The 57,428-nt window shown below is 62.5% G+C and carries 50 protein-coding genes (2 of these 50 only partly in view); 21 read left to right on the forward strand and 29 right to left on the reverse strand.

The genetic code is table 11. From position 1 onward, the window contains the following. The 3 genes in view from CVS27_RS06905 to CVS27_RS06915 are tightly spaced (at most 1 nt apart) and all read right to left on the reverse strand, a layout consistent with a single transcriptional unit that may run on beyond the window. On the reverse strand, positions 1-469 hold the 5' portion of the coding sequence (locus tag CVS27_RS06905) for an MFS transporter (protein ID WP_103464993.1). Its footprint begins 944 nt before the window's first position; the window shows 469 of its 1,413 coding nt (coding positions 1-469); its start codon is at positions 467-469; the stop codon falls past the left edge of the window. Then, positions 466-1,686, reverse strand: a complete 1,221-nt coding sequence (locus CVS27_RS06910) for an ABC transporter permease (protein ID WP_103464994.1) — start codon at positions 1,684-1,686, stop codon at positions 466-468. The genes CVS27_RS06905 and CVS27_RS06910 overlap by 4 nt, the downstream gene beginning before the upstream one ends. Position 1,687: 1 nt before the next feature. After that, positions 1,688-2,629 (reverse strand): ABC transporter ATP-binding protein, encoded by a 942-nt coding sequence (locus CVS27_RS06915; RefSeq protein ID WP_103464995.1) that lies wholly within the window; start codon positions 2,627-2,629, stop codon positions 1,688-1,690. A 119-nt stretch (positions 2,630-2,748) separates the two neighbouring features. Here CVS27_RS06915 and CVS27_RS06920 point away from each other — a divergent pair, with 119 nt between their 5' ends. Together CVS27_RS06920 and CVS27_RS06925 are read left to right on the forward strand one after the other, a co-directional pair. After that, the gene (locus CVS27_RS06920; RefSeq protein ID WP_103464996.1) at positions 2,749-3,168 is read left to right on the forward strand and encodes a hypothetical protein; all 420 of its coding nucleotides are present in this window, start codon (positions 2,749-2,751) and stop codon (positions 3,166-3,168) included. 60 nt (positions 3,169-3,228) lie between these two features. After that, entirely contained in the window at positions 3,229-3,825 is a 597-nt protein-coding gene (locus CVS27_RS06925) for a hypothetical protein (protein ID WP_103464997.1), read from the forward strand. Positions 3,826-3,972: 147 nt separating this feature from the next. On the opposite strand, the gene CVS27_RS06930 is transcribed toward CVS27_RS06925, so the two are convergent. The 3 genes from CVS27_RS06930 to CVS27_RS06940 are packed head-to-tail and all read right to left on the reverse strand — an operon-like array spanning position 3,973 to position 7,148. Continuing rightward, positions 3,973-5,076: a polyprenyl synthetase family protein gene (locus tag CVS27_RS06930; RefSeq protein WP_103464998.1), complete on the reverse strand. Its 1,104-nt coding sequence runs from the start codon at positions 5,074-5,076 to the stop codon at positions 3,973-3,975. Further along, positions 5,073-6,395, reverse strand: a complete 1,323-nt coding sequence (locus tag CVS27_RS06935; protein WP_103464999.1) for a geranylgeranyl reductase family protein — start codon at positions 6,393-6,395, stop codon at positions 5,073-5,075. Before CVS27_RS06935 ends, CVS27_RS06930 begins: the two co-directional genes overlap by 4 nt. Before the next feature lie 30 nt (positions 6,396-6,425). Continuing rightward, entirely contained in the window at positions 6,426-7,148 is a 723-nt protein-coding gene (locus tag CVS27_RS06940; protein WP_103465000.1) for a demethylmenaquinone methyltransferase, read from the reverse strand. Between the two features lie 124 nt (positions 7,149-7,272). On the opposite strand from CVS27_RS06940, the gene CVS27_RS06945 reads away from it, so the two are divergent. From CVS27_RS06945 to CVS27_RS06960, 4 genes are all read left to right on the forward strand, one after another. Further along, positions 7,273-8,619: an isochorismate synthase gene (locus CVS27_RS06945; RefSeq protein ID WP_103465001.1), complete on the forward strand. Its 1,347-nt coding sequence runs from the start codon at positions 7,273-7,275 to the stop codon at positions 8,617-8,619. A gap of 164 nt (positions 8,620-8,783) precedes the next feature. After that, positions 8,784-9,722, forward strand: a complete 939-nt coding sequence (locus tag CVS27_RS06950) for an ABC transporter substrate-binding protein (protein WP_103465002.1) — start codon at positions 8,784-8,786, stop codon at positions 9,720-9,722. 23 nt (positions 9,723-9,745) lie between these two features. After that, positions 9,746-10,693 (forward strand): amino acid ABC transporter permease, encoded by a 948-nt coding sequence (locus tag CVS27_RS06955; protein WP_103465003.1) that lies wholly within the window; start codon positions 9,746-9,748, stop codon positions 10,691-10,693. After that, complete coding sequence (locus CVS27_RS06960) at positions 10,690-11,493, forward strand: amino acid ABC transporter ATP-binding protein (protein WP_103465004.1); 804 nt, start codon at positions 10,690-10,692, stop codon at positions 11,491-11,493. Before CVS27_RS06955 ends, CVS27_RS06960 begins: the two co-directional genes overlap by 4 nt. Positions 11,494-11,585: 92 nt before the next feature. Here the strand turns inward: CVS27_RS06960 and CVS27_RS06965 are convergent, their stop codons facing one another. The 3 genes from CVS27_RS06965 to CVS27_RS06975 form a co-directional block, all read right to left on the reverse strand. Beyond that, complete coding sequence (locus CVS27_RS06965; protein ID WP_103465005.1) at positions 11,586-12,491, reverse strand: dioxygenase family protein; 906 nt, start codon at positions 12,489-12,491, stop codon at positions 11,586-11,588. 163 nt (positions 12,492-12,654) lie between these two features. After that, entirely contained in the window at positions 12,655-14,367 is a 1,713-nt protein-coding gene (menD, locus tag CVS27_RS06970; RefSeq protein ID WP_103465006.1) for a 2-succinyl-5-enolpyruvyl-6-hydroxy-3-cyclohexene-1-carboxylic-acid synthase, read from the reverse strand. A gap of 65 nt (positions 14,368-14,432) precedes the next feature. Then, positions 14,433-15,407, reverse strand: a complete 975-nt coding sequence (locus CVS27_RS06975) for an o-succinylbenzoate synthase (protein WP_103465007.1) — start codon at positions 15,405-15,407, stop codon at positions 14,433-14,435. A gap of 146 nt (positions 15,408-15,553) precedes the next feature. Between CVS27_RS06975 and CVS27_RS06980 the strand changes: the two genes are divergently transcribed. Further along, positions 15,554-16,363, forward strand: a complete 810-nt coding sequence (locus tag CVS27_RS06980) for a phosphatase PAP2 family protein (protein WP_243400079.1) — start codon at positions 15,554-15,556, stop codon at positions 16,361-16,363. A gap of 9 nt (positions 16,364-16,372) precedes the next feature. On the opposite strand, the gene CVS27_RS06985 is transcribed toward CVS27_RS06980, so the two are convergent. From CVS27_RS06985 to CVS27_RS07005, 5 genes are read right to left on the reverse strand one after another with little or no spacing between them, the layout of a single operon-like run. After that, entirely contained in the window at positions 16,373-17,575 is a 1,203-nt protein-coding gene (locus CVS27_RS06985) for an MFS transporter (RefSeq protein ID WP_243400080.1), read from the reverse strand. Positions 17,576-17,618: 43 nt separating this feature from the next. Beyond that, entirely contained in the window at positions 17,619-18,326 is a 708-nt protein-coding gene (locus tag CVS27_RS06990) for an MBL fold metallo-hydrolase (protein ID WP_103465010.1), read from the reverse strand. Positions 18,327-18,344: 18 nt separating this feature from the next. Next, positions 18,345-19,649 (reverse strand): dihydrolipoamide acetyltransferase family protein, encoded by a 1,305-nt coding sequence (locus CVS27_RS06995; protein WP_103465011.1) that lies wholly within the window; start codon positions 19,647-19,649, stop codon positions 18,345-18,347. Continuing rightward, a complete protein-coding gene (locus CVS27_RS07000) occupies positions 19,646-20,731 on the reverse strand; it encodes an alpha-ketoacid dehydrogenase subunit beta (RefSeq protein ID WP_103465012.1) in 1,086 nt (361 codons plus the stop codon). Before CVS27_RS07000 ends, CVS27_RS06995 begins: the two co-directional genes overlap by 4 nt. Beyond that, positions 20,728-21,873, reverse strand: a complete 1,146-nt coding sequence (locus CVS27_RS07005; RefSeq protein ID WP_103465013.1) for a thiamine pyrophosphate-dependent enzyme — start codon at positions 21,871-21,873, stop codon at positions 20,728-20,730. The genes CVS27_RS07000 and CVS27_RS07005 overlap by 4 nt, the downstream gene beginning before the upstream one ends. A 237-nt stretch (positions 21,874-22,110) precedes the next feature. Between CVS27_RS07005 and CVS27_RS07010 the strand changes: the two genes are divergently transcribed. After that, positions 22,111-22,563, forward strand: a complete 453-nt coding sequence (locus CVS27_RS07010) for an Lrp/AsnC family transcriptional regulator (RefSeq protein WP_103465014.1) — start codon at positions 22,111-22,113, stop codon at positions 22,561-22,563. 130 nt (positions 22,564-22,693) lie between these two features. Continuing rightward, positions 22,694-23,467 (forward strand): isocitrate lyase/PEP mutase family protein, encoded by a 774-nt coding sequence (locus CVS27_RS07015; RefSeq protein WP_103465015.1) that lies wholly within the window; start codon positions 22,694-22,696, stop codon positions 23,465-23,467. Here the strand turns inward: CVS27_RS07015 and CVS27_RS07020 are convergent. The 6 genes from CVS27_RS07020 to paaA are packed head-to-tail and all read right to left on the reverse strand — an operon-like array spanning position 23,464 to position 28,181. Then, positions 23,464-24,246: an enoyl-CoA hydratase/isomerase family protein gene (locus CVS27_RS07020; protein WP_103465016.1), complete on the reverse strand. Its 783-nt coding sequence runs from the start codon at positions 24,244-24,246 to the stop codon at positions 23,464-23,466. The two genes, CVS27_RS07015 and CVS27_RS07020, sit on opposite strands and share 4 nt — an antisense overlap. Positions 24,247-24,297: 51 nt before the next feature. After that, positions 24,298-25,488 (reverse strand): 1,2-phenylacetyl-CoA epoxidase subunit PaaE, encoded by a 1,191-nt coding sequence (gene paaE / locus CVS27_RS07025; RefSeq protein ID WP_103465017.1) that lies wholly within the window; start codon positions 25,486-25,488, stop codon positions 24,298-24,300. Then, positions 25,488-26,024 carry a 1,2-phenylacetyl-CoA epoxidase subunit PaaD gene (gene paaD / locus CVS27_RS07030; RefSeq protein ID WP_103465094.1) on the reverse strand — a complete coding sequence of 179 codons (537 nt, stop codon included), beginning with the start codon at positions 26,022-26,024 and terminating at the stop codon, positions 25,488-25,490. Before paaD ends, paaE begins: the two co-directional genes overlap by 1 nt. Before the next feature lie 5 nt (positions 26,025-26,029). Beyond that, positions 26,030-26,884 carry a 1,2-phenylacetyl-CoA epoxidase subunit PaaC gene (paaC, locus tag CVS27_RS07035; protein ID WP_103465018.1) on the reverse strand — a complete coding sequence of 285 codons (855 nt, stop codon included), beginning with the start codon at positions 26,882-26,884 and terminating at the stop codon, positions 26,030-26,032. Then, positions 26,884-27,216 (reverse strand): 1,2-phenylacetyl-CoA epoxidase subunit PaaB, encoded by a 333-nt coding sequence (gene paaB, locus CVS27_RS07040; RefSeq protein ID WP_103465019.1) that lies wholly within the window; start codon positions 27,214-27,216, stop codon positions 26,884-26,886. Before paaB ends, paaC begins: the two co-directional genes overlap by 1 nt. After that, positions 27,213-28,181 (reverse strand): 1,2-phenylacetyl-CoA epoxidase subunit PaaA, encoded by a 969-nt coding sequence (gene paaA / locus CVS27_RS07045; protein ID WP_103465020.1) that lies wholly within the window; start codon positions 28,179-28,181, stop codon positions 27,213-27,215. Before paaA ends, paaB begins: the two co-directional genes overlap by 4 nt. Before the next feature lie 116 nt (positions 28,182-28,297). Between paaA and CVS27_RS07050 the strand changes: the two genes are divergently transcribed. The 3 genes from CVS27_RS07050 to CVS27_RS07055 all read left to right on the forward strand — a co-directional run bounded on the left by CVS27_RS07050 (position 28,298) and on the right by CVS27_RS07055 (position 31,078). Further along, a complete protein-coding gene (locus tag CVS27_RS07050) occupies positions 28,298-28,888 on the forward strand; it encodes a TetR/AcrR family transcriptional regulator (protein WP_103465021.1) in 591 nt (196 codons plus the stop codon). 130 nt (positions 28,889-29,018) lie between these two features. Then, a complete protein-coding gene (locus CVS27_RS20505) occupies positions 29,019-29,522 on the forward strand; it encodes a hypothetical protein (RefSeq protein WP_133162896.1) in 504 nt (167 codons plus the stop codon). Next, positions 29,501-31,078 (forward strand): HNH endonuclease signature motif containing protein, encoded by a 1,578-nt coding sequence (locus tag CVS27_RS07055; protein ID WP_133162897.1) that lies wholly within the window; start codon positions 29,501-29,503, stop codon positions 31,076-31,078. Before CVS27_RS20505 ends, CVS27_RS07055 begins: the two co-directional genes overlap by 22 nt. Before the next feature lie 56 nt (positions 31,079-31,134). Here the strand turns inward: CVS27_RS07055 and paaZ are convergent, their stop codons facing one another. The 3 genes from paaZ to CVS27_RS07070 all read right to left on the reverse strand — a co-directional run bounded on the left by paaZ (position 31,135) and on the right by CVS27_RS07070 (position 35,055). Next, positions 31,135-33,291 carry a phenylacetic acid degradation bifunctional protein PaaZ gene (gene paaZ / locus CVS27_RS07060; protein ID WP_103465023.1) on the reverse strand — a complete coding sequence of 719 codons (2,157 nt, stop codon included), beginning with the start codon at positions 33,289-33,291 and terminating at the stop codon, positions 31,135-31,137. 70 nt (positions 33,292-33,361) lie between these two features. Continuing rightward, entirely contained in the window at positions 33,362-34,264 is a 903-nt protein-coding gene (locus CVS27_RS07065) for a 3-hydroxyacyl-CoA dehydrogenase family protein (protein ID WP_103465024.1), read from the reverse strand. After that, positions 34,261-35,055 carry an enoyl-CoA hydratase/isomerase family protein gene (locus CVS27_RS07070; protein ID WP_103465025.1) on the reverse strand — a complete coding sequence of 265 codons (795 nt, stop codon included), beginning with the start codon at positions 35,053-35,055 and terminating at the stop codon, positions 34,261-34,263. The genes CVS27_RS07065 and CVS27_RS07070 overlap by 4 nt, the downstream gene beginning before the upstream one ends. Before the next feature lie 313 nt (positions 35,056-35,368). On the opposite strand from CVS27_RS07070, the gene CVS27_RS07075 reads away from it, so the two are divergent. Together CVS27_RS07075 and CVS27_RS07080 are read left to right on the forward strand one after the other, a co-directional pair. Next, positions 35,369-37,561: a S9 family peptidase gene (locus CVS27_RS07075; RefSeq protein WP_103465026.1), complete on the forward strand. Its 2,193-nt coding sequence runs from the start codon at positions 35,369-35,371 to the stop codon at positions 37,559-37,561. A gap of 110 nt (positions 37,562-37,671) precedes the next feature. Further along, positions 37,672-38,388, forward strand: a complete 717-nt coding sequence (locus CVS27_RS07080; protein WP_133162898.1) for a hypothetical protein — start codon at positions 37,672-37,674, stop codon at positions 38,386-38,388. An 8-nt stretch (positions 38,389-38,396) separates the two neighbouring features. On the opposite strand, the gene CVS27_RS07085 is transcribed toward CVS27_RS07080, so the two are convergent. Further along, on the reverse strand, positions 38,397-38,693 hold the full coding sequence (locus CVS27_RS07085) for a hypothetical protein (RefSeq protein WP_103465028.1): 297 nt from the start codon (positions 38,691-38,693) through the stop codon (positions 38,397-38,399). A 145-nt stretch (positions 38,694-38,838) separates the two neighbouring features. Between CVS27_RS07085 and CVS27_RS07090 the strand changes: the two genes are divergently transcribed. Further along, positions 38,839-39,597 carry a M50 family metallopeptidase gene (locus CVS27_RS07090; protein WP_243400081.1) on the forward strand — a complete coding sequence of 253 codons (759 nt, stop codon included), beginning with the start codon at positions 38,839-38,841 and terminating at the stop codon, positions 39,595-39,597. Between the two features lie 25 nt (positions 39,598-39,622). On the opposite strand, the gene CVS27_RS07095 is transcribed toward CVS27_RS07090, so the two are convergent. Then, a complete protein-coding gene (locus CVS27_RS07095) occupies positions 39,623-42,514 on the reverse strand; it encodes a beta-glucosidase (protein ID WP_103465030.1) in 2,892 nt (963 codons plus the stop codon). 249 nt (positions 42,515-42,763) lie between these two features. On the opposite strand from CVS27_RS07095, the gene CVS27_RS07100 reads away from it, so the two are divergent. Genes CVS27_RS07100 through CVS27_RS07110 form a run of 3 tightly spaced genes read left to right on the forward strand, consistent with a single transcriptional unit; the run spans position 42,764 to position 46,421 of the window. Beyond that, complete coding sequence (locus CVS27_RS07100) at positions 42,764-44,437, forward strand: extracellular solute-binding protein (RefSeq protein WP_103465031.1); 1,674 nt, start codon at positions 42,764-42,766, stop codon at positions 44,435-44,437. A gap of 14 nt (positions 44,438-44,451) precedes the next feature. Beyond that, on the forward strand, positions 44,452-45,480 hold the full coding sequence (locus tag CVS27_RS07105) for an ABC transporter permease (RefSeq protein WP_103465095.1): 1,029 nt from the start codon (positions 44,452-44,454) through the stop codon (positions 45,478-45,480). Next, positions 45,477-46,421: a carbohydrate ABC transporter permease gene (locus CVS27_RS07110; protein ID WP_103465032.1), complete on the forward strand. Its 945-nt coding sequence runs from the start codon at positions 45,477-45,479 to the stop codon at positions 46,419-46,421. The genes CVS27_RS07105 and CVS27_RS07110 overlap by 4 nt, the downstream gene beginning before the upstream one ends. Here the strand turns inward: CVS27_RS07110 and CVS27_RS07115 are convergent. Continuing rightward, positions 46,418-47,446, reverse strand: coding sequence for a LacI family DNA-binding transcriptional regulator (locus CVS27_RS07115; RefSeq protein WP_103465033.1), 1,029 nt, complete (start codon positions 47,444-47,446; stop codon positions 46,418-46,420). The two genes, CVS27_RS07110 and CVS27_RS07115, sit on opposite strands and share 4 nt — an antisense overlap. Positions 47,447-47,608: 162 nt before the next feature. Here CVS27_RS07115 and CVS27_RS07120 point away from each other — a divergent pair, with 162 nt between their 5' ends. From CVS27_RS07120 to CVS27_RS07130, 3 genes are read left to right on the forward strand one after another with little or no spacing between them, the layout of a single operon-like run. Then, a complete protein-coding gene (locus CVS27_RS07120; RefSeq protein WP_165788269.1) occupies positions 47,609-49,633 on the forward strand; it encodes a beta-galactosidase in 2,025 nt (674 codons plus the stop codon). Further along, positions 49,630-51,843, forward strand: a complete 2,214-nt coding sequence (gene yicI / locus CVS27_RS07125; protein ID WP_103465035.1) for an alpha-xylosidase — start codon at positions 49,630-49,632, stop codon at positions 51,841-51,843. The genes CVS27_RS07120 and yicI overlap by 4 nt, the downstream gene beginning before the upstream one ends. After that, positions 51,840-53,330: a glycoside hydrolase family 43 protein gene (locus tag CVS27_RS07130; RefSeq protein ID WP_207767462.1), complete on the forward strand. Its 1,491-nt coding sequence runs from the start codon at positions 51,840-51,842 to the stop codon at positions 53,328-53,330. The genes yicI and CVS27_RS07130 overlap by 4 nt, the downstream gene beginning before the upstream one ends. Here the strand turns inward: CVS27_RS07130 and CVS27_RS07135 are convergent. The 3 genes from CVS27_RS07135 to secA2 all read right to left on the reverse strand — a co-directional run. Continuing rightward, the gene (locus tag CVS27_RS07135; protein WP_103465036.1) at positions 53,312-55,765 is read right to left on the reverse strand and encodes a glycosyl hydrolase family 95 catalytic domain-containing protein; all 2,454 of its coding nucleotides are present in this window, start codon (positions 55,763-55,765) and stop codon (positions 53,312-53,314) included. The two genes, CVS27_RS07130 and CVS27_RS07135, sit on opposite strands and share 19 nt — an antisense overlap. Positions 55,766-55,877: 112 nt before the next feature. After that, positions 55,878-56,441 (reverse strand): dihydrofolate reductase family protein, encoded by a 564-nt coding sequence (locus tag CVS27_RS07140; RefSeq protein ID WP_103465037.1) that lies wholly within the window; start codon positions 56,439-56,441, stop codon positions 55,878-55,880. A gap of 69 nt (positions 56,442-56,510) precedes the next feature. Next, positions 56,511-57,428: the 3' end of an accessory Sec system translocase SecA2 gene (secA2, locus tag CVS27_RS07145; protein ID WP_165788270.1), read on the reverse strand. The gene runs 1,521 nt beyond the window's last position; the window shows 918 of its 2,439 coding nt (coding positions 1,522-2,439); the start codon falls outside the window, past its right edge; the stop codon is at positions 56,511-56,513.

The following is a 57,428-nucleotide window of genomic DNA, read 5'->3' on the forward strand; positions in this document are numbered from 1 at the left end:
AGTCAACCATCAGCCCGCCAGCCAGCGGACCGGCCAGAAACGCCGTCCCAGTCCATGCTGTCCAGGTGCCGATGGCCTTGCCTTGGGCTGCCCCAGTGAAGGTGGAGGTAATCAAGGCCAGCGAACTTGGCACCAGCATCGCAGCGCCTGCCCCCTGGACTGCGCGGGCCACGATCAGCAGCGTTGCGCTTGGCGCCACGGCGCAAGCCAGCGATGCTACACCAAAAATGATTAGTCCTGCACGCAGAATCCGCACCCGTCCGAAGGTGTCGGAGAGCGAGCCGGCGATCAAAATTAAGGACCCCAAGGCCAGCAGATACGCATCCACGACCCATTGCTGCGTGGTGATGCCACCGCCCAGGTCCAGGGTCACGGCCGGCAGTGCAACGTTCACAATGGCCCCGTCGAGGAACGCCACAAAGGAGGCCAGGATGGCCACCCACAAGACCCGCTGCTGGACGCCGGTCACGACTTCTTGGAGAAAGCGGTTCGGAGCGAGAGCTTGCGGGAATACTCAATGGATCCATAGCGGAACAAGTGCACGGCAACACGCAATGCCACCACGCCGAAGATGAACAGTTCGGCGATCACAATTGTTGCGGAGACGCCGTCGAGCGAGCCAAATGCGTTGCGCAACATGGCCGTGATGGGGGCTGTGAGTGGGAAGAACGTGAAGATTTGGACTATGACTGAGCCTGGATCACTGACCACCATGGTCACAATGTAAAAAGGGATGAACAGCGTGATCATGACGGGGGCGAACACTGTGCTGGCGTCCTTGGCCGTTGGCATGACCGCGCCAATGCTCACCAGCACGCCGGTGAAGAGGATGAAACCGCCAATGAACAGCAGCGCACCCACCAACATCGGCAGGAATTGGAACTGCAAATTGGAAAGGTCAAAATCGGGTATGGCCAGCTGGTCGTTGAAAAATACGAAAGCAACGGCCATGGGGGATGCAAACACCAGGGCCTGCACGGCGCCCACCATGAACAGCGAGATCACTTTGCCCACCACCAAGGTTGTGGGGTTCAAGGTTGTCAGGATCATTTCGGTGACCCGGTTTTCCTTTTCCTCCAAGGTGGAGGCAAGCATCTGATTGGCCAGCAAAATAATCACCACATAGAACAGGACCAGGAAAAGCAGTGGCGGCACCACAGTGTCCAGCCCGCCCGACGGCTGACCACCCTTGAATGTCTGGGACTCCGTGTCGAAATTGCCTTGGAGCGCCCCAGTCAATTCGGGCGAGCCCACTTTGTCCTGTGCCGAAAGGATCACCAGCTGCTTGGCGACGGCGTCATACGTGCCGTTTTTGAAAATGCCCTGGTCCGTGCCGAAAACCAGTACCGGGTCCGTCACCAGGCTGGCCGGGAAGCTGAAGTAAGCGTTGAGCGTGCCTGCCTTGACACGTTCGACGGCGGTGTCCGGGTCCGCCTCAATCCTCCCGCCCATGGCCTTGGCTATGGCCGGATCAATCAATGCAGAGGCGTCTGTGTAGCTGAAATCTACGGTCTGGGACTTTTGCGCCTCCGTTCTGGACTGTGTGGAGGAGCTGCTGGCAAAGACCAGGGCAAAGACCAGGCCCAGCAGCAGGGGGATGGCAAGGGTGGCAATCCAGAAGCGGCGCTTCTTCACAGTCCGGGTGAATTCAAACTGCACCACTGTGCCCAGGTTGTGGCGGGCCACCTCAAGTCACCGGCCCTGTTGAGTTTGGCTTGTGAGCCGCTGATGGGTCGCCGTAAATCTGGATGAAAATGTCATCCAGGCTGCGTTTGGCGGCCACAAATCCGCTGACGGCCAAGCCTGAGCCAATCAGCTCCCGCAGCACCTGTGACTCATCGGCACTCTCGGCCAGAGAGAGTTCAGCGTAGTTGGTTTCCTGCAGGGTGATCTTGTAGTTTGGCGATTCGTTAATGGTGCCGGAATATTTGAGCTTGATGGTGCGGCCACCAAATTGGTTTTGCACCTCATCGATGGTGCCGTAGGCCTCGGCGCGGCCGTCCTTGAGCAGGATGATCCTCTCACACAGGCGCTCCACCTCCTCCATTTGGTGGGTCACCATCATGACAGTGGCGCCGGCGTCCTTGCGTTCCTCAATGATGTCCAGCAGCAGCCGTCTGTTCACGGGGTCAAAACCCTTGGTTGGCTCATCCAAAATCAACAGTTCCGGTTCATTCATGATGGTCACGCCCAGCTGAATTTTTTGTTGCTCTCCGCCGGAAAGCTTGTCCAACCGCAGATCAGCCTTGTCAGCCAGGTCCACCCTGTCCAAATATTGCCGGGAGAACTTCTGGGCCTCTTGCTTGCTCAGACCCTTGAGCCGGCCAAAGTACGTCATCACGTCCATCACGGATTCTTTTTTGTACAGGCCGCGTTCCTCCGGCAGATAGCCAAGGCGGGAGCCAAAGTCGTCGCTGAAAACCTTGCCGTTGATCTCCAAGGTTCCCGCTGTGGGCCTGTAGATGCCCAGCAGTGCCCGGATCGTCGTCGTCTTTCCACTGCCGTTGCTGCCCAGAAAACCAAACGTTTCCCCACGCTCAACGTCAAAGGAAAGCCCGTCGATGACTTTCTTCGCGGCAAAGTGCATGTGGAAGTCGTGGATATGAATCAGAGGCTGTGCAACGTTCATTTAGTCAGCGTAGTCACATTTGGGGTCCGTGGCGTTGGCGGCATCATTCTGGGCACCCCCAGCAGCTTGTCCCGGCTAGAATTGTAGGCAACGCAACCGCCAATTTTTCGGAGATTTGAATGTCTGACATGTTCGTAGAGAAGTTCCGCGGCCTGGTGCCCCTGTACCTTCAGGAGCCGTGGCAGGAGGCCGACGGCATCACTGTGGCGGACCTTGATGACGTCTTTGCGGAATTGAAGATTTCGGTGCCACTGGCCCTGCGGGAGTTCCTGCATGCTTTGGGCAATTGCGAAGAAATCATGGAAGCGTACTACTTCTTCTGGGATCCTGAAGAGCTGGAAGTCCAGGACGGCTACCTGCTGTTCCTCGAGGACGAGGACGAGGCCTACACCTGGGGCATGCTGGCCGATCAGGCTGACGTTCCCGACCCCATCGTGTGGCGTCGGAACAATGCCACGGGCCAGTGGATCAATGAAGAGGGCACTTTTAGCGAGTTTGTTTTTGACATGCTCGACTGGGTTTTCACCGACTCCGAATAGTCCCCCATCTGGTCGGCGCCAGCTATGGGAATATTCCTCCGCTGGATGTAGCGTAGCGATATGGACGCACAGGAGCATTCGCCAGCTTTGATTCCAGACCCAGCCGCCATCGTGGCACTCGTGGAGACGTTGGTTGCGGGCATGTGGCCTCGCTCAGATTTTGAACGCAAAGCCTTCTTCCAGCGGCTGGGTTTCGCCTCGGGGGCCAAATGGGATGATGCATCCACCGTCTCGGCCACGGCGCACTTTGCCCTGCAAACCCCTCTTGCCGGGGATCTTTTCAGCTCGTGGACGCAGTACCACGGGAAATTCATGGGCGTCAGTATGCAGCCCTACACCTCCATGACCACCAATGATCTTTCCACCCGTGCCGGCTATGAGGCCATCTGGGCCCAGCTCACGGCGCACTACGGCGAGCCGGCCAATCCGTGGCACGACCCCGTTGTGCCGGCCTGTGTTTGGAACGTCAATGGCCGCCGCGTGGTGATCCGCTTCTTCAATCTGCAGCACAGCGGCATGATGCTCAGCGTTGACGACGCCGGACTGGCGGTAGCCGCTGCCACGGAGGCAAAGCGGTTGAACGAGCCCACTCATTGGAACAACAGTGAAGAGGCTGTTAGCCCGTTTGTTCTTCCCCGTTTGGGTGGCCGCGTCTAGCTAAGCAACTGACCCGCAGTAGTGGTCGAAAAACACCGCGAAATCGCGTTTTTTCGAGGGCCCACGCCCGCGAGGGGCCCCGACCGAGGGACGAGGTTTGGGGAGCGGGTGGGGATTACTGCGGGTCAGTTGGTTTTTTGGTGGGGATCAGACGTCCCTCGACACCACTGCTTCGGCAAACGAGGTGAGCGCTGCCTTGACCATGCCCTCGGGCAGGGGCGCCAATGCGGCAATCGCGTCGGCGGACCATTCGCGGGCAACCACCCAGGACTCCGCGGTGACGGGGTGCTCGCGCAGTGCGGCAACAGCCTCAGCCAGAGCTTCATCGCCGCTCAGGTCGCCATCAACGAGCGTCAGCACAGCAGCGGCGGAGGCATCGCCGTCGGCGGCGGCCTTACGCAGCAACAGCACGGGCAGGGTCGGTACGCCTTCGCGCAGATCAGTTCCCGGTGATTTCCCGGAAACCTGCTTGAGCCCGGTGACATCGATGACGTCGTCAGCCAGCTGGAAAGCCACCCCAACTTTTTCGCCGTATTCGAGCATGACGTCCTGCAACTCTTCCGGCGCCCCACCAAAGATGGCACCAAGCTGGCCGGAGGCTGCCACGAGGGAAGCCGTCTTGTCGGCTACGACGGAAAGGTAGTGCTCTACCGGGTCTTCATCCTCGCGCGGACCCACCGTCTCGTGCAGCTGACCCAGGCACAAGCGTTCAAAGGTCCGGGCCTGAATTTCCAGCGCCCGACCACCGAGTTCGGACACCAGGATCGAGGCCCGGGCAAAGATCAAGTCGCCGGTCAAGATGGCGACGGTGTTGCCCCACACCTCATGGGCCGTGGGCGCACCCCGGCGGAACGGCGCGGAGTCCATGACGTCGTCGTGGTAGAGCGTGGCCAGATGGGTCAGCTCAACGACAACGGCGGCCTGCACCACTTCTCTACGGCTGGCATCGCCCAGGTGGGCAGCGAGCAGTACCAGCAACGGCCGGATGCGCTTGCCACCGGCTTCTACCAGGTGCCTGCTTGTAGCATCGGCCAAGGGATCCGAATTGGCAATGGCTTCACGAAGTACCTTTTCCACCCTGGCCAGGCTCATGGCAATGGACGGGCCAAGCTCCGGGTCATCAGCGACAGCGGAGAAGCCTGACGGCAATTGCAAACCTGTGGCAATGGCCATGGTGCTGGGGTTGGCGTCCTGCGACTCGGGCAGCCCGTGTCCGGCGTGGGTCCAGCTATGTTTCGCGGAAGTAGTCACTGCTTAACACTAACTATTGGTAGGGATTGTTGCTTGGGCGTGCGGGGAAAGTCTTGATTACTGGTGGCTGGTACCAGCTTCTCCAGTAGATGAATCACTCTATCCTCAAAACCTCGTTCCCCGGCGTCGGTGAGGTTCGCCATCATGCGGACCACAAAACGCATCAGCACAGGGATCGGCATGCCGGTTCGCAGCGCCAGCTTCATGATGGCCGGCTTGCCGATCAATTGGGCGAAGACCCGCCCCAAGGTGAAGTGGCTGCCCCACTGTTCGCGGACGTAGTCGCTGTACCCGGACAAGGCATGGTTGGCGGCCAGCACGGAGTTGGTTCCGGCCGCGCGTTGAATGAACTCGGCGGCGAAGCGGGCCGATTCCATGGCGTAGGAAATGCCTTCGCCATTGAAGGGACTGACCATGCCACCGGAATCACCCAGCAGCAAAAGCCCGGGTGAGTAGTGCGGAGTCCGGTTGAACCCCATGGGCAGGGCTGCGCCACGGATGGGGCCCACTTGGTTTTCGGAAGTGAAACCCCACTCGGGCGGCATGGCGCCTGTCCAGTCGCGCAGCACCTGGCGGTAGTCCAGCTTCCCGAACGCCTTGGAGGAGTTGAGAATGCCCAGGCCCACGTTGGAAGTGCCGTCGCCAACGCCGAAAACCCAGCCGTAGCCCGGCAGCGGGTTGCCTTGCTTGTCGGGGAGTTCCAGCCACCCCTCCATCCAGTCGTCATCGTGGCGAGGGGAGGTGAAGTAGGTCCGGTACGCAACACCCATGGGCCTGTCGTCGCGTTTTTCGTGGCCCAGGGACACAGCCGTGCGGGTGGAGTTGCCGTCTGCGGCCAGCACCAGGTCGGCGAAGAAGTCCTTGCTCTCGCCCGTCTTCTTACCCGAGTCATCCATGAGCGACGCGCGGGCACCCACCACGGTTCCGGCGTCGTCCGTCAACGCTGTGGAGACCGAGTGACCCTCAAGGATCAGCGCACCTGCGGCACGGGCATGCGTGGCCAAGGATTCATCGAAGCCCAAGCGGGTCCGGATCAGCCCGTAATCCGGGAAGTTGCTCAGTTCCGGCCAAGGAACCTCCACCTGCCGCCCGCCAGCAATGAGGCGCAGGCCTTTGTTCCGGCGCCACCCCTCGGCAGGGTCATGCGGCAGGCCCATGAGCTGCATTTCGCGCACTGCACGCGGGGTCAGGCCGTCACCGCACACCTTTTCGCGCGGGAAACGGGTCTTTTCCAGCACCGTCACATCAATCCCGGCGGTGGCCAGGTGGTAGGCCGCTGTGGATCCGGCAGGACCAGCCCCTACTATCAGTACCTTCACGGTGGGTGGAGTTCCTTTAGTTGGCGGACGTTAGTTGGCGGGGAAAGATTCGGCCGACTGCAGCGGCTTGACGGCGCGGTGGACTGCCACAATGCCGCCGCTCAAATTCCGGTAGGCAACGTTTTCCCAGCCGGACTCGGTGAGCCAGGCGGACAAGTTGTCCTGGTTGGGCCAGACCCGAATGGATTCAGCCAGGTAAACATAGGCGTCCGGGTTGGACGCAACTTTTTTGGCGATGGGAGGCAGCGCCCGCATCAAATACTCGGTGTACACGGTGCGGAACGGTGAAAAGGTGGGGTGCGAGAACTCGGCCACCACCAGTTTGCCGCCGGGCTTGGTAACGCGCAGCATCTCCCGCAGTGCCTTCTTCGGATCCATGACATTGCGCAGGCCAAAGGAAATGGTGGAGGCGTCAAAGGAGTTGTCGGCGAAGGGCAGGTTGGTGGCATCCCCGGCGATGAAGTCAATGTCGGGGCGGCGGCGTTTGCCCACCTTCAACATGCCCACCGAGAAGTCACAAGCCACTACATCAACACCGGCGTCGGCAAATGGCTCGCTGGAGGTGCCGGTACCGGCAGCCAGGTCAAGGACCCGTTGGCCGGGCACAGCACCAACTGCGTCCACCACAATGCGGCGCCACCGGCGCGTCTGCCCCAGGGACAGAATGTCATTGACGATGTCGTATTTTGGGGCCACGTCGTCAAACATGGCGGCCATTTCTTCCGGACGCTTCTCCAAAGATGCACGGTTCACCCCTTTAGTCTCTCAAACTTTGAAGCGGATCGTGCATTGCGTTGCGGTGCAGTACGCCACTTGTGGGCCATCACACCGCGATTGAGCCGAAGTTGGGCCTGCAGGCGAGTAATCTGGACTCATCATGACTGCTTCCTTGGGCACCCATTCGCTGCGCACCCTGACTACGGCCCTGGATCCGGCCACGCTGGGTGAGCTCGGCGTGACCAACCCCGCCAGCTTGCTGGGCACCCTGGGCGGCACCGATCCGCTGTGTTGGCTGCGGCGCGGCGAGGGATTCCTGGGCTTTGGTGAAGTCACCGCTTTTACAGGTGCCGGGCGGGGGCGTTTTGCCGACGCCGAACAATGGTGGAAAACCCTGTTGGCCGATGCCCGGATCATCAACCCCCTGCGCCTGCCCGGCACCGGCGCCATGGCGTTTGGCTCCTTTGCCTTCTCCAAAACCAGCAGCTATGAATCGGTGCTGATTGTCCCGGAACTGGTGGTGGGTTTTTCCGGTGGCACCACCTGGCTGACCCAGATGAGTGTGGACGGCACTGCCCCCACCGCCGAATCCGCCCTCCATCTGCTGCGCTCGGCAATAGCAGGGGCATCACCTGCTGACAGCTCGACGCCGGAGCCCGCCCCCGCCGGCACGGTGCGTTCCGGGGCGCTCACCGAGGACCAGTGGAAGGATTCAGTCACCGCAGGGGTGGCGGCCATTGCCCGGGGCGGCCTGGAAAAGGTGGTTTTGGCCCGGGATGTGGTGGCAACGTTCGCCGAACCGGTGCAGAGAGTTTCAATTCTGCAACGATTAATACGCCTATACGACGAATGCTGGACCTACGGGGTGCACGGCCTGGTGGGCGCAACACCGGAAATTTTGATCAAAATTGACGGCTCGGTGGCCCAGGCAAGGGTTCTTGCCGGAACGTTGGATCGGGAAGACGAACCCGCCGGGTCCACGGGCTTTGCCACTACCGTTTTGGGCGGCTCCATCAAGCAGCGCCAGGAACATGACTTTGCTGTCAGGTCCCTGGTCCGGCAACTGGCGCCATTCGCCAGCGATCTGGCATTCCCGGCCGAACCCTTCATCCTGGAGCTGCCCAATGTGTGGCACCTTGCCTCAGATGTCACGGCCGAATTGGCCAGTTCCAACGGGCATTTACCCAGTTCCTTGGCCTTGGTTGAGGCTTTGCACCCTACGGCAGCAGTGTGCGGCACCCCCCGGGAGGAAGCCGGAACGCTCATCCTGGAGCTTGAAAAAATGGACCGTGGACCCTACGCCGGACCGGTGGGCTGGCTCGATGGTGACGGCAACGGCGAATGGGGCATCGCCCTGCGCGGGGCAGTGCTGGAAGACCCGCACAGCGTGCGCCTTTATGCGGGCGCCGGCATTGTGGAGGCCTCGGATCCGGAGGCTGAACTGGCCGAGACGTGGGCTAAATTCCGTCCCATGCTGCAAGCCTTGAACGTTCCACAGAACCGTTAAAGTGGGTCGCTGAGTCTGGAATGTCAGACACGATCGTGTCTCGGCCACTTGCTAGCCTAGGTAAAAAGTTGTTCAATAGTGAAATGTCGTTTACCGTGATGCAAATCACTCGGGGCTACACTATATTTCATCGACACACTGTTCCATGAAACAAAGGGCTAAAAATGCATATTTCAACCAAACTGTCAGTTCGTCTCGCCGCGGTAGCTGCCGTCGCAGCATTGGCACTGACCGGCTGCACCACAGCATCCCAGGATGGTGGCGGCGAAAGCAGCGGAGGAGCTTCACAGCCTGCCGCGTTCGATCCCACGACAGTAGCCAAGGACGACGCCTTGATTGCGTTGCTGCCAGCAGCCCTGAAGGAAAAAGCCACCCTCACAGTAGGCTCCGATACCTCCTACGAACCAGCCGAGTTCCTGGACAAGGACGGACAGACGCCCATCGGTTATGACGTTGACTTTGCCAAGGCAATCGCAGCAACGTTGGGCAAGACGGCAGAGGTTCAGACAGCTGACTTCTCAGGCATTCTCCCCAAGCTGGGCACCGTCTACGACATGGGATTGTCGTCTTTCACCGTCACGCAAGAACGGTCAAAGGCCGTGAACTTCATTAGTTACTTCAATGCTGGTGTGCTGTGGGCAGTGCAAAAGGGCAACCCCAAGGGCATCACCATGGACAACCTGTGCGGGAAGAAGGTGGGCGTCCAGACGGGAACCGTCCAAGAAGACCCTGACGTGAAGGACCGTTCCGCGGCCTGTGTTGCAGCAGGGCAGCCTGCCATCGAAATCATCTCGCTGAAGAACCAGACTGAGGTCACCACCCGACTGGTTGGTGGCACCATCGACGCCATGAGCGCCGATTCCCCCATCACCCGCAATGCGATGGCCAAGACAAATGGCCAGCTGGAAACTTTGGGTGATGTGTATGACTCCGCCGAACAAGGCATCGCGATCGCCAAGGCTGATACCGAATTTGCCGGTGTGATCGAGAAGGTCATGAACAAGCTCATCGATGATGGCTCCTACATGAAGATCTTGGAAAAGTGGAACAACACTGAAGGTGCCGTCACCCAAGCGGTCCTGAACCCCGCCCCGAAAAATTGAGCAGGGGATCCCGGCGTCAGACCATGGTGGGCAAGGACGCCAGCCTTGAACTGATTGACGCAGTTCCCGTTCGTCACCCGTGGCGATGGGTTGGTGCCGCCGCCATACTGCTGGCCCTCATCTTGGTCATCCAGTCAATGACCACCAACCCCAAGTTCTATTGGGGAACCTTCCGGACCTATGTCTTCGACGTACTGGTCATCCAGGGCGTGGGCTGGACGCTGATCCTGACCGCCAGCTCCATGGTCATTGCCATTGTGCTGGCCATCCTGCTGGCGTTCATGCGCCAATCCGACAACCCTCTGTTCAGGTACGTTTCCTGGGTGTGGGTCTGGTTCTTCCGTGGCACCCCTGTGTACACCCAGCTGCTGTTCTGGGGATCCATCGGGGCCTTGTATCCCAAGATCATTGTTGGCGTCCCCTTTGGCCCGGAACTGTTTTCTTGGGACACGGCCACGGTCATCAACGCAACCGTCGCGGCAATCGTGGGCCTGGGCCTGAACGAATCCGCGTACCTGGCGGAGATCTTCCGGGCCGGCCTGAAGTCCGTGGACAATGGCCAAATGGAGGCGGCCGAGGCATTGGGCATGCGCAGGTCAAAGGTCATGTGGCGGATAATCCTGCCCCAAGCCATGCGCGTGATCATTCCTCCCACCGGAAATGAAACCATCGGCATGCTCAAAACCACCTCGCTGGTGTTGGCTGTGCCGTTCACCCTGGACCTGACATTCGTGACGAATGCATTGGCCAGCCGTACATTCCTGCCCATCCCGTTGTTGATGGTCGCCGCATTCTGGTACTTGGTGATCACCTCAGTGTTTATGGTGGGCCAGTTTTACATCGAACGGCACTTTGGCAAGGGCGTTGACAACGTCATGAAAGCTCCGGTCAAGGCCACTGAAGTTGCTGCTTCGGCCCATGCAAACCCGGTGAAAACCACCGACGGAACCACGGAAGGTGGCAAGCAATGACCGACACAACTTCAACGGCCTCGCCGGTACCCGCCGGGGTCAAGCCGCTGGTGGACATCCAGGGAGTCCACAAGTTCTTCGGCGAGCACCATGTGCTCAAGGGCATCGACATGAGCGTGAAACCCGGCGAGGTCTCAGTAATCATCGGCCCGTCAGGTTCCGGCAAGTCAACGCTCTTGCGCTGCATCAACCTCCTGGAAACCATCAGTGCCGGCCGGATTTATGTCCACGATGCCCTCATCGGGTTCAAGGAGATCAACGGCAAGTTGCACGACTTGAACACCAAGCAGATCGCCGGCCAGCGCCGGGAGATTGGCATGGTGTTTCAGCGCTTCAACCTGTTCCCGCACAAGACTGCCCTGCAAAATGTGATTGAGGCTCCCACCCAGGTGAAGCGCCAGTCCAAGGCAGCGGCCAAACTGAAGGCACTTGAACTGTTGGAGATGGTGGGTCTTTCCGATCGCGCCAACTTCTACCCGGCTCAGCTGTCAGGTGGCCAGCAGCAGCGTGTTGCCATTGCCCGTGCGCTGGCCATGGAGCCGGAGTTGATGCTCTTTGACGAGCCCACGTCAGCTCTGGACCCCGAGCTGGTGGGCGATGTCCTTGAAGTCATGAAAAAACTGGCCAAGTCAGGAATGACCATGATTGTGGTGACCCATGAGATTGGTTTTGCCCGCGAAGTGGGCGACACCTTGACGTTCATGGACGGCGGCGTGGTGGTGGAGAGCGGAAACCCGCGCGACATCATCGCCAACCCCCAGCATGACCGGACCAAGGAGTTCCTCAGCAGGGTCCTCTAACCCCGTTCCTTCGAACTGACCCGCAGTAGTGGTCGAAAAACGACGAGAAATCGCGTTTTTTCGACCACTACTGCGGGTCAGTTGGTTTTTTGCTAGATGATGACGTTCAAGGCCGCGGCGTACCCCGCCGCGGCGGAACCGGTGGTTGACGCCAATTGGTGGATGCCGCCGTCGTCCCCAAAAACCATGTCGCTGGCAAGCGTCGTGTTGGGGAAGTTCTGCTGGCTGGATTCGTATCCGGCGGACTCGTACACCTCATTGCAGGAGGCCTCCGTCATGGCGATTTGGGATGTGCGCAGGATTTGTCCCGCCGAGGTGGCATTGGACATGCTCTCAAACACCTCAAAGTGCATGTGCGGCCAGCGGCCGTTGTAGGCACCCGGGAAGATGGTGGTGAACGTGAGCTGGCCGTTGGCGTCGGCCTCCTGGACGCCGCGCAGGAAGTTCTCGTTCTCCAGGCCCTGGTCATACAGGGAATACTTGCCGTCGCGGGTGGCGTGCCACAGGTACACGGCGGCACCGGAGAGCGGTTTGCAGCCCTGCGCATTGTCCAGAAGCGTCAAGGTGACCGTCAGCGGAACACCCTCGGCCCTGGTGGTCGAGGAGCCAAAACTGGCCACAATGTCACGGCGAACCACTCCGGACGCCGTGAGGACGTCGGGCCCGTTGGAGCCGTCGGCCGGGTACGGGCCACCTGTTTGCTCCGGAGTGTCCGGGGTGTTGGCGGTGCATTCGGCGAGTGCACGGGTGACCTGTGCAGTGGCAACGGGTGTGCTGCTGGACGTGGCAGCAGGAGTGGTTGCGGCGGCGGGTGCAGACGTAGCGGCCATAGTGGCGCCAGCTGTGGAGGCGGTGCCGCCGGGAGCCGGTGTGCAGGCCGCCAGGCCCGCGATGGCGCCGGCTCCGAGCATGAGGCCCAAGGTGCGGCGGCGGGTGAACATGGTGCCCAGATCAAATTCCAGGCCCCTGTCATGGTCGGGGTGCGGCGAGTTATTCATGGCATCCACTCCATCAAGGCTTGCTATGCATCAGCTGTGTTCCCACTGTACTGAGCATAAAAGCTTGCAACCAGACCCCGGCACAAACGCCGCTTTCCAAACTGACCCGCAGAAAACGGCGAAAATTCACGATTTTGAGGTGTTTTTCGGCGTTTTCTGCGGGCTAGTTGGTTTTGAGGGCGGCGGCGATGCGGACGTGCTGTTCGCGCAGGCCTGCCCGTGTGGCCGACACCTCGATGATGCGCCGCCCGGCCACCGGCCCGGCCAGTGCCGCATCCAGCTCCGCAGCCGTACGGACCAGGGTGTGGCTGAAACCGTAGGCGGCGGCCAAGGCTGCCAGGTTCACGGTGTGTGGTGTGCCAAAGAAGCGTTCGACGGCGGCCGCGTAGTCCGGTGCCGCCGCGAGCTCACCGTGCTCCAAGACTGAGAAAATGCCGCCACCGCCATCATTCAAGACCACGATGTGCAGCGGGGGCGCCTGCTCGCTGGAACCAATGTTCAGGGCACCGGAGTCGTGCAAAAAGGTCAGGTCACCCACCAGGACGCGGGTTGGTTTGTGCGTTGCCAGCGCCACACCCGTGGCTGTTGCGACGGTGCCGTCGATGCCCGCCAAACCGCGGTTTGCGAAGATCCTGGCGTTGCTTTCTTCAGTGGGCTTTCCGGCTAGGTCAACGTCGCGCACAGGGTTGGACGAGCCCAGCACCAGGTTGCTGCCGGGATCTTGCTGGGCCCTTTCCCACAGTTTGCGGGCCACCAGCTGACCGGCCAGCGCACCGGGCTGCGGCGCTTCCGCCAGTACGGCGTCGAGGGCGCCTTCAGCGTGAGCGGAGGCATCCTGCCAGGCCTGAAGCCAGCCGCTTGGCCCGCACCCGGCAAAGCCAGTCAGCTGGTCCCACTGGGTCAGGATCAGCTCCGGCCGCCGGCCGGATTCAAACCACGTCACGGGAGTTGGCAGATACAGCGCCCGTTCCAGCCCAGTGGTGGCCATCAACGTGCTGATTTCCCGGGACAGGGTGGGGCGGCCAAACAGCACCACGCGTTGGATGGGGCTGGAACTTTCGGGTCCAAATTGCTCCAGCAGGAGGCGGTAGGGGCCAATGGCGTTGGGCCCAAAGCGGGCGTTGGAAGAGGGCTCCGCCAGCAGCGGCAGCCCCAGCATGCGGGCAAAGTACTCGGCCTCGGGACCGGCGTCGTGCCCGGCCACCACCACCGTCCGGTGACTGGTGGAGGGCAACACCATGACGGGCTCGGCGCCTTCATCGGCTTTCGCGGGTGCACCGAGTTCACTGGGTGAACCGGCTGTACCGGGCGCATCAACAACTGGCAGCAGCCGCTCCCATTCGGAACCGTCCAGCGCTGGCGTCAGCGGATCCCGGAACGACAAATTAACCTGTACGGGCCCGCCCGGGATGCCTTCGAGCCGTCCGCGCGCGGCACTAAGGGCCGTGGAGATCGCAGAGGTGGGGTCAATGCCGGCCGCAACGTCCGTGGCGAAGCGTACGTGCTCGCCAAAGAGATCCAGCTGGTTCGTTGTCTGGTTGGCCCCCGTGCCGCGCAGTTCATCGGGCCTGTCGGCGGACAGCACCACAAGCGGGATTCCGGCGTGGTTTGCCTCCATCACCGCTGGCAGGAGATTGCCGACGGCCGTTCCGGAGGTGGTCACCACAGCCACGGCGGCGTCAGCTCCCAGGGCCAGCCCCAGCGCCGTAAATCCGGCCACACGCTCGTCAATGCGCACGTACGTGCTCAGCCTGCCATCGGCTTCTGCCTCGGCCAGGGCATACACCAGGGGTGCGCTGCGCGATCCCGGCGCCAGCACCACATGTGCCACCCCTGCGCGTTCAAGCGCGTCAACTACATAGCGGGCGGAGTCCATTGAGCTAAGAAAAGTCACAGCCCCATCTAATCATCATGAGCTCATCCTGGGTTCACAGGGAGTTGTCAGAGCAGTGCGTAGCAGCGGCGCAGGCGCTGCAGCCACCACTCGCGGCGGTCCGCCGGTGCCGCACATTGCGCCAGCAGACCGGGGTCTGCCACCACCTCACGCACCTCCATGCCACCGGCAACTGCCACCAGGCTGGGATCGGCAATGTCGGCCGCCATGAGGGACACGGTGCCCAATCCACAGGCGTAGGGCAGCTCTGGAAGCGCGGCGGCCAGCGCCAACCCGGCGCTGATTCCCACGGACGAATCCAGGGCCGAACTCACCACGGCCGGCAGCCCGGCTTCAGCCACAATCTCCAGGGCACGCCGCACGCCACCCAGCGGCGCCGCCTTCACCACGAGGAGATCTGCTGCCCCGGCACGGGCCACGGCAAGGGGATCCGTGGCCTTGCGGACACTCTCGTCAGCGGCAATCAGCACAGTTCCGCGCAAGGCCACGCGTACAGCTGCCAGCTCCGCAATGGAGGCAACGGGCTGCTCGGCATATTCCAACCCAAAGACGGAGAGCATTCGCAGCGCCGACACGGCCTGCTCAACATCCCAGCCGCCATTGGCATCCACCCGGATTTTGGCCTCGGGCAGCAAATGCCGCACGGCCCCCACACGGGCGGCGTCCTCGGACAGGGACTGCCCTGCCTCGGCCACCTTGATTTTCACCGTGTGAACGGCATCAAAGGCCGCCAATACTGCGGGAACCTGGGCCGGCGCCACAGCCGGAACCGTGGCGTTGACGGGCACCCAATCACGCACCCTCGCTGGCTGCCCCAGCCAGCCAGCCTCCAAAGCCGACGCCAACCACTTGGCGGATTCGTCGTCGTCGTACTCCAGGAAGGGGCCAAATTCGCCCCATCCGGCAGGTCCTTTGAAAACCATCACCTCGCGGGCCTGAACACCCCTGAATTTCACGCGCATGGGGAGCGAAACGACGTGGGCGCCGGCCAGGACTTCATCCAGGGGTGGGAGCGAAAACATGTTCCCACTGTAGCGCCAAAGTCAGGGTGTTCCCATGAAACTGTGGGAACCTAGAGGCGATGAATACCCACGCCGCATCTCGACGCGCAAGCCCTCGCGGAGCAGGTGCTCCCAGAATTTCTGCGTGGCCTTTTATAGTTGCGGCATTGATAAGTTTGGCCGGGTTAATCCTGACGTACAGATTCTTCGTCAATACCACCACGGGCCAGTTCATTGACGAGTCCGCTTTGGTGGAGGCTGCCGTGGTCCGGGATCGGATCGGCGCCCAAACGGCCCAGCTGCTGGACCTGCTGCCTGCCACCTCCGTGGTCATTGCTGCCGTGGTGGTCCTGTTCGTCACCGTTGCCAGGCGCCGCTGGAAGGCTGCCGGCATTGCCATTGCCGCCATGGCTGCCGCGAATCTCTCCACCCAGCTCATCAAAGCCGGACTGCCTGACCGTCCGCACATGGGCGTTTCCACGTTGGCGTTGAATTCGCTGCCGTCCGGACACAGCACTTTGGCCGCCAGTGCCGCAGCCGCCGTTTTTCTGGTGGTGTCGCCGCGATGGCGACCCGCCGTCGCCTTTGTGGGCGGCGGCTACGCCATCATGGCCGGGGTTTCCACCCTCATCAACCAATGGCACCGCCCAGCCGACGTGCTGGCTGCGTTCTTTGTGGTGGCGTTGTGGACTGCCCTGGCGGCCCTTGCTGTCATGCGGAGCGGCCCCCAGTGGAATGTGTGGCTGGGCTCGAGTAGGCACTGGGCGTCCTCGCGCTGGTGGACGGCCTGCACGGTGATCCTTGCGGCCCTTGGCGTCGTACTCACAATGTTGAACCTGCGCGCTGCCGACGCCGCCGGAACCGTCAGCACCATCACTTATTTCTTCGCGGGGGTGGGCCAAATTGTGGCCGTGGGCTTTGGGCTGACGTTTGCGGCCACGCTGCTGCTTACCCTGCCAGTTCGACGCCGTTCCTAGCCTTAGGCCTCACTGTCCCGGTGTGGCGGGCCGGCTGCGCGGCACCCAGTACCCCAGCACAGCTGCCGCAGCCAGTCCCAGGATGCCGGTGGCTGCGATGCCAAAGGACAAGGACACCACGGCTGTGAGCCCGGCCAAAATGGCGGGGCCGCTGGAGCCGCCACAGTCTGACAGGAATCTCCAGATGCCCAGGAATTGAGCCCGGCCGTGACGGGGCGAGTAGTCGGCCCCCAGCGTCATGATCATTCCGGAGCCAATACCGTTGCCGAAACCAATCAGGAGTGCCACCAGCAGCAGGGACCCGGCCCCCGTGGTGAGCGGCATGAGCAGCAAGGCGATCCCCATCAGTGTCATGGACGGTACGGCAACCCAGTTGCGGCCCTTTTTGTCCATGACCTTCCCTGCGGGATAAAAGACCAGCATGTCGATGGCACCGGACAACCCGTAAATCAACGACGTCGCGGCCGGGTCAAGGCCAAGGTTGTCGGCCCACAGCGGCACCACCACCTGGCGGGCCGATCGCACCGCGCTGACCAGGATCACACCAATGCCGATGGTGAGAAAGAGCCTGCGGTTGGCGATGATCAAGGAGCGGACGGTGGGCATGGGCCCCTTGGGGGCGGGTCCGTTGCCGCTGACCAAGTCCGGCAGCCACCAGGCCAGGACCCCGGCAGCGCCGATGGCCACCGCGGCAACCCAGTAGGCGCCCTGCAGGCCCACGAGGTGGATGACCAGCGCACCAATGAACGGTCCGGCAAACAGTCCAATACGCCCAACCCCGCCCAGGGTGGACATGGCGCGTGCCCGCATGAGCGGCGGCACGGCCTCGGTGAGGTAGCTCTGCCGGGCCAGGTTGAAGACGGCCGCCGCGGCACCGATGAGGAACACCCCGGCACCAAAGACCAGCAGATTGGGTGAAAAACCGCACAGCATCAGGGCGATCAGGCTGAGCCCGGCGGCACCCATCATGCTCAGGCGCTCCCCGAACTTTGCTGTCATGAGCGAGGCCGGGATGTTGCTGACCAGTGATCCGATCCCGATCAGGGCCACCACCAACGCAGCACCCGCCAGGGAGGAGCCCAGGTCGCGGGCACTGAGGGGAATGATGGGGAGGATGGCGCCTTCGCCGATGCCAAACAGCAATGATGGCCCAAACGCCGGGACGGCGATGGACCACAGGCTAAAGTCACCGGGGTTTGCGCTCTTGTTCACTATCCCCACTGTAGACCCGGCCGGCGACAGCTACGGTCACGAGTCAACCCTCCGGGCGGTCAGCTTCCATGCGGTCGGCCATCCGGGCTGCAAACTCGGCGGTCACGGGCCGTCCATGGCCTGGCACCATGACGGGGAACCTATCCCCCATGCCTGCCAGCTGGTGCAGGACCTCGACCCATTCCAGCGGATACGAATCCTCACATTGCGGTTCGCCGCCTTCCTCCACCACGTCACCGGCAAAAAGCACACCGGGCGCCCCGACCATCAAATCACCGTCTGTATGGCCACGCCCCAGGGTGAACAAGTCAACGCTGATCCCACCCAGACCCAACGTCACAACATCATCGTGAACCAGTTGTGTGGGCACCACAATCCCGGTATCCAACCCCGTACCGGCAGCCATTTCCGGCTCGGCTCCGGCCACCTCGGCTCGTTGTGACTCCCCCGTCCCGGCGATGCTCCGCGCGGTGTTGGCGTGCGCCCAAAACTCGGTGACGCCGTCGTGCATGAAAACGGCGTTGCCAAAGAAGTGGTCCCAATGCGCATGGGTAATGGCCACAACCAGCGGCAGCTCAGTCAGTGTCCGCACGGCGAGCAAGATTTCATGTGCGTGCCGCGGCCCGCAGCCGGTGTCGATCAGCAATGCGCGTTCGGCACCAACAACGAGCCCAATGTTGACCAGGGCCCTTTCGCAAGAGCTGGGCATCCTGTAGATTCCACTGCCCAGTTGTTGCCATGAATCTGCCATGCACCCACCTTAGTGGCGCTAAAGGTCTGCCAGCACGGAGGCGGGGTTTTCCATGGCATCGGCCACGAACCGCAGGAAGCCTGCGGCCACGGCACCGTCGCACACGCGGTGGTCGAACGCGAGGGTCAGCTCGGTCATCTGGCGCACGCACAACTCCCCGTTGACCACCCACGGCTTGTCCATGATGCGCCCAATTCCCAGCATGGCCGCCTCCTGGTAGTTGATGATGGCGGCCGAACCGTCCACCCCAAACACGCCGTAGTTGTTGATGGTGAAAGTGCCCCCGCGCAGCGTCTCCGGCCCCGCCTTGCCGCCACGGGCTTGCTCCGCCACGGCACGAATCCGTTCATCCAGGGCGCGGGCGCTGAGTCCTTGAACGTTGCGGACCACGGGCACCATGAGTCCGCGCTCCGTTTGGGCGGCGATGCCAAGGTTGATACCGGCAAACTCCACGAGCTCTTGTTCGGGCCCGTTGTGGGCCACTTGCATGTTCAGTGCCGGGAAGCGGCCCAGACCGGCGGTGACGAAGCGTGCCACAAATGCCAGCACGCTGGGGGCTGCACCATCTTTGGCCTTCAGCTCCCGCCGCAGTTCCATGAGTGCCGTGGCGTCAACGTCAACCCACACTGTGGCCTCAGGAATTTCAGCCCGGCTGCGGGTCATCGCCGCGGCAGCTGCTTTCTTCACGCCTGTCAGCGGTGTCCTGCCGGCCACTTCGAGGCCGGTCCGCTGATCGACGACGGCGCGGGAGCCTTCCGGTGCCGCGGGCGCCAGTACAGGCCCGCCCGCCGCAGCCTGCTCCACATCGCGGCGCAGGATGAGCCCGTCGCTCCCGGAGCCATGAATGTTGGAGAGCTCCAGGCCGTGGTCGTGGGCCAGTTTCCGCACGAGCGGCGAAACCACCAGATGGGCCCGGTGCTGAACCGTGGCGGGGCCCGAGTCCTGAGCATGAAGGTGCTGGCGCAGCGCAGGACGGGTCCGCCCCGGTCCCCCGTGCGACGACGTCCCATAGCCAATGAGCACGTTGCCGGAGCCTTCAGCGGAAGTGGCTAAAGCGGGGGTGGGTGCCCCCACTTCCGCTGCCGCCGAATTCACGGAGATCAGTGGTTTCCCAACGGTCAGGGTGTCGCCTTCGGCGCCGTGGAGGGTTTCCACCACGCCTTCAAAGGGCGAGGGCACCTCCACCACGGACTTGGCGGTTTCCACCTCGGCGATGGGCTGGTCCACATGGACGGCGTCACCGACGTTGACCAGCCACGTGACCAGTTCGGCTTCGACCAGACCCTCGCCCAGATCAGGGAGGAGGAACACTTGCAGGCTCATGGGGTCTCCCACTGAAGGTTGTCGACGGCGTCGAGGATACGGTCCACGCCGGGAAGGTAGTACTTTTCGAGTTTGGGCGCCGGGTAGGGGATGTCGAAACCAGTGACCCGCAGGACGGGTGCGGCGAGCGCGTGGAAGCAGCGTTCCTGGATGCGGGCCACAATCTCGGACGCCATGGAGGCAAAGCCGGGAGCCTCGGCGATGACGATGGCCCGCCCGGTGGATTTAACGGCGGCGGTGATGGTTTCGTCGTCGAACGGCACCAGGGAGCGCACGTCGATGACTTGCAGGGAGCGGCCCTCTTGCGCAGCCGTCTCGGCGGCCGCGAGCGCCACTGCCACGGAGGGTCCGTAGGCGATCAAGGTGGCGTCGGTGCCGTGTCGGGCTATCGCAGCGTGGCCAATCGTGGACGGCGCAGCAGCACCCCCGCCTTCTGAGTACCCGGCCCGCAAGGCATCCAGGTCAACGGTGTCCTTGCTGAAGTACAACTTTTTGGGTTCCAGGAACACCACGGGATCAGCGGAGGCGATCGCGTCGCGGAGCATGACATAGGCGTCGGCCACGGTGGAGGGCGTGAGCACCGTCAGCCCCGGCGTGTGCACATAGTAGGCCTCGGAGGAATCACAGTGGTGTTCCACCCCGCCAATCCCGCCGGCGTAGGGAATCCTGATGACCAGGGGCAGGCGCACCTGGCCGCGGGTGCGATTGCCCAATTTGGCCACATGGCTGGTGATTTGTTCAAAGGCTGGGTAGGCGAAGGCGTCGAACTGCATTTCCACCACGGGCCTCATCCCGTTGATGGCCATCCCGGTGGCCATGCCGATGATCCCGGATTCGGCCAGCGGCGTGTCAAAGCACCGCTCCTCGCCAAACTGTTGGGTGAGCCCGTCGGTCACCCGGAATACCCCGCCCAGGGTGCCCACGTCTTCGCCAAACACCACGACGGCGGGATCTGCGGCCATGGCGTCGGCCATGGCCAAGGTCAGCGCTTTGGCAAAAGTGATGGTTTGGACACCGGACAGGCGCTCCCCCGGCTGGGCAGCCGGTGTGGCAGGCTGGGGCGTCTGGGCAATGGTGGTCATCGTGAGGCTCCCATGGTGGCTGATGATGCGGCAAGTTCCGCCGCAAGCAGGGTGCTTTGTTCGCGCAATTGAGGTGTGGGCTCGCTGTAGACGTACCGGAAGAGATCCAGGGGGTCCACCGAGGTCTCCGCGTTGAGCCCGTCCCGCAGCGTCTTGGCCATCGCTTCCGCGGCCACGGCGATGCGTTCGCGGTCAGCGGCAGCCAGGGCCCCGGCGTCGTGCAGGTATTTCTCCACTCGCAGCAGCGGGTCCTTCGGCACCCACTGGGCCACCTCGGCGTCACTGCGGTATCGGGTGGAGTCGTCGGCGTTGGTGTGCGCCTGCATCCGGTAGGTGTGCGCCTCCACGAGCGCCGGCCCGCCCCCGTTGCGTGCGCGGTCCACCGCGTGGCCCAGGACGGCCAGCAAGGCGGCCAGGTCGTTGCCGTCCACGCGCTCGCCGGGCATCCCATAGCCCACGGCCTTGTGAGCCAGGGAGGGGGCAACGCTTTGGCGGATGAGCGGGACGGAGATGGCGTATTGGTTGTTTTGGATCAGGAACACCACCGGGACATGGAAGACGGCGGCAAAGTTCAGCGCCTCATGGAAGTCACCCTCACTGCTGGCGCCGTCCCCGCAAAGTGCCAGCACCACTGTGTCCTCGCCGCGCAGCTTGGCCGAGTGCGCCACCCCCACCGCATGCAGCAGTTGGGTGGCCAGCGGAGTGGTGGGGTTGGCCGTGTTGTAGTCGTGGGGGTTGAAGCCGGAATGCCAGTCTCCGCGCAGCGACTCGAAGGCTTCCACGGGGGCCACACCGCGGCCCAGCACGGCCACGGTGTCACGGTAGGTGGGGAAGAGCCAATCGCTGCGTCGCAGGCACATGACCGCTGCCACCTGGCAAGCTTCCTGCCCGTGCGACGACGGGTACACGGCCATGCGCCCCTGCCGCACCAAGGCTCCCGCCTGATCGTTGACGCGCCTGCCGACCACCAGGCGCTCATAGCCCTCCAGCATCGTTGCCATCTCGGGGAGCTGGTAAGGCTCCTTGTATTGCTTGTGTTGCTTGGCTGGCGCCTCGCTGCCGTCGGCGGCGATGAGCTGGACGGGTTCAGCCGAGGGCAGCATGTAGCTCTGGCTCTCGAGGAATTCCGGGTGGGTCGTCATTGAACTCCGCCCTCCTTTGGTAGTCGGCTCGCCCCGCAAGATCAGCAGAGGCGCAACAAAGATGTTCTGTTCCTTCAGTATGTGATTCACACCGTTTTGTATCCATAGTTTTGTAATTCTCTGGAATTTGCCGATCAAGATCCGTAGTCTGAGAGACACAATGACATGTGATAGGCGTTACGGTCCCAGCTTTTTGCGGGGAGTCTTTCGCCCCGCCCCAGCCGAACCAGGAGTGCCGTGACCGAGAGTTCCCCACCACCGCTCGACGAGGTGGACAAGAAGATCCTGGCTGAACTGACCCGGGATGGCCGCATGTCGGTGAGCACCGTCGCGGAGAACGTGCACATCTCCCGCGCCCATGCGTATTCGCGGATCTCCCGCCTGACCACGGACGGGATTCTGACCAAGTTCACCGCCCTGGTGGACCCGATTAAGGCGGGGTTGAAGTCCTCCGCCTATGTCACCTTGAAGGTGAGCCAGCATTCCTGGCGGGAACTCCGGGAGGAATTGCGGGCCATCCCCGAAGTTGCACACATAGCCTTGGTGGGCGGCGATTTCGACGTCATCCTGCTGGTCCGCGCCGAGGACAACCAGGGCCTCCGCAAGGTCATTTTTGACCGGCTCCAGTCCATGCCGGGCGTCCTGGACACCCAAACGTTCCTCATCTTCGAGGATCTGGACACCAGGTAGCGACTTAGAGCCTGCGGCCGCGAACCGAGTGTGCAGATAATGCGATTTCCAGCTCCGGAAGTCACATTATCTGCGCACTGGGTGCGTGACTTGCGAGCCGGAGGGAGCAGTCGGGGCGTAGGCTCGGGCCATGGACACTTCAAGCAAAGCCACCGAACTGCTCCGTCTCCACCAAGCACCGGAAGTCCTGCAACTGGTCAACGTCTGGGATTCAATCACAGCCAAGGTCATTGCGGATCTGCCCGGCACCAAGGCCCTCGCCACGGCCAGTCATTCAATTGCGGCTTCGTTGGGCTATGAGGACGGCGAGCACATTCCGGTCCAACTCATGATTGATGCTGTGGGCCGCATTGCCGCCGCCACGACTCTTCCCGTCTCTGCCGACCTTGAGGCGGGGTATGGCAACCCCGGCGAGACCATCAAGAAGGCCATCGGAGTGGGCATTGTGGGCGCAAACATTGAGGACCAGATGCGCCCTCTTCCGCAGGCCATCGCCCAGATGAAGCAGGCTGCCGACGCAGGTGCGGCGGAAGGCATCGATTTTGTCCTCAATGCACGCACTGACGCTTTCCTGCGTGCCGGGGACCGCGACCCGCGGGAAGTGCTGGAGGCCGCCATCGAACGAGGACGGGCCTATCTGGACGTTGGAGCCGCGTGCATCTTTGTCCCGGGAAAGTTGGACGAGGCCACCGTCACCGCGCTGGTTGCAGGCATCGGATGGGGCAAGATCAACGTCATCAATGTTCCCGGTTCGCTCAGTCCGGCAAAACTGCAGGAGTTGGGCGTTGCCCGCATTTCCTACGGCCCGTGGATCCAGCGTGTGGCCTTAACGGCGATCGCAGACGCAGCCACGGCACTCATGAACAATGGCGCCCTGCCGGAGGGCACACGTCCGCTCAACTAACGGCCCGTGAACCCTGGTTTCCGTTTGGCCGAGAAGGCCTCGAACCCCTCGGCGTAGTCGGAGGTGTGGGAGAGCTCCACTTGCGCCTTGTTTTCCAGTACGACGGCGTCCCACAGTCCCAGCCGCCGGTCGCGGATCGCTGCCACGAGTTCCTTGCTGGCGTTGAATGCCTGGGTGGGGCCTGTTGCTGCTTTCTCGGCGGCGGCCCGCGTGGTCGGTAGTAAATCCTCAGCCGGCATGGCCCTGCTGAATAAGCCGCCCTTGACGGCGTCCTCCCCGCTCATGAGTTCGGCGGTGTAGATCAAGTCGAGGGTGCGGTGCATGCCTAGGCGTTCGGCAAACAGCCAGTGGCCGCCGGAATCCAGCGTGGCCCCGAGGTTGCCGAACGGGGAACCGATTTTCGCATTGTCGGCCACATAGACCACGTCCGTGGCGATGAGCAGTCCCAATCCCACGCCCAGGCATGCACCCTGGGCGGCGGCGAAAGTGGGTGCGGGGAATGCGCTCATCTTCTGCAGCAACGGGGTTAACAAGCCCTCGAGGTAGCGGCGTGCATCGTCGTTGGCCCCGTCAACCCCGGCGATGTCCCGGCCGGCACAAAATGCCCGCCCCTCGCCCCGGAGCAGCAATGCCCGAACACTGCCAGCCGCGACAGCAGAAGCCGCCTCGTCATATGCAGCGCTGAGTTCACCCAGATCACCCTCCTTGAGCGAGTTCAATTTGTGCGGCGCATTCAAAACAATCTCTGCCACGCCCTCGGCAAGGGAAAGCTCAATCATGGTGACTCCTCAGTTGGCGGGATCGGGTCCGCCACCGTGACCACCGAGGGCCTAGACGTCGTAGTCAACGGTGACCTCGGGCGTGGTGGGGCGGGATTGGCAGGTGAGGACGTAGCCGTTGTCCACTTCATCCGGCTCCAAGGCGTAGTTTTCCGCCATGTCCACATGTCCCGACACGAGCTTGGCGCGGCACGTGCCGCAGACGCCGCCGGCGCAGGCGAAGGGGACGTCGGGGCGTACGCGCAGGGCTGCGTTGAGGATGGATTCGCGGGCGTGGGTGGGGCTGAGGATGTCGGCCTTGAGCCCGTCGAGGGTGAACGTGATCTTGTAGTTCTCCTCGGATTCGTCCACGACCACACGGCGGCCAGCCTGACCTTCGGGCCGGCTGGGCGTGCCGGTGGTGAAGAGTTCAAAGCGGATCCGGTCCGTGGGCACACCGCGGGCTGCGAGCACGTCACGGCACAGCTGGACCAGCTCGAAAGGTCCGCACAGGAACCATTCGTCCACGTCGTCGCCGTGGATGGCGGTGCCCATCAGCGCCTCCAACTTGTCGGCGTCGAGCCGTCCGCTCATGAGCGGGGCGATGCGCTGCTCCCGGGAGAGTACGTGGTGCAGGGCAAGCCGGGCCGGGTAGCGGTCCTTGAGGTCGGCCAGTTCCTCCAAGAACATGACGTCCATGGAGGCTTTGTTGGCGTAGACCAGGTCGAAGCGGGTCTCTGCGTTGGCGGCCAGCAGCGTCCGGGCAATGGCGATGACGGGGGTGATGCCGGAGCCCGCGGCGATGGCCACAAACGTGCCCGCCCCGCGGACCAGGTCTTCGGGATGGTTCATGCCGGTGAGGACATTGGAGACGTCGCCATGCTTGGAGATGAACGCGCCCATGGGGCTCATGACATCCATGGTGGCGCCGGCACTCAGCTCGGCGTTTGCCCAGGTGGAGAACTGTCCGCCAAGGTCGCGCTTGATGGCCACCCTGATCTCGGAACTGCCGTCGTCGAACTGTACCGGGGCGGCGCAGATGGAGTAGCTGCGCCGCACTTCCCGCGGCACGCCGTCGTCGTCGGGCATCTGCGTGCGCAGGGCAACATACTGCCCGGGGAGGTAGTCGTAGTAGCCGGACAGCTTGGGCGGGACGGCAAAGGTGACCTCGATGGCGTCCTCTGTGAGCCGGCGGACCTGGGCCACGGTCAGTGTGTGGAAGGCGGCACGGCGCCGGGCGGCGGCGTTGGCGGGGACGCTCATCAGAGCACCTTGAAGTAGTCAAAGGGTTCCTTGCAGTCCTGGCAGACGTACAGCGCCTTGCAGGACGTGGAACCGAAGCGGGTAATTTCCTTCGTGTTCAGCGACTGGCATTGCGGGCACTTGACCGCCAGCGACAGCCGCACACGGCCGCTGTGCCCCCCGGCGCTGGCCAGCCCGCTGGGGGCGGCGATCCCGTATTCCTCCAGCTTCGCCTTGCCCGCGTCCGTCATCCAGTCGGTGGTCCAGGCCGGGGCCAGCACCGTTTCAACTGTGACGTGCAGGTAGCCTTCCGCGGCATATACGCGCAGCAGGTCCTCGCGGATGGCATCCATGGCCGGGCAGCCCGAGTAGGTGGGCGTGATGGTGATGCGCACGGACGGCTTGCCGGCGACGCCCCCCGGCCCGCCGGCGTCGTCCACGTCAACGCTGCGCAAGATACCCAGATCCTCGATGGTCAGCACCGGAATTTCGGGGTCGCATACCCGGGCGGCAATCTCCCATGCCAGCTGCCGCGCCGATGTGCGGATCGTGTCCATGGCGCTCACCAACTGGCTCCGGGGTATTCGCGCGCCAGCACCTGCATCTCGGCCAGCAAATACCCAAGGTGTTCGGAGTGGCGCCCGTGCCGCCCGCCGCCGCTGGCCATGGACGACGCCGGGATGTCCACTTCCGCCTCGGCCAGGACTTCCCCGGTGGCGCGGTCAAACTCCGCGCGCAAACTTGAGGGCAACACCCCGGCATCGCCGAGTCGCGCTGTCAGCGCATCGTCTTGAAACAGTTCCCCGGTGAAGGGCCACATCAAGTCCAGCCCGGCCACCATGCGACGGCGGGATTCCTCCGTCCCTCCGGCCAGGCGCAGCACCCACTGTGTGCTGTGGTCCAGGTGGTAGTCCACTTCCTTGACTGCTTTGGCGGCAATGGCGGCCAGCATGGGGTCGCTCGATTGGGTCAGCCCCCGGTAGAGCGGGAACTGGTAGTTGGCCGCGATGAATTGCCGGGCGATGGTGGCGGCAAAGTCGCCGTTGGGCTGCTCAAACAAGTGGGCACAACGGAATTCCTGTTCCCGGCGGAAGTAGGCCAGCTCGTCCTCGGACTTGCCCCACGAACTCCCGGCGTACGTCAGGAAAGAGCGGGCGTGACCCAGCTGGTCCAGGGCAATGTTGCCCAGCGCCACGTCCTCCTCCAGCTCGGGCGCTCGGGAGATCCAGTGGGCCAGGCGTTGCGCCAAGATCAAGGCGTCATCTCCGAGCCGCAGCGCGTACTGTGCCACGTCCTCACTTGCCTTGGCCGCACCGTGCCGGGCGGCCAAGGCAATGTCTTCGGGTCGCAGGGCATTTCCGGGCGTAATGCGGGTGGCCGAAGCGGAAGCGTCACCCAGTTTTGCTGAAGGCTGCATTAGAGGTGTTTCACCCCTTCGCTCTTCGTGTAATACGTGGCGTGCCGGTAGTCCTTGCCCTGGGGCGATTCAAAGAAGGAGCCCTTGGCGTCGGGGTCGGAGGCTGCGATGGCGTCGGCCGGAACCACCCAGATGGACACGCCTTCATTGCGGCGCGTGTATAGGTCACGGGCGTTCCGCAGCGCCATGGCGGCATCGGGTGCGTGGAGTGAACCGGCGTGGACATGGCTGAGACCCCGATTGGAGCGGACAAACACTTCCCACAGGGGCCAGCGGTGGGCGCCGTCTCCGGCAGCCGGCGTCGAACTTCCAGCGAATTCTTGGGCGCTCATGTTGAGGCTGCCGCTTTCTGTGCGTTCTTCACGGCCTGCTTTTGGGCATACACCGCCGCGGCCTCGCGGACCCAGGCCCCGTCGTCGTGGGCGGAACGGCGGCGCTCCAGACGCTGGGCGTTGCAGGGGCCGCGTCCGGCCAAGACTTCCTTGAATTCTTCCCAGTCCAGCGGGCCGTGCTCCCATTTGTTGCTGTCTTCGTTGACGCTGATGTATTCATCCGGCAGGCTCAGGCCCAAGACCTTGACCTGTTCAACCAGCATGCCCACAAAGCGGGAGCGGAGCTCGTCATTGCTGAAGCGCTTGATGTTCCACGCCATGGACTGGCGGGAATTGGGCGAATCGTCATCCGGCGGGCCGAACATCATCAACGACGGCGCGTACCAGCGGTTCACCGCATCCTGTGCCATGGTCCGTTGCTCGGGGGTGCCATTGGCCAGTTCCAACAAGATCTCAAAGCCCTGCCTCTGATGGAAGGACTCTTCCTTGCAGACGCGCACCATGGCCCGGCCGTAGGGTCCGTAGGAGGCGCGGCACAGCGGCACCTGGTTGCAGATGGCGGCGCCGTCCACCATCCAGCCGATGGCACCCATGTCAGCCCAAGTGACGGCGGGGTAGTTGAAGATCGAGGAGTAGCGGGCCTTGCCGGCAACCAGGGCATCCATCATGTCATCGCGCGTGGTCCCCAGGGTTTCGGCGGCCGAGTACAGGTACAAGCCGTGCCCGGCCTCATCCTGGACCTTGGCCATGAGGATGGATTTGCGCTTGAGGCTTGGTGCCCGCGTGATCCAGTTGGCTTCGGGCTGCATGCCAATGATCTCGGAGTGGGCGTGCTGGGAGATTTGCCGCACCAGCGTCCTGCGGTAGGCCTCGGGCATCCAGTCCTTGGGCTCCACCCGAGAATCCTTGGCGATGATGCGCTCAAAGTTGGCCTGTCCGGCCGTATCCTCCTGCTTGAGTGCCATAACGTCTCCTTCGACGATTGCCTTGACGGCCCCAGAATTAATTACCGACCGTTCGTTCAGGATATAGTGGCGTGCATACCCAGTCAATGACTCGATGTCCCGGAAAGCAGGCGCTCATGCCCACCATCGCCAAACGTGGCCGGCCCGGATACGACCAGCAATCTGTGCTTCGGATCGCCGTGGACGTGTTCAATAAGCATGGCTACGAGGCCACCTCCATGGGGTTCCTCGCCGAGTACTTAGGCATCTCCAAGTCCGCGATCTATCACCATGTTCCATCCAAGGAAGATCTGCTGCGGCGAGCGCTCGAGGAAGCGCTGGGGGGTCTTGAAGGCGTTTTGACGCTCGACGGCGCCACCTCCGGAGCCCCTGATGCCCGCCTTGAGTTTGTGCTCAGGGAAACGATCGGGGTCTTGGTGGAGCGCCTGCCGTTCGTTACCTTGTTGTTGCGGCTGCGCGGGAACACCGAAATGGAGCGAGAAGCGATGGCACGCCGCCGTGTCTTTGACCGCACCATCACGGAGCTCGTTGCGCAGGCCCAACAGGACGGCACACTGCGCACCGATATAGCTCCTGGCACCATCACGCGCCTCTTATTCGGCACCATCAACTCGATCGTGGAATGGTACAGGCCCGGAGGGTCACTTTCCGCGGAAAACCTGGCCGACGATGTCCTGGCCATGTCATTTCACGGGCTGCGTGAATAGGGGCACTTTAGGAGCTGCAGGAGGTCTCTTCCAGGGTTTCATTCATCCACAGTTCGAGCCAGTTCGAGAGTTTTCCACATTCTGCTGATTTCCTCGAAGAATGCCAGACCCCTTCGGTAAAATTAGTGACATGGAAGCAACGGCAAGGGTGCCGGGACAACCCGGATCCGCGCAAGATCGCAGGACGGCTGGTGAACACATTCACCAGCTACTGGGTCTGGCCGAATCCCTTGTACGTACTGCCGTGCCCAAGCCCATGGCCCCGGAATCACTGCCCCTGGTTTCTTCCCCGCTGGGAGTAGACCTTGGCTTGCTGAGCGATGATGAGGCTGTGGCGTGGGCGCAAAACTTGGAACAGTTCAACAGACACCTGCAAGGCCTGCTCGTACAAGCCGCGGGGGAACTGTCAGAGCGGGTTTACGCCGGACGGTACAAAGAGGCTTGTTCCCGGAAACCGGCCGAACTACTTACCTCTTCACTGAAGCTCAGCCGGGCCGAGGCCGCCCGCCGGATCCGGTTGGCTAGCCATTTTCAGACCAGCACCGATCCGTTGACGCAGGTGGCAACGACGCCAAGCCAACCATCCTTGGTTCGGCCCTGTTCACCGGGCGAGTGTCAAGCGAACAGGCCCTGATCGTTTCCGGATTTGTAGACGAGGCAGCATGGCTTGCCAGTTCCGGGAGCATCCTAGAGGCACAGCCACGTGAGCTCGAGGAGTTATTGACCCGGCAGGCCGAGGATGAACCGGCCGACATCCTCCGCATCCTGGGCAGACATGCCTTGGCCCTGCTTGACCCCGATGGGCAAAAACCCTCCGAGGCCGATCTGGTAGCCAAGCAGGGCATCTTCTTTCGAAACCCGCGGAATGGGTTAGTCCACGTGGACGGATTTATGACCATCCGCCAATATGAGCACCTGATGGCCGGTATCGGGTGGAGTAGTAGCCCCAAACAGAGAGACCCCGAGTCACAAGAGGCCGAGCAACAAGACGGCTCGAATCAGTCCATCCCGGGAGTATCCGAGCTGCTGGCGCAATTGCTGGTCACTTCCAGTCAGAATGGGCCCGTACAACCTCCCGTTCAACCTCCCGTTCAACCTCCCGTTCAGCATCCACTGCAGCCGTTGTGGACACCATCCACCGGTGACGACGGATCCACCTGGCTAAAACCACCGCCAAGCCTTGGCATCGCAGAGAGGTCGCAGGGTTGGCGCAAGCCGCTGGCTCCCGATGACATCCCGCCACGGCCACCCGAAGCTCCTCATGATGCAACGCCGCCCCGCTTTCAAGGTGAAAAATGGTTCTGGTTTCCTGACAACCGTGACGTGACGGCATCGAACAACGGCTGGATACGACCTGCACAAGGCGGCAGCCCGACTCCCGGCACCCCGGTTCCCAGCCCCGGGGTTCCCAGCCCGGATGCGCCCGGCCCGGATGAGGCCACTTCTACCACCGCGCCGGTGGATGCTGGGGCCACAGCCCCGCCTGAAACTGTTCAATCGCAGCCCTGGCCGCACCTGATCGACGGTGTTTGGGTGCCGGAGCCCGGCTCGAACGGCGGTCTGGGCGGCTTGGACCCGATCGATCCGAACAGCACTGACCCAGCAGTCAAGGACAGGCGAACCCACGGGCAAAAGCTTCTCGACGGGCTGATCAGCTGCGTTCAACTCGCTGCCCGCACCGGCCAACTCCCCATGAATGGCGGACTGAAGTCCCAGCTATATCTCTCGGTCACCCAAGCTGACCTCGACAAGAAGGACGGCACCTCAATCGTGCTTGCTCCGTATAGCGGTCCCGTCGCCCTGGCCTTGTTCGAGGAAGACCTGTGCACATCGGAGGTCACACCGCTGTTGCGCGACACCAACGGCGGCGTTCTTGACGTGGGTCGCACCCAGCGCCTTTTCACCTTCGCCCAGCGCAAGATTCTCCTGGCCCGCGACATGGGCTGTGCCTACCCTGACTGCACGGCGCCCCCGTTTTGGACGGAAGCGCACCACATTATTCCGTGGCAGCACGGCGGCCGGACCTCCGTGGACAATGCCGTCTTGTGCTGCAGCCTGCACCACCACTACCTTCATGACAGGGGCTGGACAATTAGGCTCGAAGGCGGGATTGCCTGGTTCACCCCGCCCTACAGTGTTGACATCCTGCGCAGGGAACGCCGCAACAACTTTCACCACGGCCGGTCCTGACGTGCAGGTCCTGACAAGTTTGTCCTGAGATACAGACCACGACGCGATTTCGGTCCTTACAAATTGTCGGCGTACAGCGTTTCTTCCTTCTCCACGAGCGTCAGCACGTCGTACGTGGCCACGATCTCGCCGTCTTGGTTGTGCAAGATGGCATCCCAGCAGACCTCGCCATATTCGTCGGTCACGCGTGGGGTGATCTTTTTGGCTGTCAGCGTCACACGGATCGAGTCCCCGGCAGCAACCGGCGTGATGAAGCGCAACGATTCCAGCCCATAGTTGGCCAGCACAGGCCCGGGCGCCGGTTCCACGAAAAGCCCGGCAGCCCAGGACACCAGCAGGTACCCGTGCGCCACGATGCCGGGGAAGAACGGGTTTTTCTCCGCAGCCGCGGCGTCGGTGTGGGCATAAAACGTGTCGCCGGTGGAGTTCGCAAACGCAGTGATGTCCTCGAGCGTGACCTGCCGCAGTCCCGAGGCGAACGCATCCCCGATCCGCAGCTCTGCGAGCGACTTCCGGAACGGGTGCACGGCACCTGCGACGGCCCCAAACTCCGCTGAACCGGCCGTCACACGGTCAGCACCGGTGTGCCACACGCCAGTCACGGCCGTGAGCATATTGGGTGAGCCCTGAATGGCTGTGCGCTGCATGTGGTGCTTGACAGAGCGGATACCGCCCAGCTCTTCGCCGCCACCGGCACGCCCCGGCCCGCCGTGCACCAAGTGCGGCACGGGAGATCCATGCCCGGTGGATGTTCGGGCGTCTTCACGATTGAGTACCAGAACCCGGCCATGGTGGGCGGCAATCCCGGTCACCAAAGCCCTGGCCGTGGCCGGATCGTTCGTGCAAACGGTCGCCACCAGGGACCCGGCCCCCAGTGCAGCGAGCCTGACCGCCTCGCTGACATCCAGCCCCTGTCCGTCATGGCCGGGATGAGTCGCATAACCAATCACACTGGACACTGGCCCAAAGGCCTCCAGTGCGTGAACTTCCGGGGCCTCCGCGTTGGCCCAGCTCAGCAGCACCGGAGTCATGAACGCGCCATCGGCCACGGCGGCCACCGTGCCATCCGCGCGGGTCACCGTCGGTGCGTCCAGGGTTCCGTAGGCCAGTTCGCCACCGGCGGCGAGCATGGTTTCGACGGCCGCTCGGACGTCTGCCAGCTGTTCCAGCGAGGCGAGCGCGCCCATCGTGACACCCTCGGCCCGGGGATCCCCCACCACCACCCGTTCGCTGATACGCGCACCGATGGCGTCTATGACCGCCTGTTTGAGTTCGTTGGGGACGATCGTCCGGCGGATGGAGGTGCACTTTTGGCCGGCCTTGACAGTCATCTCGGTGACAACGGATTTGATGAACGCATCGAATTCGAGTGTTCCGGGGACGGCATCCGGACCCAAAATGGCGGCGTTCAGGGAGTCGGTTTCCGCCGTGAACCGGACCCCGCCGTGGGCCACATTCGGGTGGTTTTTGAGCGTAATGGCAGTGGCAGCGGAGCCAGTGAAAGAGACCATGTCGCGGTAGTCCAAAACGTCCAGCAGGGTGCGGGCAGAGCCAGAAATCAGCTGTAACGCCCCTTCCGGCAATATCCCCGATTCGACGATGGCGCGTACGGCGGCCTCGGCCAGGTAGCCGCTGGGCGTGGCCGGCTTGACGATGGTGGGCACACCGGCGATGAACGCCGGGGCAAACTTTTCCAGCATCCCCCAGACAGGAAAGTTGAAAGCGTTGATCTGGACTGCGACGCCCGGAATCCGGGTGTAGATGTGCTCGGCGATGAATGAGCCGTCCTTGGAAAGTACCTCCACCGGACCGTCAACAATCACGTTGGCGTTGGGCAGTTCACGCCGGCCCTTGGAAGAAAACGTGAACAGCACCCCAATGCCGCCGTCGATGTCCACCATGGAGTCGATCTTTGTAGCACCCGTTCGGGCGGAAATGTCGTACAGCTCCTGGCGGCGATCATTGAGGTAGGCGGCCAGTTCGCGCAGTTTCAGGGCCCGTTCGTGAATGGTCAGCTGGCCAAGTTGGGTTTGTCCCACCGTGCGGGCATGCTCGACGGCAGCGCCAAGGTCCAGCCCCTCGGCGGACACCCTCGCCAGCACCTCGCCGGTACTGGCGTCGCGGGCGTCGGTGCCTGTGACTCCGCTGGCAGGGGTCCACCAGGCATCCTGGACGTAGCTCGGAACAGTTTCAATTGACGTTGCAGTGGTCATCGTGGACCCGTCCTTTCTCTGCTGGTTATGTCTTGGGTGGTCATGTCTTAGGTGGCCATGGTGCTGGCCGCTAGGCCCAGGGAAAAAATCCTTGACCGGACTTGCACCCCAGCTCGCCGCGGGCCACCTTGTCGCGCAAAATCTGCGGCGGCGCAAAGCGTTCGCCCAGCGTTTCGGCCAGGTATTCAGCAATGCCCAGACGCACGTCCAGGCCCACAATGTCCGTGGTCCGCAACGGGCCGGTGGGGTGTTTGTAGCCCAACACCATGGCGTTGTCGATGTCCTCCGCGCTCGCCACACCCTCTTCGACCATGCGCATGGCTTCCAGCGCTATGGCCACGCCCAGCCGGGAGGAGGCGAAGCCGGGCGCGTCATTGACCACGACGGCAGTCTTGCCCAACGCCTGCACCCAACCTTGCGCCGTGGTCACCAGCTCAGCGCTGGTTTGCCGCGCAACGACCACCTCGATCAGCGCGGACGCCGGGACCGGGTTGAAAAAGTGCAGGCCAATGAAGTTCTGCGGGCGGGCCAGCTCCGCGGCCAGTCCCGTCATGGACAGGGAGGAAGTGTTGGAGGCCAGCACGGCATCATCGGCCAGATGCGCTTCCACGCCTTGCAGGGATGCCACCTTCAAGTCCCAGATTTCAGGCACAGCCTCCACCACCAATGCGCACGGAGCAAAATGGGCGTAATTCGTGGAAAGCCTGAGCCGTTCCATGATGCGCTCCGTGGTGACCTCCGGGCCGCCTGCCAACCCCATCCCCACTGACTTGTCCACGGCAAGGACCACACGCACATGGGCGCCCTGAACGGCGTCGAGGTCACGCTCCACCACCAGCACCTCGCAGCCGGCCATGAGGAAGGCGTGCGCAATACCGGCACCCATGCGTCCACCGCCCAAAACACCCACGTTCTGCGGGAGCGTTGGCCAAAAGGCCCCCGTATCTGAGCGGGCGTCGGGTGTGGAGGTCATGGTTTTCTCCTGTCCAAAAACGCCTGCATGCGCGCAAATTTGGCCGGTGATTCAAACAGCTCGGCCTGGGCCAGGTTGTCCACCCCGGGGTGGGCGTCCCGGGGTTCATGGAAGATTCGCTTAGTGGCTTGCACGGCCAGCGGATCCTGGCGGGCGATCGCGTCGGCGAGCGCGTGGGCGGCCGGGAGCAGATCGGCGGATTCCACCAGTTCTGTGATCAGCCCGGCGGCCAGACACCCCTCCCCCGTAAGGATTCGCCCCGCCAACAGGATTTCCTTGGCCAGCGGCTCTCCCACCAGTTCCTTCAACCGCCACGTGGCACCGGCCGCAGCCATGATGCCGAGGCTGGTTTCCGGCTGACCCATGCGCAGCGCGCGGGTGCCGATCCGGAAGTCCGCGGCGTAGGCCAGCTCGGCCCCGCCGCCCAGCGCGTACCCGTCCAGGGCGGCGATGACGGGCATGGGCAGCGCGGCGATCCTGGTGAAAAGCCCCGAGTTAATGCCTTTCAGGGCGTCCTCGCGACGGCGTTCCAGCAACTCGGAAACATCGGCCCCGGAGGCAAAGATTCCCGGCATGCCGGTTGCCTCATCGCCCGGGATACCGGTGAGGAGCAGGATCTTGGGCGCCGTCTCCAAAGAGCCGCAGACGCGGTGGAGCTCAGCCACCATCTGCGCGTCAATCGCATTCCGCACGGCGGGCCGGTTCAGCTGCACGGCCACGCGGTCGTTCTCCTCGGTGACCAGCAGCGTGGCGAAAGTCCTGGGGTCGAGGCGGGTGCCGGCGTCGTCCATCACAGCCCCTCCACCAACAGCCGGCCCACCGGCGTGCGAACCCCGCCCACCAGGAATGCTTGAGGTGTTCCTGCGGCCATGATTGCACCCTTCGAACGCGCGGTGACGGCGCGGCACGTGCCGCCGTCGGGAACAGCCCGTCAATTTACCGACCGTTCGTTCTATAAATATTCCACGGGTCCTCCATGCGGTCAACCATCCCACCCCGGCGAGACCGCCCCTTCCTCACCCGCCCGCCTCATCGGGGCGGGGCATTCTCCGCTGTGGGCATAGACCCGAACTGTGCCATCGATGCCTCGATAGAGTTGAACTCATGACACTTCTTGACGACTCAGCCGCTCCTTCAACGCCCGTTTCAGCGCCGCCCGTTGCCAAGAAAGTTCCCGTGGAACGCACCCACCACGGGGACACCTTTGTGGACAACTACGAATGGCTGCGGGAAAAGGAAAGCCCCGAGGTGGTGGCCCACTTGAACGCCGAGCAGGCCTACACGGACGCTGTCACGGCCGGACAGGAGCAGCTGCGGACTGACATTTTCAACGAGATCAAGAACCGCACGCAGGAAACTGATTTGTCCGTGCCCAGCCGCAAGGACGACTGGTGGTACTACGGCCGCATGGTGGAGGGCCAGGCCTACGGCATCCAGTGCCGGGTGGCGGCCAGCAGCGACGGCACGCTGGCTGACTGGACGCCCCCGCTGGTGGAGCCCGGCGTGGATGTTCCGGGCGAGGTGGTCCTGCTCGATGGCAATGTTGAGGCCGAAGGCCAGCCGTTCTTCTCGCTGGGCGGCGCCGCCGTGACCCGCGACGGGAACCTGTACGCCTACGCCGTGGACAACGCCGGGGATGAGCTGTTCACCATCCGCATCAAGGACCTGCGCACGGGCGAGCTGCTGGAGGACACCATCGAGAACGTGTTCTACGGCCTGAGCTTCTCCCCCGACGGAACCACCCTGTTCTACATGGTGGCCGACGATTCCTGGCGCCCGTTCCAGGTCAAAACCCACGTCCTGGGTACGCCGATTTCCTCCGATGCCGTCCTGTACCAGGAGGACGACGTCGCCATGTGGACAGGTTTCGACCTCTCCGCCGACCGCCGCCACCTGATGATCAGCATCGGCTGCTCCGAATTCAGTGAAACCCGCCTCCTGGACTTTGCCGCACCCGAAAAGGGCTTGCAGGTTCTGATCCCGCGCAGCGCTGAGATCCTGTACGACGCCGAGCCCTTCCTTTTGGCGGGCGTCGAGAAGGTCCTGCTCACTCATGACCGTGACGCCGTGAACTCGATGATTTCCCTGGTTGACGCTGCGGAGTTCAGCAAGGATGTGCCGTCACAGCGCTGGGACACAGTGGTGGCGCACGACGACTCCGTGCGCATCAACGGCGCCACCGTCACCGCCACCCACATGGTGGTTTCCCTCCGCAAAGACACCATCGAACGCATCCAGGTGACACCGCTGGAGGGACTGGGGACAGCGGGGCAGGGCGCCGCCGTCGAACCTGTCTTTGATGAGGAGCTGTACACGGCCTCAATGGGTGGAAGTGAATACGAGTCCCCCGTGATCCGCCTGATCTACACCTCCGACTTCACGCCCCCGCGCGTCTACGACTACGTGCTGCCCGTGGCCGGAGCTGAGGGCGAACTCCTGTTGCGCAAGGAAACACCTGTTTTGGGCGGCTACCGCGCCCAGGACTACGTCGCCGAACGCGAATGGGCCACGGCCACCGACGGCACGCTGGTTCCGTTGTCGGTGCTGCGCCGGGCGGACCTGCCCCGCGACGGCAACAACGCGGCCGTTGTATACGGCTATGGATCCTACGAGGTCAGCATGGACCCCGGATTTGGTGTGCCGCGCCTGTCCCTGCTGGATCGCGGCGTAGTGTTTGTGATTGCGCATGTCCGCGGCGGCGGCGAGATGGGCCGCCACTGGTATGAGGACGGCAAGAAGCTCACCAAGATGAACACCTTCACGGACTTCATTGCGGCCACGGACTGGGTTGCCGGCTCCGGCTGGGTGGATCCGGCACGGATTGCGGCCATGGGCGGCTCGGCCGGCGGGCTGTTGATGGGTGCCGTGGCGAACCTGGCCCCGGAAAAGTACGCGGCCGTGGTGGCCCAGGTCCCCTTCGTGGATGCGTTGACAACCATCCTGGACCCGGAACTGCCTTTGTCGGCGCTGGAGTGGGAGGAGTGGGGCAATCCCATCACCGATCCTGCGGTGTACAAGTACATGAAGGAGTACACCCCGTACGAGAACGTGCGCGCAGTTGCGTACCCGAAGATCGCGGCCGTCACCAGTTTCAACGACACCCGTGTGCTGTATGTGGAACCGGCCAAATGGGTCCAAGAACTGCGCGCGAAGTCCACGGGTTCGGAGCCCATTGTCATGAAAATTGAAATGGACGGTGGCCACGGCGGCGCGTCCGGCCGCTATGAGGGCTGGAAGACTCGCGCCTGGGACTACGCGTTCCTGGCCGACGCGTTGGGAGCCACTTCGCTCCGCTAGGCACTCCCCCAGTACGACGGCGGCCGGCAGGCCAAGGTTGTTGGCCGCCGGACCGTCCCCACCCACCAGAGGATGCCCGCCAAATGCCCCGCCAAGCCTAGAGTGGGTGCATGTATGGAATTGGCGAGCTTTTGTTCGGCCGGATGAACGGCCCCCTCGATGTTGCAGCCATGGCCTTGACGATCCTTGGCGCGCTGCTGATCTGCGCGTCACTGGGACTGCTGGCCCGGCGCAGCGACACGGGCTGGTGGCTGGCGGGGGCCGCGTTCCTCTTGCAGGGGCTGGCGCAATTGATGAACTTCCCGGGACTTCTGGCGGCCTCGACAACCGGGCTACTGATGTTTGCCGCAGGCGTGGCCATCCCGCTCGCCGTGGCGGTGGGATCCGCCGCGTATGGGTTTCTGTCCTTCCAGAAGCTGCCGCAAGCATCCCGGCGGCTTCGGACTTTTGCGCTGCGGCCGTTCAGTGGCGTGGACCTGCTGGCACCGGCAGCCGTGGCACTGGTCTACGCACTGGGGTCGATGCTCGTTGTGGCCTCGATCTTTGCGGGGTTCTCCGCCCCGCTCGCCCGCATCCCCTGGGCGTCCCTGCTGCTCACCGGCTTTCTGATGGGCTTGCTGCCGGCCGCGCTGGTAGGTCTGGCCCACCGTTCACGCTGGGCGTGGCTGCTGGTCATCGTGGCGTCCGTGGCGTCGGTCTATTCCACCACCATGCTGGCTCAGGGCTCTGTGCTGATCTTCCTGTTCGTGGCCCAGGCAGCCCTGGCGTTCCTGGGCTGGCAGCGTTGGGGAACCTTCCCGACTGACGGCCTGAAAGCAGCCCGGTGAGACAGCGCTTATGCCGCTGGCCTGATCGTGCCAGGCAGGAAAGGCAGCCACGGCGCCGAGTACACCAGCGGAACCGATGCGCCCGGTTCAACCGTGAAGTTCACTTCGCCAAATTTCCATATCCGGTTGAACAGGAAAATGGTCACAGTTGCTGCATCTGCGCCAGGAACCTTCCAGTTCCTGGTTCCCCACTGGGTTGGCTGGGCCACCCCGTCCACAACGACTGTGGGCTTGGGGAACCAGCCCAGCCAAGGCTTGCGCAGGGTCAGCTCAAAACGGCGTGTGGTGTTTGTCGGCTCGATCACACGTTCCAGCCTAACGCTTGCCGGCCAGAGTTTCTTGATCAGGATAGTGCGCTGGACAGCACTCCAGCCCTCGATTTTTTGAATGCGCCGGCAGCTGCTCGGGAGCGCGCGGGAACTCACAGCCGCTTCGCATAAGCTTCCTTGGGTGATTACTGAGCAACTGCAACCCCTCACCGCTGTCGACTCTTGGTGGCAGTCGGTGTTGTCCGGTTTTGTCCATGCGGAGACCCCCGCAGTCCCTGTCGCACTTTTACTTGGCATTGTTGCTGCCGCAGTGATTCTGAGCATCCCGCGAGTGACCTGGCGTTGGTTTGGCCTCTACGTGACGTTTGTGCACGAGCTCGGCCACGCCTTTGCCGCCCTGATGACCGGCCGGTTTGTGCACGGACTCAAGATTGGGCTTGATCATTCAGGGCAGCTGGTCAGCAGCGGTCGGCGCGGATTTAGCGCCACCTGGTCAGGTTTTTGGGGCTACCCAGCCCCTGCCGTGGTTGGCTTGGCACTAGTCTGGTCCGTATCAGCCGGCTGGGCAGGCGCCGCCGCATCCGTGGGCGCATTGGCGCTCCTGGTGGCGTTGATCTTCCTGCGCAATTTCACCGGCATCATGGTGGCCCTAGTGAGCGCAGCCATTGCCCAATGCCTAGTCATGTTCGCCAATCAGCAAACCGTCAGCTATGTGATCTTGACTCTGGGCATCGCCCTGGGCGTCGGCTCGGTCCGTGACTTTTTCAAGGTGGCGGCCGTCCACACCCGACGCCGCAATCAACTAGCCAGCTCCGACGCCTACATCCTCGCTCAGTCCACCGGTGCGCCGTCGTTCATCTGGCTTAGCGGCTTTGCCATCATGATCGCCGGCTCAGCCGTGTGCTCGGCATACCTGCTGTGGGGCATGCTGGCCCGCTAGACCTAAGCCCGGCAGTGGGCGGGAGCTAGAGCCGGAAAGCAGCCACCACGACGGCGCCGGAAATGACCATGCGAATATCCGCAGCCCCTGCACCACGGTGAGATGGCAGCTCGAAGCTCATCTCGCCACTGCTCCCGGCTGGTATATCCAGCGCCACCCACGGCACCCAACTCCCTGCTGCCCCTGCCCGCTCAAAGGCGAGGTGTCCGCCGTCGCTCCTGGCGACGCGCACCATGCCTCGGCCAGCCGGGCTTGCCGGAACCGAGGCTGGGGCACTGGCCCAGTTGCGGTATTGTGCCACTGCCCTCTGATGCCCCGCCAGCACAGCGACGGCCGTCCCACGGAGGTGGGTTTCGGGCACCAGTTCCAGACCATGGGCAGCATCAAAATGCTCGGCGCGCACCTGATCCCCGGCTTGCCTGTCAGGGCTGCCCGCACCGGATAGGACCACTCTTGCCGCAAGGGGCAGGACTGCGGCTGATTTACCGGCCAAGAAAATATACTCACCAGGCTCCGTGAGCATGCGCAGGGCCGTGACGCTGAAGGTGGCCAATCGCTCGCGCGCAACCCTCACGGTAACGCGGCGCTGCTCTCCTGCTGGTACTTGGACCCTGCTGTGGCCGGCCAGGAGACGGTGCGGGAACTCAAAGCGATGCCCCGGCGCTGCGACATATATCTGGACCAGTTCTTGCGCATCCCGTGGTCCGGTGTTGCGCACGGTGACCGTCACCTCAATCCCCTGCCCGCCGTGATCGGCAACGAGCAGTTCGCTGTACTCAACCTCGGCATAGCCCAGGCCGTGGCCCATTGCGTAAAGCGGTTCAGCTGTCGAATACTGGTAAGTAGCGCCGGCCGCGATGATGTCATAGTCCAAAATATCGGGCAGGTCCGAGTCCTTGGCAAACCACGTCTGTGGGAGCCGTCCGTAAGGCTCAGCCGACCCGGAAATCACTGCCGCCAGTCCGTGACCCAGTTCCTGGCCTGCGTGCGAGGACCACAAAATCGCCGGCACACTCGCCAATTCACCCAGAGCGTACGGGTAAGAGGAAATAATCACCAGGACCGTATTGGGGTTGGCTTCACGCACCACCTGCACCATCTCCTGGTCGCGCTGGGAAAGCTCCAGAGTGCACCGGTCCAGTGTTTCCCGCCCACCCAGGTGGGGATCGTTTCCAACCACGACGACGGCGACACTCGCCGCGGCGGCCGCCTTCGCCGCAGCTTCCAAGCCATTTCCGGCCATCCTGAGGGTAAAAGTATCGGCAACCTCGATGGTGCCGGCCACCAGCAATGCACTGCCAGTATGAGTTTCCACGTGCACCCATTTTCCGGTGCCAACATGCTGAATCCGCACGCAGCCGTCGCTGCCGCGGTGCAGGCGGAAGGTTTCCTGGACAATCCAGCCGCCAACTCTGCTGGCGCTCGGGTACAGATAGCCGTCATTTCCGGCAGCCAGCAGCAGCCCGTTCGATCGTGCGCGCAGAGTGACTTCCCCGCCGCCCCAATCCTGCAGTTCAAAGAGCTGGTCCGCGCCCGCCGCCGCGGACGTTGCCGCCAGGGCTGCCGTGTCACCGGCGCTGCCCAAATAACATCCGGTGCGGATGCTGCGCAGGGCCACCACATCATGCCCGCCAACTGCTGCCACCTCTGGGTAAAGCTCGCCAAGCCCCTCAGCAAGGCTGAGCGAATACTCCGGCGTCCCGCTGTACCAGTCGGTGAGAACGTGAGTTCCCAGCGCACCGATCACGGCCACCTGCCCGGGTGCAGCTGACAGCGGCAGCAAGGGGCCCGGCGTCGAATTTTCAGTTGAAGCGGCCGGCGCATTATTGGCCAGTAGGACCACGGATTTGGCCGCTGCTTCACTGGCCAGCAGCCGGTGCGCTTCGCTTTGACTGGCCCCATCGGGCCCATCCGCGTACGGGTTCGTTTCGGCACCGAATTCCCCGGTGGCCGCGCGCAGGCGCAGCAGCCGCAGGACACTGGCGTCGACGTCATCCATGGAAATCAGCCCGCGCTCAAGTGCCTGCTCCAGATGCGAAATTGAGGGCGCGGAATCTGCGCCGTCGTCAGTGAAATTGTCCACCCCGGCCAACAGCGCAGCAGCATAGGCTGCCGGGGCGTCAGGAAAATACTTCTCGGCCTTATACAAGCTCGTGGGCGCACCAGCATCTGTCACAATCGTCAGTTCGGAGCCTCCGGGCCACTGGCGCAAGTGCTCCGCCACCAGGTCCGAAACGTGGGCGGGCATGCCGTTGACGAGATTGTAGGAGAGCATGACGGCACCCACGGCACCATCGGCGATGGGCGTGCTGTAGGCGGGCAGTTCATATTCGTGCAACACCCTGGCGCGCAGCTGCGTGGAGGAGACGTTACGGTCCACCTCATTGTTGTAACCCAGAAAATGCTTGAGGGTGGGAGTAGTTTGCCAAACATTTGGGTCATTGCCACGCAAGCCCTGGCAGAAGGCCGACGCCAGCTTGCCTGTCAGCACCGGATCTTCGGAAAAACCCTCCTCGTTCCGCCCCCACAACGGGTGCCGCAGCGGGTTGACCACCGGCGCCCACACGTTGAGGCTGATCGATGGATCTGCCGCGTGTTTTGAACGCACTTCGACCCCCACCGCTTCACCCACGCGACGCAACAGATCCTCATCCCACGTGGCAGCTAGTCCCACGGGCTGCGGGAAAACTGTTGCCTTCCCCAGCCAGGCCACGCCGTGTGCTCCTTCGGTGCCGGTCTGGAACGCGGCAATACCCAATAGTTCCACGCCCGGAGAATGCTGATGCAGCATGGCCAGTTTCTCTGCCGTGCTCAGCTGCGCCAGCAGTGCCTCAGCAATCCCGCCGTGCACTGCTGGCTGTGTCGTGGATGCCGAATCAGTGGACGCCATCAATGGGTGGGCAGGGGGCAGAAGCATGACTGGTCCTCAAGGATTAGGCATTTGCTGTTTAAGCGCTTGCGTACGGGATTGCGTTTCATTCTTACATCAATATACCTGTGAGGTACAGCACAAAATATTGTTGCGTGATTGACACCACATGCCTTAGGCTCGACTCAATCGAAGCGCATCGACACATTCTTCAACGATTTTCTAATCTTTTCCTTCGGGTGCTGGACCCGCACCGAAGAATCCATGAGACACACCATCACAAAGGAGTGACACATTATGAAGAAGCATGAATCGGCAACACCCACAGGCCTTGGCACCAAGAATCTCAACCGTAGGTCTTTTCTGGGACTTGCAGGTATCTCCGCCGTTGCCCTGAGCACGGCGGCCGTCCTGACATCCTGCAGCAACGGCGCCAGCAAGGCCCAAGTGACATCTTCCTTGGGTTTGGCTGATTCAGTGGCGAAAGTTGTCCCCAGCTACGTCCCCATCGATCTGGTGACCCCTGACATTGCCAGCGTCAACGGTTCAACTCCGGGATTCACCACCATCCCTGCCACCTTGGTCAAATCCGTCACTGAAGTTCCGGGCAAGGGTGGAAGCTACAAAGCCATGACCCCCGCCTGGTGGACAGTACCGCCGGCCTTGGCTGACAACAGTTACTACCAAGCAGTCAACAAAGCCCTCGGCGCCACCATCGATTTCCAGGTCAACGATGGAAACAGCTACGGGGATAAGATCCAGACAGTCCTAGCCTCCCCCAAGGACGTCCCCGACTGGGTGGTCATCCCCTCGTGGAACCTGCCTCCGCGCTTTAGCCAAGCCGTGGCCACCGTCTTTGAAGACCTTTCCCCGTACTTGGCTGGCGACAAGGCCAAAAAGTACCCCAACCTCGCCAACATCCCCACAGCGGCCTGGAAATTCAGCGCCTTCGCCGACGGACTCTACGGTCTCCCTTACCCGTCCACGCTCATTACTGACGCCATTTTCTACCGCAAGGACATCTTTACGGAGATGGGTCTGGAAGCCCCCAAGAGTGCCGATGAATATCTGTCCATCGCCAAGGAACTGACGGACCCGGCCAAGAAGCGTTGGGGTTCCGAGGATGTTTGGAACGGTGCGCAGCTGATGTTCGGAGTGGTCCCGAAATGGGATCTCGTTGACGGCGCTCTGGTCAACAAGGTGGAAACCGATGAATACCGCGCAGCCCTGGAATGGATCGCCAAACTCTTCGCCTCCGGCGCGGTTCACCCCGACGCCGTCGCCGGCAACTTGCAGCAGGCCAAGTCCCGCTTTGAATCCGGCGCCTCCCTCATGTCCACTGACGGGCTGGGCAGTTGGCATGAATCCTTGGCCCGGGTACTGCCCACCAACCCCAAATACGACATGCAACCCATGGATTTCTTCTCTGCCGACGGAGGCAAGCCCACCCTCTTCCAGGGCTCCCCGGCCAGCATCTTCAGCTTCATCAAGAAGAACAGCGACAAAACCAAGATCGAGGAATTGCTCGCGCTGGCAAACTACATGGCAGCCCCGTTTGGAACCGAGGAATACCAGCTGATCAACTTCGGCGTTGAAGGCGTCCACTTCACCAAGGACGATCAGAACATTCCCCAGACAACCGATAAGGGTCGCGCGGAAGTGACAAGCACTTACGCGTTCCTGGTCAACTCCCCCATCGTCAACGCAAAGGTCCAGTACCCGGGCTACGTGCAGTCCGCCAGCGAGTGGGAGGCCCGCCAGGCCCCGTTCGTCAAGGAGCCGGAGTTCTTTGGCCTGCAGATCGAAGAGCCCAGCAAGTTCGGTTCACTGAGCAAGCCCTTTGACGATCTGGCCATGGACATTGCCCGCGGCCGCAAGAAGATCAGCGATCTAGATGCCGCGATTGCCACGTGGAAGAAGAACGGTGGCGATGAGCTCCGGGAGTTCTACACCGGATTCCTGAGCGCGTGAGCGGGCAGCGTTCCATGAGCACCCTGTTGAAGACGGACACTGATGCCGTCACGGGAAACGGCGCGCCAGGCGGGCGCGCCGACTCCACCAAAACCCGTAACAAGTCCAAGCTGGCCCCTGGCGTCAGGTCCAGCCTCGGTCTCAAGGCGAGATTCCGCCGTGACAAATCCTTGATCTTCATGACGTTGCCGGCGGTTCTGCTGTTGGCAGTTTTCGCCTACGTACCCATCATGGGCAATATTGTGGCGTTTCAGGACTACTCCCCGTTCGTGGGAATCGCGAACAGCCCGTGGGTTGGTTTGGACAACTTTGCCAGGGTTCTCAGTGATTCCAACTTCTGGGTGGCCGTCAAGAACACCCTGGTCATCACGGCGTTCCAGCTTTTCTTCTTCTTCCCCATTCCCATTGTCCTGGCGATCTTGCTCAATTCGCTCGTGCGTCCGTCACTGCGCGCCACCATCCAAGCAATCGTCTACCTACCCCATTTCTTTTCATGGGTTTTAGTGGTTGCCGTATTTCAACAGATTCTGGGCGGGGCAGGGTTGCTCAACCAGCAGCTGCTGGCCCATGGTTGGCAGGGGCTGGACATCATGACCAACCCGGACACCTTCTTGTTCCTGATCACCTCCCAATCTATTTGGAAGGATGCTGGCTGGGGCATGATCGTGTTCCTGGCGGCATTGAACGCCATCGACCCCTCACAATATGAGGCGGCTGCGGTGGATGGGGCCAACAGATGGAGCCGCATGTGGCACATCACCTTGCCCGGTTTGCGACCAGTCATCATCTTGCTTCTGATCTTGCGTCTTGGCGATTCCTTGTCGGTCGGCTTCGAACAGCTGATCTTGCAACGCGATGCTGTAGGCGCCGGCGCCTCGGAAGTTCTCGACACCTTCGTTTACTACACCGGTGTCCAAAACGGCGACTGGAGTTATGCCGCAGCCGCCGGGCTCCTCAAGGGCTTGGTGTCGCTGGCACTGATCCTCGGGGCCAACAAGATTGCCCACCTATTCGGCGAAGCAGGGGTGTACTCCAAAAAATGACCACCATCGAGAAGTCCCAGAAGAAACCGGCCGGCCTGCGCTGGCCACGCAATGAGACACCTGCCCGTGCAGCGTGGGAAGAGGAACCCTCACTCACTGTCAAGGCGGCCAAGTCAGCGACGTTGATCGTTGTCGTCCTAGCCGTGCTGCTGCCCCTATACACAATCGTCCTAACCAGCTTGTCCTCCCAGTCCACCATCACCAACGCCGGGGGGCTGGTGATTATCCCCGGCGAAATCAGCTGGGACGCGTACCGGCAAATCTTCACAGGCGGTGTTGTCACCCGGGCCATCATGGTCAGCGTCGGCATTACGGCCGTCGGCACCATCTTGAGCATGGTGGTCTCAGTACTGTGCGCGTACGGACTGTCCCGCCCCGGCACCTTGGCACACACGCCGCTTCTGTTCGTCTTGTTGATCACCATGTTCTTCGCAGCCGGCATGATCCCGTCCTACCTATTGGTCTCCGGCCTGGGCATGATCGACAGCTACGCGGCACTGATCCTGCCCAGCTGTATCTCCGTGTTCAACATCATCATTTTGCGCGGGTTCTTCATGGGCATCGATCAAGGCATCTTGGACAGCGCCCGGATTGACGGCGCCAGCGAGTGGCGCATCCTGGCTCAGATCGTCATGCCGATGTCCAAGGCTGTCACCGCCGTGATCGCACTGTTCTACGGCGTGGGCTACTGGAACGCGTTCTTCAACGCCATCTTGTACATCAACGAGAGTTCGAAGAACCCCCTTCAGGTGGTGCTGCGGTCCTACGTACTGCAGGGCGTTTCCGTGCCCGGTCAAATCGCCGTCGGACAGGGAGTAGCCGCATCATTGGCCCTGCAGATGGCTGTGATCGTTGTGGCCATGGTGCCGATCCTGTTTGTGTACCCGTTCGTACAAAAGCACTTCACCAAGGGCGTCATGATTGGTGCGGTGAAGGGCTAATGCACTCGCCCATCCTTGGATTCGCTGGTCACAGCCACAGTGGTGCCACGTTCGACCAGCGTGGGCACAATCAAGCGCACCTCCGTCGGCTTCTCGGAATGCATCCGCTCCATGACCATCTCGACGGCGGTCCTGCCAATGTCGTGCGCGGGGATGCTCACAGCAGTCCACGGAACGGTGCTGGCCAACGCCACGTCGGTGGGGGCGATGGCCACGATGGACAGGTCCTCGGGAACCCTCAAGCCCATGGTGGCGAGGGTGTCCCGCAGGAACGGGATCAGGAATTCGTTGTGCACTACAAGACCCGTTGCTGCCTGTGGTCCCGTGACGAGTTCCTGGAGCGCCTCAACCAAGGCACTCGAGGTTGGCTCACAGGCGCGGCTCGCGAAGTGGGCGCCGGCGTTTCGGCAGGCCTCCTCGAAGCCACTGCGCACTCGATCGGCGTAGGTCGCATGCCGTTCAAGGGATGCTTGCGGAGAGCCGATCAGGGCAATCCGGCGATGACCCAGCTCCACCAAGTGACGGACGGAAACCCGGGACGCTGCGGCGAAATCAAAGTCAACGCAGCTCAGACCGTGGGCATCATCGGGTACCCCAATCAAAACTGCAGGCTTGCGCATCTTGGCCAGCAGCGGGATTCGCGGGTCCCTGGCCTCGATGTCCATCATGACCAGACCATCAACCACCGATTGAGACGTCACCCGTTCAATGCCACCGATGTCGTCCTGGGTCAAGAGCAGCACGTCCTGCTCGAAGTTGCGTGCCGTAGTCACCACCGCGGCAACAAACTGCATCACAACGCTGACGTTGACGTCATCGCGCAAAGGCACCACAAGCCCCAAAACATTGGACCTGTTCGAGGCAAGTGCACGAGCGCCAGCGTGGGGACTGTAACCGAGTTTTTCAATGGCGGCCAGAACCTGATTCCGGGTGTCAGCGGAAATGGTCCGCTTCCCGCTGAGCACATACGACACAGTGCTGGTGGATACCCCGGCGGCCCTGGCAACATCATTCATCGTGGCCATGCCACACTCCTTTTTCAGCCCATCCCAAGCTCACCATCGTAGCGAACCGCTTCGATACAATCTGAGCACATTTTTCAAGACATATCCACAAACATGCAAAGAATTTCGTCGAAATACGCAGCTTCAGTTTCGATTCAGACTACTTATGCCAGAAGGAATTTCATGAACAAGCAACGCCTCGGATTGGCACCGTCAATGCCGAGTGACGGGCTGCTCTTCGGGGCCGACTACAACCCTGAACAGTGGCCCCGGGAAAGTTGGCCGGAGGACATCAGGCTCATGCAGGAAGCCGGGATCAATCTGGTCACAGTCGGTGTGTTCAGCTGGGCGCAGCTGGAACCGGCAGAGGGCCAATGGAATTTTGCTTGGTTAGATGAGGTGTTGGACTTGTTGCATGCTGGCGGCATCAGGGTCAGCCTGGCAACCCCGACGGCATCACCCCCTCCTTGGCTGGGGAAAAAATATCCTCGGACTCTGCCCACGGATGCCCACGGTCACACACTTTGGTACGGCTCACGCAACCAATTCAACCCCTCATCGACTCAATATCGCGCAGCCGCGGCCCGCATCACTGAGCAACTGGCAGCAAGATACTCTGACCACCCGGCCTTGGCCATGTGGCATGTGGGCAATGAACTGGGCCAGATTAGTTACGACGACGAAACAGCGTGCGCATTTCGCCGCTGGCTCATGGACAGGCACACCTCACTGGAACGCGTCAACGCGGCCTGGGGCACCACGTTCTGGTCCCAGCAATATTCAACATGGGAAGAGATCCTGCCACCACGCAGCGCCCCGTATATTGGCAATCCCAGCCAGGAGTTGGATTTCAAACGCTTTACCTCTGACCAACTGATTTCCTTGTACCGGGCAGAGCGGGACATCATCACACGCCATGACACCGTCCATCCCGTCACCACCAACATGATGGGATTCTTTCCGGGCCTGGACTACTTTAAGTTGGCCAAGGAAACGGACTTCGTGGCCAATGACTGGTACACGGATCCAGGCGATCGGCAGTCGTGGCAGCTAGGTTCGCTGACTCACGATCTGTGCCGCGGCCTCGCCGGAGGGACACCCTGGTTGTTGATGGAGTCTGCCACCTCGGCGGTGAACTGGCGCCCCCACAATGTGGCCAAAGACCCCGGAGCCTTGCGAGTCGACGCACTCTCAGCCGTGGCCCGCGGCGCCGACGGCGTGTGCTTCTTCCAGTTTCGGCAATCGGCTTTCGGCGCCGAAAGGTTCCACTCTGCAGTGGTTCCACTGGCCGGAGCCGAGACCCGGGTGTTCCGCGAAGCTGCCGCGTTGGGAGCCGAAATGGCCCAATTGGGGGCACTGGCCGGCACCACCAGCCAGGCAAAGATCGCGATCTTGTTCGACTGGTCCAGTTGGTGGGCGGCGGAGTCCGCAGCCCGCCCCTCGTCGCGGCTCAAAGTCATGGACCAGCTACTGGCCTACTACCAGCCGTTGCTGCGGCATGGCTTGTCCGTGGAAGTTGTGCATCCTGACTCGGCGTTGAAACGCTTTGACCTAGTGCTGCTGCCCAACCTGTTCATTGTGGGACAGGAACAAGCCACTGCGTTAGAGCACTATGTCGCGGACGGCGGGCACATCCTGGTGGGTCCTTTCAGCGCCGTAGCCGATGAGGAGGCCAAGCTGGCTACGGGCCGCTTCCCCAAGATCCTGTCCAACGTTTTGGGTGTTTCTGGCGAAGAGTGGCTGCCCTTGGCAGAGCCCGTCCCCCTAGTTTTTACCAGTCCTGACGCGGATGCGGGCGTCCAAGACACCCACGCAACCCTGTGGTCTGAGGATCTGGAAGTCCACGGTGCCCACACGCGGACTCTGGCCTGCTTTGCTGGGGGTCGTTTGGCGGGGCAAGCAGCCGTGACGGCAAATCCGTGGGGTGCCGGGGAGGCTTGGTACGTCGGGGCAGATCTTCCCGCCCCAGCCTTGGCATCACTGGTCATCTCCGCCGTTACCGCGGCTGGTATTGAAATTCCGGTGCCGCAGGGGCTGCCCGACGACGTCGAAGCCGTAGAGCGCGCAGGCAAACTCTTCCTACTCAACCACGGTCCCGCCACCTGCTCCGTGGACATGCCCGGCAACCACGGCACCACGGCCAGCATCACCCTTCCCCCGTACGGGGCCACTGTACTTTCACAAAAAACGAATCGAGTATTTTCATGAAATTCACCGACGGCTACTGGATGCACCGCCCAGGAATCACCGCACTCAACCCCCAGGACGTTTCAGATGTTGTCGCCGAAGGCAGCAAGCTTTCGGTGTACGCCCCCACCCAGCCCATCAATGCCCGTGGCGACGCACTCAACTGCCCGCAGCTGACCATCACCTTTGATTCGCCATTGCCGGACGTCATCTCCGTAACCATTGAACATTTTCAAGGCGCCTTGGATCTGGGCCCGCATTTCGAGGTGGCGGAGACCAACCCGGAGGTCAACATAGCGATCGGCGAGACGGAGACGGTGTACACCTCGGGCGCCTTGAGTGCACGAATCAAGACCGACGGCGCCTGGGGCGTTGACTTCATGGCCGGCGGCCACGTGCTCACCAGCTCCGTACCCCGCAGCATCGGCCTCATCAGCGATGCCGCAGGCAAGAACTTCGTGCACGAACAGCTCACGCTCGGCGTTGGAACCAATGTGTACGGCTTAGGCGAACGGTTCGGCGCCTTCGTCAAGAACGGCCAGTCAGTTGACATCTGGAATGAGGACGGCGGCACCTCCAGCGACCTCGCCTATAAGAATGTGCCCTTTTACCTGACAAATAGCGGTTACGGGATCTTCGTCAACCATCCGGAACAGGTGTCCTTTGAGGTGGGCTCGGAAGTTGTTTCCCGCACACAGTTCAGTGTTGAAGGCCAGAAGCTGCAGTATTTTGTCATTCATGGGGACACCCCGAAGGATATTTTGGCCCGCTACACGGAACTGACGGGACGCCCGTCCCGGATTCCGGCCTGGTCCTACGGGCTGTGGCTCTCCACCTCGTTCACCACCAACTACAACGAAGAAACTGTCATGGGATTCATTGACGGCATGGAGCAGCGCGGCCTGCCGTTGTCAGTTTTCCACTTTGACTGCCACTGGATGCGTGCTTTCCACTGGTCAGATTTCATCTGGGACCCCGCCACGTTCCCGGACCCTGAGGGCATGTTGGCACGTTTGCACGACCGCGGCCTGAAGGTTTGCGTCTGGATCAACCCCTACATCGCCCAACGCTCCTACCTGTTCAAGGAAGGCATGGAGCTGGGGTACCTGGTAAAAAAGGAGGATGGCTCCCTCTGGCAGTGGGACATGTGGCAGGCGGGCATGACACTGGTGGACTTCACCAACCCGGAAGCCACCCGCTGGTACCAGGACAAGTTGCGCACCCTGCTGGGCCAGGGCGTGGATTCCTTCAAAACAGACTTTGGCGAACGGATTCCCACCAACGTCCGCTGGCACGACGGTTCCAGCCCCGAACGCATGCACAACTACTACGCGCAGCTCTACAACCAGGTGGTCTTTGACCTGCTGACCAAAGAGCTGGGCGCTGGTGAGGCAGTCCTCTTTGCCCGCTCCGCCACTGCCGGCGGGCAAAAGCTGCCCGTCCACTGGGGCGGAGACTGCGAATCGACGTTCGCCGCAATGTCCGAGTCATTGCGTGGCGGATTGTCACTGGCATCCTCGGGTTTTGGGTTTTGGAGCCACGATATCGGCGGCTTCGAGGGAACTCCGGACCCGGATATCTTCAAGCGCTGGATTGCCTTTGGTCTGTTGTCCTCACATTCACGCCTGCACGGTTCCAACTCTTACCGGGTCCCGTGGCTGGTGGACGATGAGTCCAGTGAGGTTCTCAAACACTTCACCGAACTTAAGATGCGCCTGATGCCCTATCTGCTGGCCAGTGCCGAGGAGGCGTATGCCTCAGGGACGCCCATGATGCGCCCCATGTTCCTTGAATTTCCGCAGGACCCGGGCTGTGCTGGCCTGGATCGCCAATACATGCTGGGCCCGGATTTGCTGGTTGCCCCGGTCATGGACGCCAGCGGTACTGTTCAGTTCTACCTGCCCGAGGGAACCTGGACTCATCTTGAAACCGGTGAGCAGATCAGCGGACCGGGCTGGCACACCAAGACCTTCTCGGTATTCCAAGCCGCCACCTATGTCCGGCAGGGTGCTGTAATCCCGCTGGGAACCGTCTGCGACAGGCCAGAATATGATTGGTCAAGGGAGGTTGAGTTCGTAGCTTTTGCCCCCACCGAGGGCCAACAGTCGATCGTTCGAATTCCCCAGCAGGGCGGCGGCAGCGCCGTCTTTGACGTCACCGTGACGAACCTGAGCAGCAGCGGAAGCCACGTCGCCACCGTCGAACGCGTCGATAACGCCGGGATCAAATGAGCATCGACCAGAGCATCATTACTGAGCGGATGCTCTCAGCAGCGGAGCACCCGGTCATCCGGGGATTCCATCCCGACCCTTCGATTTGCCGCGTCGGCGACGACTACTACCTGGTCAATTCGTCCTTCGAGTATTCACCGGGCGTGCCGTTGTGGCGCAGCTCCGACCTGGTGAACTGGACGCAGATCGGGAACATCCTGGACCGCGCCGACCAATTTTCGGCCGGAGCCGCAGGGTCCAACGGTGGAATTTACGCCCCCACGATCCGCCATCACGACGGTCGGTTCTGGATGATCACCACCAACGTCTCGGGAGAGCCCGGGCAACTTTTGGTCTCCGCAACCAACCCGCAGGGGCCATGGTCCGCCGCTGTCATCATCCCCGGATTGAACGGCATAGATCCAGATCTGGCCTGGGGCGATGACGGCACCTGCTACGTGACCTTCTGTTCCAATGATCCCGAAACCTCAGGCATCGCCCAGGTGCGGGTCGACCTCGAACACGGGATTGCGTTGGAGGCTCCGCGGCGCCTGTGGCAGGGCACCGGCTTGGCATATCCGGAGGGGCCGCACCTGTTCCGGAGGGGCGAATGGTGGTACCTGCTGATCTCCGAGGGCGGGACTGAACGGGGGCATGCCATCACCATGGCTCGCTCGCGTTCACCGCAGGGCCCCTTCGAATCGGCGCCCAACAACCCGCTGTTCTCCCGCCGCAGCACCACATTCCCCACCCAGAATACGGGGCACGCGGATTTCATCGAGTGCGCCGACGGATCATGGGCCATGGTCTACCTCGGTGTCCGCCCGCGCGGCGGCACTCCGCTGTTCCACGTCAATGGACGCGAGACCTTCGTGGCCAAAATAGAGTGGGATCGCAGTGGCTGGCCCACCATTGTGCCCGATGGATTCGCTGTGCCTGCCCCGCACGGCTTTACCGATGATTTCACCGGCCCCGGGCTTGCCCCGCGCTGGATCTCACCTGGTGCCGGGTTCTCGGACTTTCTCAGCTTCCATCCCGAGGGCGGGGTTGCACTTCGAGCAGCGGCAGCCATTAACGAAGCACCGGCCCTGCTTTCCGTGCGGGCTCAGGACGAACGGTGGCGATTCACGGCCGTGTTGGAGCTGCCGACGGCGGCCGGCCTGCGAGTGCGCATGGACGAGAGGCACTGGTACGAGATCCGGGTTGTGGACGGTGTTGCCCAGGTGCAGGCGCAGATCGGCCCGGTGCACAACGTCGTCGTGGACCAGCAGCAGCTTTCCGGATCGAGTGTGGAGTTGATGGTTGAGGCAGCGGATCCAACCTCAAACGGACCGGACGACCTCCGTTTCTCCGTTGCCGATGCCACCGGAACACGTGAGCTCGGCCGCTTGGACGGGCGTTACCTCTCTACCGAGGTGGCCGGCGGCTTTACTGGCCGCACCATCGGGGTACATGCCCTCGACGGTGTGGCGCGGCTGCTCCGGGTCAGCTACGAACCGTTGGAGTAAGGCGCGTCTAAAAAGTCCGCCGGGCCCAGCGCCGTCCAGTCCTTTTCACTGACATGCACGACGGCGCTGCGTCCGCCCCAGCGCAGCGTCACCGCCCCTGCGGTCTGCTGTGTGCGGGCGCGCAGCCGGGCTGAGCGCAAAGCCGGCGTTCCAGTGGGTGAATGCCAGGCCAGGTCCAGTTCGAGTCCGGGGCGCACCACCAGCCCGCGGGCAGTTCCGTCCGGCCACACCGTCGGCATGGCCGGAAGTAGATCAATACTGCCGCCATGGCTTTGGACCAGGCACTCAAGAACTGCTGCCACAAAGCCAAAGTTGCCGTCGATCTGGAAGGGCGGGTGGGCGGCGAACATGTTCGGGTACAGGCCACCAGCATGGGGGTTGTGCTGCTCGCCAGCGGTCCTGAACATCAAAACCAAGAGTCGCTCGACAGCTTCGGTGTCCCTGAGCCGGGCGCGCAGGGCCAGCTTCCAGGCCAGCGACCACCCGGTGGAATCATCGCCCCGGGCGTCGAGGGTCCGCGCCACGGCATGGGCCAGCGTGGGGGTCAGCTCGGTCTCGCCGGGGTAGGCAAAGTACAGGTGCGAGACGTGCCTGTGGGTTGGTTCCGGCTGACCGAAGGGCTGGGCCCATTCCTGGACGGTGCCGTCCGCCGCCAACACAATGGCGGGCAGGCGCTCCAAGGCATCCCGGATGTCAGCTACGAGGGGCTCCCCCGCCGGTGCCAACTCGAGTGCCGCCCGCAAGAGCCTGCCGATGATGGTGATGTCCGCCGTCGAGCTGTGGCTTGCGCCCGCCATGACGCCGTCCGCTGTCAGGAAGTGGTTTTCCGGGGAGGTGGACGGGCATGTGCCCAGCGTGCCATCCAGCTGTGGGACCAGCCAGCCTAGGGCGAATTCGCTGGCACCCTTGATGACCGGCCAGGCCCGTTCGGCAGCGAATTCGCTGCCGCCGCCGTGGCGGACGTGTTCCCACAGATGCGTTGCCAGCCAGGCACCGCCCATGGGCCAGAACGACCATGCGGCGTCGCCAGCAACAGGTGAGGTGAAGGCCCAGGCGTCACTGTTGTGGTGGGCCACCCAGCCGTCGAGCCCGTAGACGGTGCTTGCCGTGTGCCGTCCTGCAACAGACAAGGCGTCCAAGAGGTCAAAGAGCGGTTCATGGCATGGTGCGAGGTTTGCCCCCTCGGCCGCCCAATAGTTCATCTGGGTGTTGATGTTGATGGTGTAGTTGGAGCTCCATGGCGGCTGCATGGATTCGTTCCAGATCCCTTGCAGATTGCCGGCAAGGGTGCCCGGGCGGGAACTGCTGATCAGCAGGTATCTGCCGTAGTTAAAAAGCAGGGCGGCGAGCGCCGGGTCGGAGGGGCTCTGGCGCAGGCGCAGGTTCAGTGGGTGTTCCGGATCTCCGGCGGGCTGGCCGAGAACCAGCTCCGCTCTGTCATAGAGCTCCCTGTGCGCGCCAATATGGGCGTCCAAAAGCTCATTGGAGGCACGTGCCGAGGCTGATTGGACACGCGCCGTTGCCAGCTTCAGGGGCGCGGCCTGATCGGTGTTCAGTGCCTGCGCCGATCCCACGAAGGTAGTTCCGGTGGAAAGGACGATGCGCAAACGGGAGACGCCGGCGGCAGCCAACACTCCGCCGTCGTGCGTGCCGTAATCCTGGTCAAGGTCCGTGCCGTCATGCTGCCAGTGCGCCACGACGGCGCCGCGCAACGATTCCCGGCCGGGCTGGTCGTATTGCACACCGGTGGGCGGGTTGGCGTGGGAGGGAGCCACGTCCGTGGGCAGCCGAAGCTGCAGGCCCAGGGATCCGGGCTGCACTGTTGATTTTTCCACCCGCAGGGGGCTGGACAGCGCGGCGGTAACCCTGGGCAGGCGGCCGCCGGCGACCCGGAGCTCCAGCACCAGTACCTGGTGAGCGGCCGACACATACACCTGCTCGGTGATGGTTCGACCGGCCACGGTGTAGCTGTGTTCATGCACTGCGCTGCGCAAATCCAGGGCGCGGCGGTAGTGCAGCGGCGTTTCAAGGCTCGCCGGGTCGCCGAAATCCAGGTCCAGCAGCAGCTCGGCAAAGGGCAGGTAGCTTTGCGTGTGGGCCGTGGTCAGCGTGGCCAATTCCAGCTCCGCGGCGGCGTGCTCCCCGGCGTCGAGGGCTTCCCGGGCCCGGGCAACAACGCCCGGCCCATCAACCAGCGTGGGCCCGTTCGCGGCTTCGCTGCCGGGAGAACCAGACCAGGCAGTGGCGTCATTGAGCTGGATCCGGGCCTGCCGGGTGCCGCCGTAACACATGGCCCCGAGCTGCCCGTTGCCCAACGGTAGGGCTCGGGTAAATTCCTGTGCTGGCGTATCGAACCACAGGGTGTGGGCGTCCGATGTTCTACTGGCCGAGGTCAGATCCGTCAGCAGTTCACCGGCCGGGCAGGGTTGTGTCATGGTTGCTCTCTGGCGAAGGGATTGGCGAACGTGACAGGGCCGCGTTCACAGTCCATGCTTCCAGAAACGCCAGCCCCTCAGTATTTTGTGACGCGCAAAAGCGGCTGGATTCTCAATCAACTTTCACGCCGTAGTGGAGATGGACGACGCCGTTGCCGAACCTGCGCTGTTCCAGCAGTTCCAGCGAGGTACTGGCACCGTCGGGCAGCGCCCGCTTGCCGCCGCCCACCATGACCGGCGACATCAGCAAGTGAATCTCATCCACCAATCCAGCCTTGAGTGCCTGTCCGGCCAGTTCGGCGCCGCCCACGGAGAGATCCGTTGTGGCTTCCGCTTTCAACCTGCGGATGGAATCCGGGTCAAAGGTGGGCTCTATTCGCGTGTTTGCTGCGCCGGGTTCGCTCAAGGTTGTTGAGTAGATGATCTTCTGGGCCTGATGCCAAATGGCGGCGTAGTCCTCCATTTCCTTGGGCAGGCCGTCCTGTCCGTAGAAGGTGTCCCACACCTTCATGACGTCGTAGAGGCGCCTGCCCAGCAGGTATGTGCCAATGGGGCGCTCAAGGTCATTGACGAAAGCGTGAACCTCCGCGTCGGGCGTGCTCCAGTCAAAATTGCCGGCAGTATCTGCAATGTAGCCGTCCAGTGACGTGATGGCGGCGTAGATGAGCTTGCCCACGGATATAGCCTCCTACGAGTCGTTGAGCTGTCCTTTCCCAGTATTCGCTCCCCCTCTTGGTGAGGGAAGCTATTTGCCCATTTTCTTCAGCAGCCATTTCACAATTTGGTCCGTCTGGCTGCCAAAGGGGTTTTCATCAACAACATAGGTCCAAGTGGTGGAGCCCCTGCGGATGCCCGCAGCCTCCAGGTCTACACTGCCGTCCACTATCTCCAGCGCCCCCACCGCGGCCAGGGCAGTGTCATTAACGGCGTCGAAGAAACCCTCGAAGGCCCTGATGGTCTCGCGCCGGAATTCATCCAAGGGGTTTTGCCGCCCCAGTGCCCGCAGGTGGATGGCCGCGCGCTGTTCCGAAAGCAGCGCCAAGTGATCGCTCCAGGCCGCGTCTAGCTCGAAGAGCATGATGGCCTTGCAGATTTTGGCCGTCTCTTCCCCGCCCAAGGCGATGCGAAGATCGAGCAACCGAGCGGTGCCTTCGCCCGTGGCCTCACCGTCAAGACGGTCTTCAAGGGATTCCAGAAGCTCCAGGGCTGCGGCGTCATCGGCCAGGATCCTGTCGCGCTCGAACAGGACCACCTTGCGCTGGTAGGCAATCAACTCGTTGTATTTCCAGGAGTTTTCCTGTGTGGTGAAGCGTTCCTGCTCGGCCAGGCGCTGGGCCCTGTCCAGGAGTCGAGACACGCCCTCCCTGGTGACCAATCCGGCGTCGTCAGCGTCCTGCGACACGGAATCACTGAGTTCCAAGCCGTGCACCTCCTGCCCGTTGGCGGCAGGGTCCTCCATGCTGGAGAAGACCACACTGGCGCCGGGATCGCCCTGCCGCCCGGCCCGGCCGCGAAGCTGGGCGTCGAGGCGGGGCGAATAAAAGCGGCCCACGATGATGACCAGCAGCCCGCCCAAGGCAACCACCTCGCCGTGATCTTGCTCGTTTGCGCCGGTTCCGCCCAACAGAATGTCGGTGCCGCGCCCCGCCATCTGCGTGGACAC

The organism is Arthrobacter glacialis (assembly GCF_002909445.1).
In the GTDB taxonomy this organism is placed as follows: Bacteria; Actinomycetota; Actinomycetes; order Actinomycetales; family Micrococcaceae; genus Specibacter; species Specibacter glacialis.

Excerpts from the sequence above, each read along its gene's own strand:
- CVS27_RS07075 (WP_103465026.1), top strand. The coding sequence starts at position 35,369 with ATGACACTTCTTGACGACTCAGCCGCTCCTTCAACGCCCGTTTCAGCG.
- CVS27_RS07020 (WP_103465016.1), bottom strand. The coding sequence starts at position 24,246 with ATGATTGAGCTTTCCCTTGCCGAGGGCGTGGCAGAGATTGTTTTGAAT.
- CVS27_RS07000 (WP_103465012.1), bottom strand. The coding sequence starts at position 20,731 with ATGACCACCATTGCCCAGACGCCCCAGCCTGCCACACCGGCTGCCCAG.
- paaZ (WP_103465023.1), bottom strand. The coding sequence starts at position 33,291 with ATGACCACTGCAACGTCAATTGAAACTGTTCCGAGCTACGTCCAGGAT.
- CVS27_RS06955 (WP_103465003.1), top strand. The coding sequence starts at position 9,746 with ATGGTGGGCAAGGACGCCAGCCTTGAACTGATTGACGCAGTTCCCGTT.
- CVS27_RS06925 (WP_103464997.1), top strand. The coding sequence starts at position 3,229 with ATGGACGCACAGGAGCATTCGCCAGCTTTGATTCCAGACCCAGCCGCC.
- CVS27_RS06960 (WP_103465004.1), top strand. The coding sequence starts at position 10,690 with ATGACCGACACAACTTCAACGGCCTCGCCGGTACCCGCCGGGGTCAAG.
- CVS27_RS07105 (WP_103465095.1), top strand. The coding sequence starts at position 44,452 with ATGAGCACCCTGTTGAAGACGGACACTGATGCCGTCACGGGAAACGGC.
- yicI (WP_103465035.1), top strand. The coding sequence starts at position 49,630 with ATGAAATTCACCGACGGCTACTGGATGCACCGCCCAGGAATCACCGCA.
- CVS27_RS06920 (WP_103464996.1), top strand. The coding sequence starts at position 2,749 with ATGTCTGACATGTTCGTAGAGAAGTTCCGCGGCCTGGTGCCCCTGTAC.
- CVS27_RS06965 (WP_103465005.1), bottom strand. The coding sequence starts at position 12,491 with ATGAATAACTCGCCGCACCCCGACCATGACAGGGGCCTGGAATTTGAT.
- CVS27_RS06950 (WP_103465002.1), top strand. The coding sequence starts at position 8,784 with ATGCATATTTCAACCAAACTGTCAGTTCGTCTCGCCGCGGTAGCTGCC.
- CVS27_RS07115 (WP_103465033.1), bottom strand. The coding sequence starts at position 47,446 with ATGGCCACGATGAATGATGTTGCCAGGGCCGCCGGGGTATCCACCAGC.
- CVS27_RS20505 (WP_133162896.1), top strand. The coding sequence starts at position 29,019 with ATGGAAGCAACGGCAAGGGTGCCGGGACAACCCGGATCCGCGCAAGAT.
- CVS27_RS07100 (WP_103465031.1), top strand. The coding sequence starts at position 42,764 with ATGAAGAAGCATGAATCGGCAACACCCACAGGCCTTGGCACCAAGAAT.
- paaA (WP_103465020.1), bottom strand. The coding sequence starts at position 28,181 with ATGGCACTCAAGCAGGAGGATACGGCCGGACAGGCCAACTTTGAGCGC.
- CVS27_RS07065 (WP_103465024.1), bottom strand. The coding sequence starts at position 34,264 with ATGACCTCCACACCCGACGCCCGCTCAGATACGGGGGCCTTTTGGCCA.
- CVS27_RS07050 (WP_103465021.1), top strand. The coding sequence starts at position 28,298 with ATGCCCACCATCGCCAAACGTGGCCGGCCCGGATACGACCAGCAATCT.
- menD (WP_103465006.1), bottom strand. The coding sequence starts at position 14,367 with ATGGACTCCGCCCGCTATGTAGTTGACGCGCTTGAACGCGCAGGGGTG.
- CVS27_RS07095 (WP_103465030.1), bottom strand. The coding sequence starts at position 42,514 with ATGCTTCTGCCCCCTGCCCACCCATTGATGGCGTCCACTGATTCGGCA.
- paaD (WP_103465094.1), bottom strand. The coding sequence starts at position 26,024 with ATGGACACGATCCGCACATCGGCGCGGCAGCTGGCATGGGAGATTGCC.
- CVS27_RS07135 (WP_103465036.1), bottom strand. The coding sequence starts at position 55,765 with ATGACACAACCCTGCCCGGCCGGTGAACTGCTGACGGATCTGACCTCG.
- CVS27_RS06975 (WP_103465007.1), bottom strand. The coding sequence starts at position 15,407 with ATGTTTTCGCTCCCACCCCTGGATGAAGTCCTGGCCGGCGCCCACGTC.
- paaE (WP_103465017.1), bottom strand. The coding sequence starts at position 25,488 with ATGAGCGTCCCCGCCAACGCCGCCGCCCGGCGCCGTGCCGCCTTCCAC.
- CVS27_RS07015 (WP_103465015.1), top strand. The coding sequence starts at position 22,694 with ATGGACACTTCAAGCAAAGCCACCGAACTGCTCCGTCTCCACCAAGCA.
- CVS27_RS07005 (WP_103465013.1), bottom strand. The coding sequence starts at position 21,873 with ATGACGACCCACCCGGAATTCCTCGAGAGCCAGAGCTACATGCTGCCC.
- CVS27_RS07120 (WP_165788269.1), top strand. The coding sequence starts at position 47,609 with ATGAACAAGCAACGCCTCGGATTGGCACCGTCAATGCCGAGTGACGGG.
- CVS27_RS07130 (WP_207767462.1), top strand. The coding sequence starts at position 51,840 with ATGAGCATCGACCAGAGCATCATTACTGAGCGGATGCTCTCAGCAGCG.
- CVS27_RS07110 (WP_103465032.1), top strand. The coding sequence starts at position 45,477 with ATGACCACCATCGAGAAGTCCCAGAAGAAACCGGCCGGCCTGCGCTGG.
- CVS27_RS07080 (WP_133162898.1), top strand. The coding sequence starts at position 37,672 with ATGTATGGAATTGGCGAGCTTTTGTTCGGCCGGATGAACGGCCCCCTC.
- CVS27_RS06990 (WP_103465010.1), bottom strand. The coding sequence starts at position 18,326 with ATGGCAGATTCATGGCAACAACTGGGCAGTGGAATCTACAGGATGCCC.
- CVS27_RS06995 (WP_103465011.1), bottom strand. The coding sequence starts at position 19,649 with ATGAGCCTGCAAGTGTTCCTCCTCCCTGATCTGGGCGAGGGTCTGGTC.
- CVS27_RS06945 (WP_103465001.1), top strand. The coding sequence starts at position 7,273 with ATGACTGCTTCCTTGGGCACCCATTCGCTGCGCACCCTGACTACGGCC.
- CVS27_RS06915 (WP_103464995.1), bottom strand. The coding sequence starts at position 2,629 with ATGAACGTTGCACAGCCTCTGATTCATATCCACGACTTCCACATGCAC.
- paaB (WP_103465019.1), bottom strand. The coding sequence starts at position 27,216 with ATGAGCGCCCAAGAATTCGCTGGAAGTTCGACGCCGGCTGCCGGAGAC.
- CVS27_RS07070 (WP_103465025.1), bottom strand. The coding sequence starts at position 35,055 with ATGGACGACGCCGGCACCCGCCTCGACCCCAGGACTTTCGCCACGCTG.
- paaC (WP_103465018.1), bottom strand. The coding sequence starts at position 26,884 with ATGCAGCCTTCAGCAAAACTGGGTGACGCTTCCGCTTCGGCCACCCGC.